At 73.7% G+C, this 55,016-nt stretch carries 46 protein-coding genes and 2 pseudogenes; 21 read left to right on the plus strand and 27 right to left on the minus strand.

Annotated elements, in window-relative coordinates:
* Nucleotides 1–390 (minus strand): annotated as a pseudogene (locus ACFCX4_RS05005) (hypothetical protein); the annotation flags it as partial.
* Nucleotides 391–458: 68 nt separating this feature from the next.
* A complete protein-coding gene (locus ACFCX4_RS05010; RefSeq protein WP_376139040.1) occupies nt 459–1,286 on the minus strand; it encodes a hypothetical protein in 828 nt (275 codons plus the stop codon).
* A 203-nt stretch (nt 1,287–1,489) separates the two neighbouring features.
* Here ACFCX4_RS05010 and ACFCX4_RS05015 point away from each other — a divergent pair, with 203 nt between their 5' ends.
* From ACFCX4_RS05015 to ACFCX4_RS05025, 3 genes are all read left to right on the plus strand, one after another.
* Entirely contained in the window at nt 1,490–2,929 is a 1,440-nt protein-coding gene (locus ACFCX4_RS05015) for an MFS transporter (RefSeq protein ID WP_376139041.1), read from the plus strand.
* Nucleotides 2,930–2,981: 52 nt separating this feature from the next.
* Nucleotides 2,982–3,215, plus strand: a complete 234-nt coding sequence (locus tag ACFCX4_RS05020; protein ID WP_376139042.1) for a hypothetical protein — start codon at nt 2,982–2,984, stop codon at nt 3,213–3,215.
* Nucleotides 3,216–3,319: 104 nt separating this feature from the next.
* Nucleotides 3,320–3,871, plus strand: coding sequence for a methylated-DNA--[protein]-cysteine S-methyltransferase (locus tag ACFCX4_RS05025; protein ID WP_376139043.1), 552 nt, complete (start codon nt 3,320–3,322; stop codon nt 3,869–3,871).
* Between the two features lie 19 nt (nt 3,872–3,890).
* Here the strand turns inward: ACFCX4_RS05025 and ACFCX4_RS05030 are convergent, their stop codons facing one another.
* Nucleotides 3,891–4,982 (minus strand): ATP-grasp domain-containing protein, encoded by a 1,092-nt coding sequence (locus tag ACFCX4_RS05030; protein ID WP_376139044.1) that lies wholly within the window; start codon nt 4,980–4,982, stop codon nt 3,891–3,893.
* A gap of 350 nt (nt 4,983–5,332) precedes the next feature.
* Between ACFCX4_RS05030 and ACFCX4_RS05035 the strand changes: the two genes are divergently transcribed.
* A complete protein-coding gene (locus ACFCX4_RS05035; protein WP_376139045.1) occupies nt 5,333–6,760 on the plus strand; it encodes a family 2B encapsulin nanocompartment shell protein in 1,428 nt (475 codons plus the stop codon).
* Between the two features lie 43 nt (nt 6,761–6,803).
* Nucleotides 6,804–7,853 carry a family 2 encapsulin nanocompartment cargo protein polyprenyl transferase gene (locus ACFCX4_RS05040; RefSeq protein WP_376139046.1) on the plus strand — a complete coding sequence of 350 codons (1,050 nt, stop codon included), beginning with the start codon at nt 6,804–6,806 and terminating at the stop codon, nt 7,851–7,853.
* A 167-nt stretch (nt 7,854–8,020) separates the two neighbouring features.
* Here ACFCX4_RS05040 and ACFCX4_RS05045 read toward each other — a convergent pair whose 3' ends face one another.
* Nucleotides 8,021–9,052 (minus strand): NAD-dependent epimerase/dehydratase family protein, encoded by a 1,032-nt coding sequence (locus ACFCX4_RS05045; protein ID WP_376139047.1) that lies wholly within the window; start codon nt 9,050–9,052, stop codon nt 8,021–8,023.
* 250 nt (nt 9,053–9,302) lie between these two features.
* Here ACFCX4_RS05045 and ACFCX4_RS05050 point away from each other — a divergent pair, with 250 nt between their 5' ends.
* Nucleotides 9,303–10,628 (plus strand): DUF1254 domain-containing protein, encoded by a 1,326-nt coding sequence (locus tag ACFCX4_RS05050; protein WP_376139048.1) that lies wholly within the window; start codon nt 9,303–9,305, stop codon nt 10,626–10,628.
* Nucleotides 10,629–10,774: 146 nt separating this feature from the next.
* Nucleotides 10,775–11,002 (plus strand): annotated as a pseudogene (locus ACFCX4_RS05055) (DUF1254 domain-containing protein); the annotation flags it as partial.
* Between the two features lie 172 nt (nt 11,003–11,174).
* Here the strand turns inward: ACFCX4_RS05055 and ACFCX4_RS05060 are convergent.
* The gene (locus ACFCX4_RS05060; protein WP_376139049.1) at nt 11,175–13,358 is read right to left on the minus strand and encodes a sigma-70 family RNA polymerase sigma factor; all 2,184 of its coding nucleotides are present in this window, start codon (nt 13,356–13,358) and stop codon (nt 11,175–11,177) included.
* Between the two features lie 146 nt (nt 13,359–13,504).
* Here ACFCX4_RS05060 and radA point away from each other — a divergent pair, with 146 nt between their 5' ends.
* Nucleotides 13,505–15,004: a DNA repair protein RadA gene (gene radA / locus ACFCX4_RS05065; RefSeq protein ID WP_376139050.1), complete on the plus strand. Its 1,500-nt coding sequence runs from the start codon at nt 13,505–13,507 to the stop codon at nt 15,002–15,004.
* Nucleotides 15,005–15,191: 187 nt separating this feature from the next.
* Nucleotides 15,192–16,250: a DNA integrity scanning diadenylate cyclase DisA gene (gene disA / locus ACFCX4_RS05070; RefSeq protein ID WP_189916216.1), complete on the plus strand. Its 1,059-nt coding sequence runs from the start codon at nt 15,192–15,194 to the stop codon at nt 16,248–16,250.
* A 140-nt stretch (nt 16,251–16,390) separates the two neighbouring features.
* On the opposite strand, the gene ACFCX4_RS05075 is transcribed toward disA, so the two are convergent.
* Nucleotides 16,391–17,308: a hypothetical protein gene (locus ACFCX4_RS05075; protein ID WP_376139051.1), complete on the minus strand. Its 918-nt coding sequence runs from the start codon at nt 17,306–17,308 to the stop codon at nt 16,391–16,393.
* 182 nt (nt 17,309–17,490) lie between these two features.
* Between ACFCX4_RS05075 and ACFCX4_RS05080 the strand changes: the two genes are divergently transcribed.
* Nucleotides 17,491–18,453, plus strand: a complete 963-nt coding sequence (locus ACFCX4_RS05080) for an A/G-specific adenine glycosylase (protein ID WP_376139052.1) — start codon at nt 17,491–17,493, stop codon at nt 18,451–18,453.
* 131 nt (nt 18,454–18,584) lie between these two features.
* Here ACFCX4_RS05080 and ACFCX4_RS05085 read toward each other — a convergent pair whose 3' ends face one another.
* Nucleotides 18,585–20,213 carry an MDR family MFS transporter gene (locus ACFCX4_RS05085; RefSeq protein ID WP_376139053.1) on the minus strand — a complete coding sequence of 543 codons (1,629 nt, stop codon included), beginning with the start codon at nt 20,211–20,213 and terminating at the stop codon, nt 18,585–18,587.
* Nucleotides 20,214–20,472: 259 nt separating this feature from the next.
* Between ACFCX4_RS05085 and ACFCX4_RS05090 the strand changes: the two genes are divergently transcribed.
* Nucleotides 20,473–21,099, plus strand: coding sequence for a TetR/AcrR family transcriptional regulator (locus tag ACFCX4_RS05090; RefSeq protein WP_376139054.1), 627 nt, complete (start codon nt 20,473–20,475; stop codon nt 21,097–21,099).
* A gap of 54 nt (nt 21,100–21,153) precedes the next feature.
* Here the strand turns inward: ACFCX4_RS05090 and ACFCX4_RS05095 are convergent, their stop codons facing one another.
* The 17 genes from ACFCX4_RS05095 to ACFCX4_RS05175 form a co-directional block, all read right to left on the minus strand.
* The gene (locus ACFCX4_RS05095; RefSeq protein ID WP_376139055.1) at nt 21,154–22,032 is read right to left on the minus strand and encodes a M23 family metallopeptidase; all 879 of its coding nucleotides are present in this window, start codon (nt 22,030–22,032) and stop codon (nt 21,154–21,156) included.
* 415 nt (nt 22,033–22,447) lie between these two features.
* Nucleotides 22,448–24,796, minus strand: a complete 2,349-nt coding sequence (locus tag ACFCX4_RS05100) for an immune inhibitor A domain-containing protein (RefSeq protein ID WP_376139056.1) — start codon at nt 24,794–24,796, stop codon at nt 22,448–22,450.
* A gap of 352 nt (nt 24,797–25,148) precedes the next feature.
* Nucleotides 25,149–27,668 (minus strand): ATP-dependent Clp protease ATP-binding subunit, encoded by a 2,520-nt coding sequence (locus ACFCX4_RS05105; RefSeq protein ID WP_376139057.1) that lies wholly within the window; start codon nt 27,666–27,668, stop codon nt 25,149–25,151.
* 673 nt (nt 27,669–28,341) lie between these two features.
* Nucleotides 28,342–28,692 carry an Lsr2 family protein gene (locus tag ACFCX4_RS05110; protein ID WP_376139058.1) on the minus strand — a complete coding sequence of 117 codons (351 nt, stop codon included), beginning with the start codon at nt 28,690–28,692 and terminating at the stop codon, nt 28,342–28,344.
* 92 nt (nt 28,693–28,784) lie between these two features.
* Nucleotides 28,785–29,321 (minus strand): amino-acid N-acetyltransferase, encoded by a 537-nt coding sequence (locus ACFCX4_RS05115; protein WP_376139059.1) that lies wholly within the window; start codon nt 29,319–29,321, stop codon nt 28,785–28,787.
* Between the two features lie 9 nt (nt 29,322–29,330).
* On the minus strand, nt 29,331–29,780 hold the full coding sequence (locus ACFCX4_RS05120) for a BlaI/MecI/CopY family transcriptional regulator (protein WP_376139060.1): 450 nt from the start codon (nt 29,778–29,780) through the stop codon (nt 29,331–29,333).
* Nucleotides 29,781–29,906: 126 nt separating this feature from the next.
* The gene (locus ACFCX4_RS05125; RefSeq protein WP_376086354.1) at nt 29,907–30,029 is read right to left on the minus strand and encodes a hypothetical protein; all 123 of its coding nucleotides are present in this window, start codon (nt 30,027–30,029) and stop codon (nt 29,907–29,909) included.
* 4 nt (nt 30,030–30,033) lie between these two features.
* Nucleotides 30,034–31,590, minus strand: coding sequence for a bifunctional lysylphosphatidylglycerol synthetase/lysine--tRNA ligase LysX (gene lysX, locus ACFCX4_RS05130; RefSeq protein WP_376139061.1), 1,557 nt, complete (start codon nt 31,588–31,590; stop codon nt 30,034–30,036).
* Between the two features lie 123 nt (nt 31,591–31,713).
* On the minus strand, nt 31,714–32,466 hold the full coding sequence (locus tag ACFCX4_RS05135) for a hypothetical protein (RefSeq protein WP_376139062.1): 753 nt from the start codon (nt 32,464–32,466) through the stop codon (nt 31,714–31,716).
* Nucleotides 32,467–32,572: 106 nt separating this feature from the next.
* Entirely contained in the window at nt 32,573–33,367 is a 795-nt protein-coding gene (locus ACFCX4_RS05140; RefSeq protein ID WP_376139063.1) for a type III pantothenate kinase, read from the minus strand.
* 77 nt (nt 33,368–33,444) lie between these two features.
* Nucleotides 33,445–34,437, minus strand: coding sequence for a carboxylating nicotinate-nucleotide diphosphorylase (nadC, locus tag ACFCX4_RS05145; RefSeq protein ID WP_376139064.1), 993 nt, complete (start codon nt 34,435–34,437; stop codon nt 33,445–33,447).
* 4 nt (nt 34,438–34,441) lie between these two features.
* On the minus strand, nt 34,442–36,118 hold the full coding sequence (locus ACFCX4_RS05150; RefSeq protein ID WP_376139065.1) for an L-aspartate oxidase: 1,677 nt from the start codon (nt 36,116–36,118) through the stop codon (nt 34,442–34,444).
* A gap of 14 nt (nt 36,119–36,132) precedes the next feature.
* Entirely contained in the window at nt 36,133–36,582 is a 450-nt protein-coding gene (panD, locus tag ACFCX4_RS05155) for an aspartate 1-decarboxylase (RefSeq protein WP_376139066.1), read from the minus strand.
* A gap of 105 nt (nt 36,583–36,687) precedes the next feature.
* Nucleotides 36,688–37,593 (minus strand): pantoate--beta-alanine ligase, encoded by a 906-nt coding sequence (panC, locus tag ACFCX4_RS05160; protein ID WP_376139067.1) that lies wholly within the window; start codon nt 37,591–37,593, stop codon nt 36,688–36,690.
* Nucleotides 37,593–38,528, minus strand: coding sequence for a Rossmann-like and DUF2520 domain-containing protein (locus ACFCX4_RS05165; RefSeq protein ID WP_376139068.1), 936 nt, complete (start codon nt 38,526–38,528; stop codon nt 37,593–37,595). The genes panC and ACFCX4_RS05165 overlap by 1 nt, the downstream gene beginning before the upstream one ends.
* A 164-nt stretch (nt 38,529–38,692) precedes the next feature.
* On the minus strand, nt 38,693–39,385 hold the full coding sequence (locus ACFCX4_RS05170; protein ID WP_376139069.1) for a response regulator: 693 nt from the start codon (nt 39,383–39,385) through the stop codon (nt 38,693–38,695).
* Nucleotides 39,386–39,437: 52 nt separating this feature from the next.
* Entirely contained in the window at nt 39,438–40,634 is a 1,197-nt protein-coding gene (locus ACFCX4_RS05175; protein ID WP_376139081.1) for a sensor histidine kinase, read from the minus strand.
* A gap of 175 nt (nt 40,635–40,809) precedes the next feature.
* On the opposite strand from ACFCX4_RS05175, the gene ACFCX4_RS05180 reads away from it, so the two are divergent.
* The gene (locus ACFCX4_RS05180; protein ID WP_376139070.1) at nt 40,810–41,865 is read left to right on the plus strand and encodes an SAM-dependent methyltransferase; all 1,056 of its coding nucleotides are present in this window, start codon (nt 40,810–40,812) and stop codon (nt 41,863–41,865) included.
* The gene (locus ACFCX4_RS05185) at nt 41,862–43,031 is read left to right on the plus strand and encodes an NADH-quinone oxidoreductase subunit D (RefSeq protein ID WP_376139071.1); all 1,170 of its coding nucleotides are present in this window, start codon (nt 41,862–41,864) and stop codon (nt 43,029–43,031) included. Before ACFCX4_RS05180 ends, ACFCX4_RS05185 begins: the two co-directional genes overlap by 4 nt.
* A 48-nt stretch (nt 43,032–43,079) precedes the next feature.
* Here ACFCX4_RS05185 and ACFCX4_RS05190 read toward each other — a convergent pair whose 3' ends face one another.
* Nucleotides 43,080–43,904 carry a hypothetical protein gene (locus ACFCX4_RS05190; protein WP_376139082.1) on the minus strand — a complete coding sequence of 275 codons (825 nt, stop codon included), beginning with the start codon at nt 43,902–43,904 and terminating at the stop codon, nt 43,080–43,082.
* A gap of 464 nt (nt 43,905–44,368) precedes the next feature.
* Here ACFCX4_RS05190 and ACFCX4_RS05195 point away from each other — a divergent pair, with 464 nt between their 5' ends.
* From ACFCX4_RS05195 to ACFCX4_RS05220, 6 genes are all read left to right on the plus strand, one after another.
* Nucleotides 44,369–45,331 (plus strand): Ppx/GppA family phosphatase, encoded by a 963-nt coding sequence (locus tag ACFCX4_RS05195; RefSeq protein WP_376139072.1) that lies wholly within the window; start codon nt 44,369–44,371, stop codon nt 45,329–45,331.
* Nucleotides 45,332–46,080: 749 nt separating this feature from the next.
* The gene (locus ACFCX4_RS05200; RefSeq protein ID WP_376139083.1) at nt 46,081–46,884 is read left to right on the plus strand and encodes a sugar phosphate isomerase/epimerase family protein; all 804 of its coding nucleotides are present in this window, start codon (nt 46,081–46,083) and stop codon (nt 46,882–46,884) included.
* Between the two features lie 32 nt (nt 46,885–46,916).
* Nucleotides 46,917–47,705: a class I SAM-dependent methyltransferase gene (locus tag ACFCX4_RS05205; RefSeq protein WP_376139073.1), complete on the plus strand. Its 789-nt coding sequence runs from the start codon at nt 46,917–46,919 to the stop codon at nt 47,703–47,705.
* 70 nt (nt 47,706–47,775) lie between these two features.
* Nucleotides 47,776–48,546 carry a class I SAM-dependent methyltransferase gene (locus ACFCX4_RS05210; protein ID WP_376139074.1) on the plus strand — a complete coding sequence of 257 codons (771 nt, stop codon included), beginning with the start codon at nt 47,776–47,778 and terminating at the stop codon, nt 48,544–48,546.
* A gap of 182 nt (nt 48,547–48,728) precedes the next feature.
* The gene (gene ilvD, locus ACFCX4_RS05215) at nt 48,729–50,573 is read left to right on the plus strand and encodes a dihydroxy-acid dehydratase (RefSeq protein WP_376139075.1); all 1,845 of its coding nucleotides are present in this window, start codon (nt 48,729–48,731) and stop codon (nt 50,571–50,573) included.
* A 104-nt stretch (nt 50,574–50,677) separates the two neighbouring features.
* Complete coding sequence (locus ACFCX4_RS05220) at nt 50,678–51,229, plus strand: hypothetical protein (RefSeq protein WP_376139076.1); 552 nt, start codon at nt 50,678–50,680, stop codon at nt 51,227–51,229.
* Nucleotides 51,230–51,269: 40 nt separating this feature from the next.
* Here the strand turns inward: ACFCX4_RS05220 and ACFCX4_RS05225 are convergent, their stop codons facing one another.
* Together ACFCX4_RS05225 and ACFCX4_RS05230 are read right to left on the minus strand one after the other, a co-directional pair.
* Complete coding sequence (locus ACFCX4_RS05225) at nt 51,270–52,622, minus strand: hypothetical protein (protein ID WP_376139077.1); 1,353 nt, start codon at nt 52,620–52,622, stop codon at nt 51,270–51,272.
* 123 nt (nt 52,623–52,745) lie between these two features.
* Nucleotides 52,746–53,177 (minus strand): hypothetical protein, encoded by a 432-nt coding sequence (locus ACFCX4_RS05230; RefSeq protein ID WP_376139078.1) that lies wholly within the window; start codon nt 53,175–53,177, stop codon nt 52,746–52,748.
* 210 nt (nt 53,178–53,387) lie between these two features.
* On the opposite strand from ACFCX4_RS05230, the gene proC reads away from it, so the two are divergent.
* Together proC and ACFCX4_RS05240 are read left to right on the plus strand one after the other, a co-directional pair.
* Complete coding sequence (gene proC, locus ACFCX4_RS05235; protein WP_376139079.1) at nt 53,388–54,215, plus strand: pyrroline-5-carboxylate reductase; 828 nt, start codon at nt 53,388–53,390, stop codon at nt 54,213–54,215.
* Between the two features lie 31 nt (nt 54,216–54,246).
* Complete coding sequence (locus ACFCX4_RS05240; protein WP_376139080.1) at nt 54,247–54,900, plus strand: HAD family hydrolase; 654 nt, start codon at nt 54,247–54,249, stop codon at nt 54,898–54,900.
* Nucleotides 54,901–55,016: the final 116 nt, after the last annotated feature.

Below are 55,016 nucleotides of genomic sequence, written 5' to 3' on the forward strand. Positions count from 1 at the left end.
GGCCAGTACGCCGTCCAGGTCGGTCAGCGCCAGCGCCGCCACCTCCGCGATGGTTCGCCCGGCGTTCGGCCCGCTGGTCGGCGAGGTGGTCGGCGAGGCCCGGCGGGGTGCTCCACGGCCGGTCGGAGCGGGCGGTGGAGCGGCTCGTGAAGGTCCGGTCCTCGACGCTGAAGCCGTTCGGCTGCCGGCGGGCCCGCCCGGAGAACGCCGGGAAGACCGCGCTGCGTCGATCAGGGCCATGTTCAGGCCGTCCGCGGCGGCGGTCCACCGCCGGACGCGCGCCTCGTGGTTGAGGATGTGCCGGGTGTCCTCGTGGTGCCGGCGGGCCCACTCCGGCCTGTCGGCCTGCGGTACGCCGTCGCGCTCGGGGATGCCGGTGATGCGGTGCACGCAGCGCTCGTCCTCGCTCTCCCGCGCCCGTGCGGCGCGGGCCGCCCGGAGCGTCCGGAGACGGCCCGCTACCGGGCGGGGCCAGGGTGCTTGGCGCGGGCCGGGACGCGCAGCTGTCGCAGGGTCCAGGAGGTCGTGGTCAGGCCGGCGGTGCGGGCGGTGAAGAGTTCGGCGGCGCGGCGGTAGGAGAGCCGGGCGCGGTGGGTGTGGGGGCAGCGGTCGGGGGCCGGAGTGGCGGCGGGCGCGCGGCGGGTGGTGAGGAAGAGCGGGCCGGCGGTGCGGCCGGCGAGCAGGAGGGGGAGCAGCCGGGCGGTGGCGGCCCGCCAGGTCAGGAGCGGGGCCGAGGGGTGGGTGCGCCGGTGGACGAGGTCGAGGTCGTCGACGTCGAGGGCGAGGACGGTCTCCACGGGGGCGCCGCTCTCGTGGAGGAGGCGCCAGAGGACCTGTTCGCGGAGCGGGGCGCGCAGGGCGAACAGCGTGCGGACCTCTTCGGGGGTGAGCGGGGCGGGGCCGGTGTCCGGCGCCGGGAGGGCGCGGGGGCGCAGCCCGTCGGCGGGGTCGGCGGTGATCCAGCCCTGTCCGCGCCACCAGGCGAGGGCGGCGCGCAGGGTGGAGAGCTCGCGGTTGAGGGTGCGGGGGTCGGTGCCGCCGGAGCGGTGCTCGACGGCGGCCCGCAGCCGGGCGGCGGCCCCGGGGTGGTCGAGCAGGGCGAGCGGCAGGACGGGCGGCCGGGCCCGGCGGCGTCCGGGGCCGGTGGGGGCGGGGCGGTCGGCGAGGGCCCAGGCCCAGGTGTGCAGGGCGATCCGGTAGATCCGGCGGGATCCCTCGCCGAGTCCGGACGCGGCCAGGTAGTGCTCGACGGCGACGGCGTACTCGACCGGGGGGAGCGGTGCCATGTGCTCCTGCTTTCCGCAGTAAATGAAGCTGGTCGGGCTCGTGGGAAAGATATTCGATGCGCAGTAAATCGCAGATGGAGCCCGGTTCACAAGTAAATTTACTGCGGCTGTTGACGCTCCTCGTGAAATTGATGGAGAAAGGCTCAGATTTTTCGCCGGAAAGTCTTGTCCGGGGTTTCCGTGCGTGGGCAGACTGGGCGACCGTGACAGGGGAGAGGGAACGGACCCGGGCCCGCCGCCGACGGCCGAGCAGCCGTCCGGCCGTGCTGGGCGAACGCGACTTCCGGTGGTTCTTCGTCGCCTACGCGACCTCGTTGCTCGGCTCCTCCATGGCGCCGGTCGCCGTGGCCTTCGCGGTGCTCGGCGGCGGGGGCGGGCCGGACGGCGGCGGAGCGGGCGGGGGCGGAGCGGACGGCGGGACGGCACTCGGCTGGGTGATGGCCGCCCGGGTGCTGCCGATCGTGCTGGTGATGGTGCTCGGCGGGGTGGTCGCGGACCGGTGGGGCAGCCGTCGGCTGATGCTCGCCGCCGACGTCCTGCGCTGCGCGGTGCAGGGCGCCTTCGCGGTGCTGCTGGCCACCGCGCACGCGCCGGTCTGGGCGATGGTGGCGCTGGTCGCCGTCTGGGGTCTGGGCGAGGGGGTGTTCCTGCCGGCGCTGGGCGCGCTGGTGCCCGCCCTGGTGCACCGGGAGGAACACCTGTCGGACGCCAACACCCTGCTCGGACTGGCGCGTTCGGTGTCGACGGTGGCCGGTCCGGCGCTCGCCGGCGTGATCACGGCGGGGTGGGGGCCGTCGGTGGTGCTGCTGATCGACGCGGTGACGTACGGGGTCGGCGCCTTCGCGCTGGTCCGGCTGTCCACCGCGGTCCCGGACCGCACGGGCACGGGCGAGGGCGAGGGTTCGGTGCTCGCCGACCTCCGGGACGGCTGGGGCGAGTTCCGCTCCCGGCGGTGGCTCTGGGTGACCACCGTGCAGATGGGGTTCTTCAACCTGCTGGTCTGGGCGCCGTTCCTGGTGCTGGGGCCGCTGACCGCGCACCGCGAGCTGGGCGGGGCGCGGGCCTGGGGGCTGGTGATGGGGGTGTACGGGGTCGGCGCGGTGTCCGGCGGTCTGCTGATGCTCGGACGCCGGCCCGGGCGGCCGCTCGCGGTGGCGACGCTGGCGGGCCTCGGCTGGGCGCTGCCCCCGGTGTCGCTCGCGGCCGGGCTGCCACTGGGCTGGACGGTCGCGGCGGCGCTGGTGGCGGGGGCCGGTTCGGCGGTCTGCGGTTCGCTGTACGGCTCGACGCTGCAGGCCTGGGTGCCGCCCCGGGTCCTGGCGCGGGTGACGGCGTTCGGCGGGCTGGGCGCCTTCGTGCTGGGGCCGCTGGGCCTCGCGGCGGCCGGCCCGCTGGCGGACCGGGTGGGGGTGCCGGCCGTGCTGGCCTTCGGCGCGGGGTGGCAGCTGCTGGCGGCGGCGGTGGTGCTGGGGGTGCGCGACGTGCGCGCCCGGCGCTGGGAGCAGCCTCCGGAGGGGAAGCCCGCGGCGGAGGGGCCGGGGGAGGGCCCGGGCGCACGGCCGGCGGAGGGCCGGCCGGGGGAGGGCCGATCGCCGGAGGACCGGCCGGTGGACCCGGCGCCGACCGTGACGGGTGCCGGCTGAGCCGGTCGGTCGTACCGTGGAGGGGTGCGGGGGCGAACGGAGGAGGCAGGACATGCCCGGTTCTCTCACCATCAGCCACCACGGGGCGGCCGCGTCGCTGGACCACACGGACGCCGTGCGGCTCGCCACCGTCCTGGACGAGCTCGCGTACCTGCTGACGATCCCGGGGCCGAACCGGATCAACGAGGCCCAGGTCGCCGCCCTGTGCGAGGGGCGGACCCCCGACCGGGCCGAACTGGCGGACTGGTCGCGGGCGCTCGCCGCGGAGCTGAGGGGACGCCGTTAGGGCGCGTCCTTCGGATCACCGCCGGGTCCGGCCATCCGTCCCGCCCGCCGTACGATGGCGCGCGGGGCGGGCGGCCGGACCCGGCGGAGGAGCGGGGGAGAGACGTGGCGGAGCGCACGGCGGAACCGATGTCCTGGCTGACGGTGGAGACACCGCTGCCGAGCGGCCCCCTGCACGTCGCGGTGACCGCGCGGGGCGTGGCGGCCGTCGGCTACCTCGGCCGGGCGGGCGAACGGCCGCGCTGCACCGACGAGTCGAGGATCGCCGCGGTGGCCGGCCGGGTGGGCGAGTACCTGGCGGGCCGCCGGCGGCAGCTGGACCTGCCGATCGACTGGGCGCTGAGCACCGGCCCGCACCGGGCGGTGCTGCAGACGCTGCTGCGCGAGGTGCCGTTCGGGCGCACCATCACCTACGGCGAACTCGCCGCCCGCAGCGGGGTGTTCGGCGGGATCGAGGAGCCCGGACTGGCGGCCCGGACGGTCGGGCAGATGATGGCCGCCAACCCCGTCGCGCTGCTGGTGCCCTGCCACCGGGTGGTGGCGGCGGACGGGATCGGCGGCTTCGGCGGCGGCCGGGTGGGGATCGACGTGAAGCGCTGGCTGCTCACCCTGGAGGGCGTGCTGGAGCCGACGCTGGACTGGAACGGTCCCCTGTAGAGGGGTGGTTGACGGCTCGTCAGTGCACCAGCTCGCCCGCCGGCAGTTCCTCGCCCTCTCGGGCGTACGGCGGCAGCCGGTGCGGCAGGACCGGCTGGATGCCGGAGACGAGGGTGTACTCGATGCCCGCCGGATCCCCGGTCCAGTCGGTGTCCGGGCGTTCGCCGAGCGCCAGCTGGACGGCGTTCCAGGGGAGGTTGAGCCCGCACAGCCGCAGCTGGTGCAGTCCTCCGGAGGGCCGGGTGTTGACGTCGATGACCACCGGTTCGCCGTGCAGGTGCCGGAACTGCACGTTGGAGAGGTAGGCCATCCCGGTCGCCTCGACCAGCTGGCGGGCGGGTTCGAGGTACCGCGGCGCGGTGGTGAAGCTGCGGCGGCGCCGGTCCTTGGTGCGGCCGACGGCGGCCAGCAGGGTGCCGTCGAGGTCGGCGAGGCAGTCCACGGACACCTCGGGACCGTCGAGGTAGGGCATCACCAGCAGGTCGGTGGAGACGTCCGGGCGGTCGCGGGCCGCCTGTTCGAGCGCGGCGGCGACCTGGTCGACCTGGACGCGGCTGTCCCAGCCGGCCAGCCGGTGCAGCCCGAAGGGCTCGCGGGTGAGCACCCGGAAGCCCTCGCCGCCGGCGCCGGAGGCGGGCTTGAGGCAGGCGGTGAGGCCGGCCGACTCGATCATGTCGACGGCGGCGACCAGTTCCGGGGCGCTGCGCACCAGCCACCAGGGCGGGGTGGGCAGTCCGGCGTCGGCCATCGCCGCGTAGCCGTCGGCCTTGCTCTCGAAGGCGGCGATCGCGGTGGCGGGCGGGCAGGCGAGGGCGGTGCCGACGGCCTCGAACTCGTGCCGGTGCAGCGAGATCGCGAGCTGGTGCAGCCGGGGCACGAAGACGTCCACCCGGTGGCGGACGCAGTGGTCGAGGGCGAAGGCGACGTAGGCGTCGGGGGTGAGGTCGGCGGGCTCCAGTGCGGCGGTGTCGGCGGTGGCGAGGACGGGGGAGTCGGGATCGACGTGGGTCGCGTGGACCCGGACCGGGCGCGGAGCGGCGCGCAACTGTTCGATGAAGAACACGTTCTCGGCGTACGTGCGGTTGAGCCAGACGGTGACGGGGGCGCTCACAAGGCCTCCCAGGGCAGGGGTGTACGAGGGAGAAGGGCTGTCCCGCGGCCGCGCTCGTCCAGTGGCCCGTGGCCCTTTGAGGTGGCACCTTAGCGGTCGCCTGCGTGGGCGTGAACGGCGGGTGGGCCCGTCCGGCACGGGCCGGAGAAGCGAACCGGACGGTCTCGTTCCGGAAATGACCGAATCGCATGTCCGAATGAATATCGATCAGACATTCTATTCGTACTATTTTTTCGGTTATCCCGACCACTCGAAAGAGTGATTGCGGTCGCCTCCGGATGGGCCCACCATGGATTGTTGCAAGTTGCAAGGCCACACTTCATCGGGTACGGGCACGCGAAGGGCTTCCTATGTCGACCGAGACCAATGTCGGTATTCCTGCACCGGGCGGCGAAGCGCAGGCCCGGGACCAGCAGAGTCTTGCCACCGCCGCCGCGCGGAACCTCGCGACGACGACCAAGTCCGCGCCGCAGATGCAGGAGATCAGCCCCCGTTGGCTGCTCAGGAGGCTCCCCTGGGTCGAGGTCTCGGGCGGCACCTACCGGGTCAACCGCCGGCTGCGCCACGCCGTCGGCCGCGGCCGGGTGAGCTTCGACCGCACCGGCAGCCAGGCCCGGATCCTGCCGCCGACCCTGCGCGAGGTGCCGGTGCTGCGGGGCTTCCAGGACGACGCGGTGCTGGAGGAGCTGGCCGGGCGCTTCGTCCAACGCGAGGTCTCCGCCGGTGAGGTCCTCGTCTCGGCCGGATCGCCGATCGACGAGGTCTTCATCATCGCGTACGGCAAGCTCAACCGGATCGGAACCGGCAAGTACGGCGAGGAGGCCGTGGTCGGCACCCTGGCCGACGGCGACCACCTGGGCGACGAGGTGCTCCGGCAGGAGAACTCCGCCTGGCCGTACACCGTGCGGGCGGCCACCGCCGGCACCGTGCTGTCCCTGCGGTGGTCCGCCTTCCAGGAGGTCGCCGACCGCTCCGAGGCGCTCCAGTTGCAGGTCATGGAGTACCTGGCCGGGTTCCAGCAGCCGCAGAACAAGCACGGTGAGGCGGCGATCGACCTCTCCGCCGGCCACCACGGCGAGTACGACCTCCCCACCGCCTTCGTGGACTACGAGCTCAGGCCGCGCGAGTACGAGCTGAGCGTCGCCCAGACGATCCTCAAGGTGCACAGCCGGGTCGCGGACCTCTACAACCAGCCGATGAACCAGACCGAGCACCAGCTCCGGCTGACCGTCGAGGCCCTGCGCGAGCGCCAGGAGCACGAGCTGGTCAACAACGCGGACTTCGGCCTGCTCGCCAACGCCGACCACGACCAGCGGATCCAGACCCACTCCGGCCCGCCCACCCCGGACGACATGGACGAGCTGCTGAGCCGCCGGCGCGGCACCAGGCTGTTCCTGGCCCACCCCCGGGCCATCGCCGCGTTCGGCCGCGAGTGCAACCGGCGCGGCCTCTACCCGGACACCGTCGAGGTGGAGGGCCGCCAGGTCTTCGGCTGGCGCGGAGTGCCGGTCTTCCCGTGCAACAAGCTCCCGATCGTCAACGGCAACACCACCTCGATCCTCGCCATGCGCACCGGCGAGGACAACCAGGGCGTCATCGGTCTGCACCAGACCGGAATTCCGGATGAAATCGAGCCGAGCCTCTCGGTGCGATTCATGGGCATCAACGAGCAGGCCGTCATTTCCTATCTGGTGAGCGCCTACTACTCCGCCGCGATCCTGGTGCCGGACGCCGTGGGCGTCCTGGAGAACGTCGACATCGCGCACCACCAGGGCTGACCGGGGCCGGGCCGGCCCGTCGTACCACCAAGGGGGAGGACCCATGGGAATGTTCACGCTGGAGCGCGACCATCGCGAGGGACACGAGGCGCAGGACGTCCTCGCGCGCGCCCGCACCCTGGTCGACCCGGTGCTCCGGGCCGCCGTGGACTCGCTGCCCGGCACCATGCGCCGGGTGGCCGGCTACCACTTCGGCTGGTGGGAGGCGGACGGTTCGCCGTCCTCCGCACCCTCCGGGAAGGCGATCCGGCCCGCCTTGGTGCTCGCCGCCACCCAGGCACTGGGCGGCGACCCCGCCAGGGCCACCGCCGCGGCGGCCGCCGTCGAACTGGTGCACAACTTCACGTTGCTGCACGACGACATCATCGACCGCGACGAGACCCGCCGGCACCGCCCCACCGCCTGGCTGGTGTTCGGCACCACCGAGGCGATCCTGGCCGGGGACGCCATGCACGCGCTGGCACTGCGGCTGCTCGCCGAGGACGGTCACCCGGCATCGGGCGACGCCGTCCGGCGGCTGGCCGACTGCGTGGTGGAACTCTGCGAGGGCCAGCAGATCGACTGCGCCTTCGAGCAGCGCAGCGACGTCTCGCTGACCGAGTGCCTGGCGATGGCCGAGGCCAAGACGGGCGCACTGCTCGGCGCCGCCTGCGCGATGGGCGCCCGGTACGCGGGCGGCTCGGAGGAGGCGGCCAAGGCGATGGACGGCTTCGGCCGGGAGATCGGCCTGGCCTTCCAGCTGATCGACGACCTGATCGGCATCTGGGGCGACCCGGCGGTCACCGGCAAGCCGGTCGGCGCCGACCTGTTGGTGCGCAAGAAGTCGCTGCCGGTCGTCTCGGCCCTGCGCTCCGGGACACCGGAAGGCGACCGGCTGGCGGAGCTCTACGCGCTGGAACGGCCGCTGACCGCCGAGGAACTGGCGGACTGCGCGTCCGCCGTCGAGGGCGCCGGCGGGCGGGCCTGGGCGCAGGGCGAGTCCTGCGAGCGGATGGCGGCGGCGATGACCCAGCTGGCCCTCGCGGTGCCCGAGCCCTCGGCCGCCGACGAACTGCTCGCGCTCGCGGAGCTGGTCACCCGCCGTACCCACTGATCCGGCCCCGCCGGGGGAGCGTGCACCCGCTCTCCCGGCGGCCGGAGCGGCCGTGAGCGGCTGGGCTCCCCGCCCGCTCCGACCGCGGAGCACCCACCCCGTCGCACCCGCCCTGCCGCACTGCCCGCGACCCGTCGTTCGGGCGGCCCGTGCCCGGGGCCGTGCCGTCAGGTGAGCGCGTCCAGCAGCCGCCGCTCCTTCGCCGGCTCGATGCCGTGCACGATCCGGCCGCGCTTGCGCCCGTCGGTCCCGGTGTCGGCCGCCGGTCCGCGCTGCCGCAGCCATTCCCAGGTGTCCCGGGCGGTCTCGGTGAACGGTCGGCAGCGCAGCCCGGCGGCCTCGGCCCGCGAGGTGTCGGCGCGCCAGGTGCCCGCCGAGTCCGGCAGGTCGGGCATCCAGAGCGGCAGTTCGCTCCACGGGAGGACGCTGTCCGGCCCCTCCGCCAGCAGCGGCGCGTCCGGGACCCAGACGAGTTCGGCGTTCCCGCCGCCGGCCGCCTCCGCGCAGCCCGCCAGGAACTCCCCGTAGGTGAGCCGGTCCGGCGGGGCGGTGGTGAGGAATCGGCCGGTCGTGCCCGCGGTCAGCAGGTCGAGGCCGAACACCGCGAAGTCCCGGACGTCGATCAGCTGCACCGGCCGCCCCGGCTCGCCCGGCGCCAGCACCCGCCCGCCCCGGGCCATCCGCTCCAGCCACCAGGGCAGCCGGCCGCCCTGCTCGTGAGGGCCGATGAGCAGCCCGCTGTTGAGGACCAGCGTGCGGCCGGCGCCGAAGTACTCCTGGACGGCACGCTCGCAGCCGGCCTTGAGCGCGGCGCTGAACTCCTGCCCGGGCGGGGTGTCGGCGGGGCACGGGTGCAGCGGGGAGGCCTCGTCGACCAGCCGGGCGGGCCAGTCGGCGAAGGCGTGGACGGAGGAGACGAGGGTGTAGTGGGCGGCACGGTCGCGCAGCAGCCGGGCGGCGTCGGCGGCCTGGGCGGGCTGCTGGGCGGAGGTGTCGACCACGGCGTCCCAGTGCCGGTCCCCGGCCAGCCGCGCCAGGTCGCCGGCCGAGTCGCGGTCGCCGTGGACGGCCTCCACGCCGGGCAGGTCGGCGGCCGTGCGGCCGCGGTTGAAGGTGGTGACCTCGTGACCGCGGGCGAGGGCCTCGGAGGCGTAGGCCCGCCCGAGGAAGGACGAACCACCGAGCAGAAGGATCTTCATACCGGCAAGGCTGTCCCGGCCGTTTCCGTCGCACACCGCCGTTCGCCGAGGGCCGACACCCGGGCGGGCCGCCCACGGGGGCCGGTGCCGGGACCGCCGCAAGGGCCGCCGCCGGCGCCGTCACCGAGGTGCGCGTCCGGGCCGGGATGCCGACCCCCGGCGCCCCGCATAGCATCCGATTCGTACCGACATGTCCATCAGGAAGTCGCCGTGCCCCGCTCGGGGCCGCGGCGCAGGGGAGAGCGGCACCATGGTCAACCCGGCACTCGTGGACCCGGGCACCGTCCGCGCGACCGCCGCCGAGGCGTGGGTCCGCGGCTACCCGATCCTGCAGAACTACCGCACCCTGTACACCCAGGCGCTCGACGAGGCCGACCCGCGCCACATCGGCGGCTTCGGGGTCTTCCGGCACTACCCGCGCCCCTTCACCCCGGCCGACACCGACGTCGTCACCCCCAACAACGACACCCCGTACTCCTGGGCCTGGCTCGACCTGCGGACCGAGCCGTGGGTACTCTCCGTGCCCGCCACGGACCGCTACTACGTCCTGCCGGTGCACGAACTCGACACCGTGTACGCGGGGTTCGTCGGTTCCCGGAGCACCGGCCAGGAGGCCGGCGACCACCTGGTGGCGGGCCCCGACTGGCACGGGGAACCCCCGCCCGGCATCAGGAGCGTCATCCGCGCCGCGACCGGGCTGACCGGCATCGTCGGCCGGACCCACCTCGGCGCGCCGACCCCCGAGGCCGTCGCGGAGCTCACCGCGCTCCAGGAGCGCTACCGGCTCCGCCCGCTGCACGAGTACACCGGCACGCCCGAGCCCGAGCCCGCTCCCCAGCCGGTCTGGCCGGTCTGGCGCGAGGAGGTGCTCGACACCGTCGAGTTCTTCGTCCTCCTCGACTTCCTGCTCGGCTTCTTCCCGGTGCTGCCCGCCGAGGCCGACCTGCGCAGGCGGCTGGCCGACCTCGGCATCGGCGGCCGGGGCGAGTTCGAACCGGCCGCCCTGCCGCCGGCGGTCCGCGCCGAGATCGAACACGGCATCGCCGACGGCAGGGCCGCCCTGGTCGGTGCCGCCGCCCGCACCACGTCCTCCGTCGGGCTCTTCGGCACCCGCGACCGGATCGGCGCCGACCACCTCGCCCAGGCGGTCGGCGCGCTGACCGGCCTGTACGGGCTGCCCGTCGAGGAGGCCTGGTACGGCGGCTGGCAGGCCGACAGCGAGGGCCACCTCCCGCCCGACGCCGCCGACCGCGACCACCTGCTCCGGTTCCCCCCGGACGGGCTGCCGCCCGCCCGCTGGTTCTGGTCCGTGACCATGTACGCGCTGCCCGGCCGACACCTGGTCGACAACACCCTGGACCGCTACTCGATCGGCGACCGCACCCCGGGCCTGGTCCGCGATCCGGACGGCGGCCTCACCCTGTACCTCCAGCACAAGCGGCCCGCCGACGCCGGGCACTCGGCCAACTGGCTGCCCGCCCCGGACGGCCCGTTCACCGCCGTCATCCGGATCTACGGCCCGGACGCCGCCGTGCTCGACGGCCGCTGGACCCCACCCCCGCTCACCGCGCGCTGAACCGCCCCGACCGGCAGGACCCGGGAAGGACCCCGACGACCCGGCCCGAGCCGGAGGCCCGGGCCGCCGACGCCCACCTCCACGGCCGTTCGCTCTTCGCCGGCCTCACCACGGCCGAGCGCTTCGTCCACGGCGGCCTCGGCGTCCTGCCGCCCGCCCCGTACGACCGCTTCGCCCACGCCACCCGGCAGGCCGGGCCCGGCGACGACTTCGTCCCGGTCAACAGCGACGTCCGCTGCTCGGTCGCCCGGCTCGGCCTCTCCGCAGGGCCGCAGCAGCTGCGCGTGCCCGACACCGCCGGGGCGTACCACGTGCTCCAGCTCGTGGACGCGTGGACCGACAACTTCGCCTGCCCCGGCGGCCGGGCCACCGGGACCGGGGCCCGCACCCGGCCCTGTCCCCACCACCGCTGCGCTCGCCCGAACGCCCATCGCGCCCACCGGGCCTGTTCGCCCGCCCGGCCACCGAGCCGGCCCGGCCCTCAGCGCCTCCGGCCGTCCGCCCGGTGCCCGGGCCTGCGGAGCGGAGTGCGACGAACGCCCGGGCTCAGTGCGGCGAGGGGCTCCCGGAGGCCGCCCCCGTGGCCGGGGCGGAGCCGGGCGGTGAGGGGGTCGGTGTTTCCGGAGCGGGCGGCCCGGCGGTCGGTGTGCCCGCCGGTGAACCGGTGGGCGCGTCCGTCGGTGCCCCTCCCGGGCCGGCCGTCGGTGACGCGGTGGGCGACGGAGCCGGGGACGGCGTCGCGGGCCCGGTGGCGGTCGACGGGCTGCCGGAGGGGGTGGGCCGGTCGGTGGGGACCGGGCCCGGGGTGGTGGTCGGTTCGCCGGTGCCGGGCCCGGCCGGGGACGGGGTGGCCCCACCGCGGTGCTGCGGGCCGCCCTCCAGGGTGACCACGGCCTGGGACGGCGGCAGGGCGATCCGGGCGGTCCAGCGGGTCGCGGGGGCGAGGTCCTCGTCGACGCCGACGATCACCGTGATCCGCTGCCCGGGAGCCAGCGTCCCGGCGTCCCGGCTGAGCCGCAGCCAGGGCGCGTCCACGACGGCGTGCCAGTGGATCTCGGTGCCGCCGGAGTTGGTGAGGGTGAGCACCGTCCGGTTGGCGTACTCGGCGGCCTCGACGGTGAGCAGCCCGCTGGGCGCCGGCGACTCCTCGGCCGCACCGCCGGGCCCGCCCTGCGCGGTCGCCGCCCGGCCGCCCGGCGCCGGGGCCGTGGGCGGGGCGGCGACCAGGGCGGGGCTGCCGAGCGGGGTCGCGCCGTGGGCCGGGACCGGAATCAGTGGGCCCTGGATCCACGGGGGCAACGTTTCTGCAGCGAGTGGTCCGGCGCCCGCCAGCTCCATGCCGGGCGTCGCCGGACCGGATTCCCCGTACGGGCGGCCGCCCGCCCCGATCACGGCACCGACCGTCCCGGCGGCTCCCGTGGAGCCGTCCGTCCCGCCCGCGCCGCCGCCCGCCGTCCCGTCGGGCCGCCGTTCGTCCTGCGCCCGGCCGTCCCCCTCGACCCGCACGGAGGAGACCGCGGCCGCCGTCCCGGGCCCGGCCCCGCCCCGGTGCCCGGCCCACAGGGCGACGACCGGCGCGGCCAGGACGGCCGCCAGTACCCCGGTGGTCACCACCCGCCGCCGCACCGCCGGGCCCCGCCCGGGTTCCGGCGCGCGGTGCCGGGGGAAGCCGCCCTGGTCGAAGCGGAGCCCCGGCTCGGTCACCGGCACCGGTGCGCCCGCCCGCCGTCCGCCGCGCTCCCGCGCCGCCGTCGAGGGCAGGAACGCGGGGCCGTCGGCCGGGGCCCCCGCTCCTCCCACGGGACCTGCCCTTCCCACGGCACCTGCCCCACCCGCGGAACCCGTCGTCCCTGCTCCCCGCGCCGCCCCGACCGGCGCGCCGAGCACCGGCAGCCCCGTCGAGGCGTCCTCCGGAGCCTCGCCCGCGACCCGCTCGGCCGTTCCCCGGCAGGTCGGGCAGTCCACCACGTGCCGCACCAGCTCGCGCCGGAGCGCCGGGCCGATCACCCGGTCCCGTCGGCTCTCCGTGCCCGTGCCCGTGCCCGTGCCGGTGCCCGAGCCCGCGCCGCCGAGCCGCTCCAGCTCGGGACAGCCGCCGGCGCCGAGCACCAGCAGGGCGGCCCTGGTCCGGTCGACCTCGGCCAGTGCGGCCGCGAGCAGGACCCGCACGGTGTCGAACGGCTGCCCCAGGACGGCGGCCACCTCGATCGGGCTGAGCCGGTGCCGGACGGCCAGCTCCAGGGCCTCGCGCTGCTCGGGGTCGGTGCCGGCCGCCTCGGGCCAGGCCAGCGAGGCCAGTTCGCGCCGCCGCCGGACCGCCTCCGCCCCGGCGTCGCCGAACCCGTCCCCCAACCCGTTGCCGAACCCGAACCCGTCCTCGCCCCCGGAACCGCGGCTCCCGCCGGCACCCGTGGCACCCCCGGAGCCCGCGGGCCCGCCCGGCCGGTCCCCGACGGCCGGCCCCACCGGACCGCCCGTGCCACCCGCCGCCCCGTCCGCCAGCCGCCGCAGGCAGCTGTACCGGGCCAGCGAGTACAGCCAGGCCCGGAGCAGCCCCGGTTCGGCCAGCCGGCCGCCGTACCGGACCGCCAGCTCACGCACCTCCCGCAGGGCGGCCCCGGCGGCCTCGTGCTCGCACAGCACCGAGAGGCAGTAGGTGAAGAGGCCGTCCACCTGCCGCTCGTACGCCGCGAGGACGGCGTCGCGCGGCCCTTCCGTACTCGTTGTCACCCGTCCGACGGTAGAGAGGCCGCCCGCCCCGTCCGGGCCGTTCCGCCCGGTTGTACTTCTTTCGGGTAACAACATCGCCCATTCGTGGACCGGGCCCGGAGGGAGTCCGGCCCCGCGCTGTCACAGCCGGGCGCTACGGTGACCGCATGGCTGCCCGTACCAAGACCACCGCCAAGCCGCGCCCGGCGTACCGCTGCACCGAGTGCGGCAACCAGCTGCCCAAGTGGGTCGGCCGCTGCCCGGAGTGCAACGCCTGGGGCACGGTCGAGGAGTACGGCGCGGTCCCCATCCGCACCACCGCCGCGGGCCCGGTCAGCGCGCCCGCCCGCCCGATCGCCCAGGTCGACGGCCAGGTCGCGACGGCCCGCTCCACCGGCGTGCCCGAGCTGGACCGGGTGCTCGGCGGCGGTCTGGTCCCGGGCGCCGTGGTGCTGCTGGCGGGCGAGCCGGGCGTCGGCAAGTCCACCCTGCTGCTGGACGTCGCCGCCAAGGCCGCCACCGCCCAGCACCGCACCCTCTACGTCACCGGCGAGGAGTCGGCCGGCCAGGTCCGGCTGCGGGCCGACCGGATCAACGCGCTCTCCGAGCACCTCTACCTCGCCGCCGAGTCCGACCTCGGCGCCGTCCTCGGCCACATCGAGGCGGTCGGCCCCGGCCTGCTGATCCTGGACTCGGTGCAGACCATCGCCTCCGCCGAGCTGGACGGCGCCCCCGGCGGTCCGGCCCAGGTCCGCGAGGTGGCGAACGCGCTGATCCGGGCCTCCAAGGACCGCGGCATGGCCACCCTGCTGGTCGGTCACGTCACCAAGGACGGCCAGATCGCCGGTCCCCGGCTGCTGGAGCACCTGGTGGACGTCGTGCTGAGCTTCGAGGGGGACCGGCACGCCCGCCTCCGCATCATCCGCGGGGTCAAGAACCGGTACGGAGCGACCGACGAGGTCGGCTGCTTCGAGCTGCACGACGAGGGCATCGCGGGCCTCGCCGACCCCTCCGGCCTCTTCCTGACCAGGCGTGACAAGCCCGTGCCGGGCACCTGCCTGACCGTGACCCTGGAGGGCAAGCGGCCCCTGGTGGCCGAGGTGCAGGCGCTGATGGTGGACTCGCAGATCCCCTCGCCGCGCCGGACGACCTCGGGCCTGGAGTCGCCCCGGATCGCGATGATCCTGGCCGTGGTCGAGCGCCACGGCGGCGTGAAGCTCGGCAAGCAGGACATCTACACCGCCACCGTCGGCGGCGTGAAGCTCTCCGAGCCCTCGGCGGACCTCGCGATCGCCCTCGCGGTGGCCAGCTCCTCCTCCGACACCCCGCTGCCGAGCAACCTGGTCGCGATCGGCGAGGTCGGTCTGGCCGGTGAGGTGCGGAGGGTGACGGGCGTGCAGCGGCGGCTGGCCGAGGCCCACCGGCTGGGCTTCACCCACGCCCTCGTCCCGCCGGACCCGGGCAAGGTCCCGTCGGGCATGAAGGTGGTCGAGGTGGCGGACATCGGCGAGGCGCTGCGGGCGATCCCGGGCCGCCGCCGGGCCGCCGCGAAGCCGAGGAGTGAGGCCCCGTCGGCCCCGCCGGCGCCCCGCGCACCCCGGCCGGTGGCGCACCCGGAGGAGCTCATGGAGGGCTGGGAGCCGCTCGACTCCGACGAACTGCGCTGACCCAAGCCCTGTCGTTGCCGCACGCAGTTAGACTTTCCCCTGTCTCATTGGTGATAAGGCAGTACTAAGCGACAGAGCAACAGACCGTAGGCCGGCGCCCGTGCGAGGCGCGCGGTACGGGGTCGACCGGAGGAGTCACGTGGCAGCCAGCGACCGGGCGGACAAGTCCTCCCGCGAGGAGGCCCTGCTGCGGGCCTCCCTCACCGCCATCGCCCCCGGCACCGCACTGCGTGACGGCCTGGAGCGGGTGCTCCGGGCCAACACCGGCGGCCTGATCGTGCTCGGCTTCGACAAGACCGTCGAGTCCATCTGTACCGGCGGCTTCGTGCTCGACGTCGAGTTCACCGCGACGCGGCTGCGCGAGCTGTGCAAGCTCGACGGCGCCGTGGTGCTGGACAAGGACATCACCAAGATCGTCCGGGCCGGCGTCCACCTGATGCCGGACTCCACCATCCCGACCGACGAGACCGGCACCCGCCACCGCACCGCGGAGCGGGTCAACCGGCAGACCGGTTTCCCGGTGGTGGCGGTCTCGCACTCGATGCGGCTGATCGCCATGTACGTCAACGGGACCCGCCGGGTGCTGGAGGACTCCACCACCGTGCTGTCCCGCGCCAACCAGGCGCTGGCCACCCTGGAGCGCTACAAGCTGCGCCTGGACGAGGTGGCGGGCACCCTCTCCGCGCTGGAGATCGAGGACCTGGTGACGGTCCGGGACGTCACCGCCGTCGCCCAGCGGCTGGAGATGGTCCGGCTGATCGCCACCGAGATCGCCGGCTACGTGCTGGAGCTCGGCATCGACGGCCGGCTGCTCTCGCTCCAGCTGGACGAGCTGATCGCGGGCGTGGAGCCGGAGCGCGAGCTGGTCGCCCGGGACTACTTCCCGGAGCGCGCCGCCAAGAAGGGCCGGACCGTCAACGAGGTGCTGGCCGACCTTGAGGCGCTGACCCACGCCGAGCTGCTCGACCTGCAGACGGTGGCCAAGGCGCTCGGGTACTCGGGTTCCCCGGAGTCGCTGGACTCGGCGGTGTCGCCGCGCGGCTACCGGCTGCTGGCCAAGATCCCGCGGCTGCCCAACACCGTGATAGAGCGCCTGGTGGAGCACTTCGGCGGACTGCAGAAGCTGCTGGCCGCGAGCATCGACGACCTGCAGACGGTCGAGGGCGTCGGCGAGACCCGGGCCCGCTCGGTCCGCGAGGGCCTGTCCCGCCTTGCCGAATCGTCCATCCTGGAGCGCTACGTCTGAGCCGGCCCCCGGCCCCGCTCTCTCCCGCGGCCCCTCTCCCTCCGCGGGGCGCAGGAAGGCCCGCAGCCACCGCGAAGCCCACGGACACCGGAGCCCGGACCGCCTGAGCGGTCCGGGCTCCTCCGTGCGGTGACCCCGGGTCAGTTCTCCAGGCGGATGGAGGAACGGGCTGAGGCCTGGCCGCCGGAGAGGCCGGCGAGGTCGGCGACCACCAGGTAGTTGCCGGCCGGGGCGGGCGCCGGGTCGGCGGTGGCGCACTGCGGCTTGCTGCGGACCCGCTCCCAGGTGAAGGTCTCGGTCAGCCCGCCGTTGGCCGGGAGCTGCACCCACTGGTTGCCCTTGTCGGCGGGGCAGTCGCCGGAGGACCAGATGCGCTCGCCGTTGCTGGCGGTGACGGTGATCGCCGAGGCGGTCCGGCCCAGGTCCACCCGGCAGTTGGTGCCGGAGGAGTTGTTGATGGTCAGCGCCAGCTTGGGCTTGTCCTTGGGCTGGTAGGCGTTCTGGGCGCCGGTCAGGTTGAGCGACACCTGCGAGGAGGCGCAGACCGGCAGGGCCATGATCTCGGCGGTGTTGACCGGGGGAGGGCCGGCCGCGCCGCCACCGCCGGTACCGCCACCGCTGCCGCCCGGGGCGCCACCGCTCGCACCACCGCCGGTGCCGCCGGACGCTCCGCCGCCCGCCGCCGCTCCGCCGGTGGCCGGTGCCGGGTTGGCGCCGCCGGTCGTGCCGCCGGTGCTCACGCTGACGTCACCCCCGCCGGAGCCGCCCACCGCACCGCCGGACGAGCCGCCGCCACTGCCGCTGCCGGGGCGGGAGTTGTTGGCCGGCCCCGTCGGCGAGGCGCCGGGCGTGATCGCCTGGGCGGGTGTCTGGTTCTGGGACTGGGTCGGCGCGGCCTTCGCGGCCTTGTCCTTCGCGCCGTCGTCACCGCCGCCCTGATCGGTCATCATCCAGGCGACGAGGGCGACGACCGCGACGACGGCGATGAGCACGACGATGCGCCGTCGCCAGTAGATCGAGGCCGGCAGCGGTCCTACGGGTTGACGCAGAGAGGGCACGCCCAAACTCTACGAGACAGTGTGTGCCCCTTGACGCACCAACACCGCACAGTCACCCCTTCCTTCACATGATCCGCCATTTGCGCCGTTCGGGGGAGGCTGAATGGGGTGTTTTGCGCAGCCAAGCGGACCATCGTGATCCACTTCGGCTCCCGGGTCCGGCATGGGAGGATCGAGGGGCCATGGCTGCCAACACCGTCACCCCCGCCGTCCCCGCCCCCGCGACCCCGGCCGGGACGCCGAAGCCCACCGGGGCGCCGAAGCTCGCGCTGCCGCTGCCCGTCCTGCACGCGACCGTGCTCGACTGGTACGAGGCCAACGCCCGCGACCTCCCCTGGCGCACCCCGGACGCCACGCCCTGGGCCGTGATGGTCAGCGAGTTCATGCTCCAGCAGACCCCGGTGAAGCGCGTGCTGCCCGTCTGGGAGACCTGGATGGAGCGCTGGCCGACCCCCGCCGACCTGGCCGCGGAGGCCCCCGGCGAGGCCGTCCGGATGTGGGGCCGGCTGGGCTACCCGCGCCGGGCGCTGCGCCTGCACGGGGCCGCGGTGGCGATCACCGAGCAGCACGACGGCGAGGTCCCGGAGGACCACGCGACCCTGCTCTCGCTGCCCGGCGTCGGCGAGTACACGGCGGCTGCGGTGGCCTCCTTCGCCTTCCGCCAGCGGCACGTGGTGCTCGACACCAACGTCCGCCGGGTGTTCGCCCGCGCGGTGACCGGCGTCGAGTACCCGGCGCAGGCCACCACCGCGGCCGAACGGCGGACGGCTACCGCGCTGCTGCCCGACGCCGCCGGGACGGCCGCCACCTGGGCGGTCGCGGTGATGGAGCTCGGCGCGCTGGTCTGCACCGCCCGGGGCCCGGAGTGCGGCGACTGCCCGCTGTTCACCTCCTGCGCCTGGCAGCGGGCCGGCCGCCCGCCCTACGAGGGCCCGGCCCGGCGCGGTCAGTCGTACGAGGGCACCGACCGCCAGGTGCGCGGCAAGCTGCTCGCGGTGCTGCGCGACGCGCTCGGCGAGGTGCCGCAGGCCCGGCTCGACGCGGTCTGGCCGGACGCCGTGCAGCGGGCCCGCGCGCTGGACGGCCTGGTCGCCGACGGCCTGGTCGAACCGGTCGAGCAGGGCGTCTACCGGCTGCCCCGCTAGGGCCTCCCTACCCGGATCACGTCGACCGCCCGGTGTGATCCGAAGGAGAGGCCCCGGGGGACCGCGACGGGCCCCGCCCGCCGGTACGGCGAACGGGGCCCGGTGGACCGCGGGGGCCGTGGCCCCGGCCGTCAGATCGCGACGGCCTCGACGGTGTCGGTGGCGGAGCCCTTCCGGCCCTCGCCGCCCTCGGCACCGGCCGGCGGCTCGCCGGCCCCGCGCAGCGGCACCTCGCGCATGAAGACGGCGGCGGCGACCGCGATCACCGCGACGGCGGCACCCCACAGGAAGACGGTGTGCATGCCGTTGGCCACCGCGTGGTGGTAGGCGTCCTGGACCGGCTCCGGCAGCGCCTTGAGCGCGGCCGGGCTCAGCTGCGCCGGGTCGCCGCCCTGCGCACCGCCCGCCCCGGCGGCCGAACCGAGCCGCTCGTTCATGGTCTCGGTGACCCGGCTGTTGAACAGCGCGCCGAACAGCGCCACGCCGAACGAGCCGCCGATGGTGCGGAACAGGGTGGCGGTGGAGCTGGCCACGCCCATGTCCTTGAGCTCGACGCTGTTCTGCGCCACCAGCATGGTGATCTGCATCAGGAAGCCCATGCCGGCCCCGAGCACCACCATCCAGCAGGCCGACACGAACCCCGAGGTGTCGGTCGACAGGGTGGAGAGCAGGACCATGCCCGCCGCCATCACGACGGTGCCGATGATCGGGTAGATCCGGTACTTGCCGGTCTTGGTCACGGCCTGGCCGACCACCAGCGAGATCACCAGCATGCCGAACATCATCGGCATCAGCAGCAGCCCGGAGTTGGTCGCCGAGGCGCCCTGCACGGTCTGCTGGTACAGCGGCAGGAAGACGGTCGAGCCGAACATGATGAAGCCGACCACGAAGCCGATGACCGAGACCAGCGTGAAGTTGAGGTTGCGGAACAGCGACAGCGGCAGCATCGGCTCCTCGACCCGCTGCTCGACGTAGCAGAAGCCGATCAGGGTCGCCGCGGCGAGCGCGGTCAGGCCGAGGATCTGCTTGGAGCCCCAGGCGTACTCCTGGCCGCCCCAGGTGGTGATGAGGGTCAGCGAGGTGATGCCGGTGGTGAGCAGCAGCGCGCCCAGGTAGTCGATCCTGGCCTTGCTGCGGACCTTCGGCAGCTTCAGCGTGACGACGACCACGGCGAGCGCCAGGGCGCCGAGCGGCAGGTTGATGTAGAAGGTCCAGCGCCAGTTCAGGTGGTCGGTGATGAAGCCGCCGACCAGCGGGCCGCCGATGGTGGCGAGGGCCATCACCGCGGCGAACATGCCCTGGTACTTGCCGCGGTCGCGCGGCGGGACGAGCGCGCCCATGATCGACATCACGCCGACCATCAGACCGCCGGCGCCCAGGCCCTGGAGGGCGCGGAAGCCGATGAGCTCCGTCATGTCCTGGGAGAGGCCCGAGAGCGCGGAGCCCACCAGGAAGATCACGATCGAGGTGAGGAAGGTGCCCTTGCGGCCGTAGAGGTCGCCGAGCTTGCCCCAGATCGGGGTGGAGGCTGCGGTGGCGAGGGTGTAGGAGGTGACCACCCACGCCAGGTGCTCGGCACCGCCGAGCTCGCCGACGATGGTCGGCATCGCGGTGCCGACGATGAGGCCGTCGAGCATGGCCAGCAGCATGGTGATCACCAGGCCGACCATGACGAGGCGGATCTCCCGCACCGAGCGGGGCTGTTCCTCTTCGGCGGGTTTCTTCTCGGGGGCGCCGGTGTCGGCCTTGGGGTGTGACATGGGTGGTGTCTCCCGGGACAGGACGTCGGGCGACCGGTGCGGCCTGTGGCGGCGCACCCCTTACTTGTCGCCCGGCTAGTTTGTGGACCGTCGGCACGGTAGGTTGTGCACTAGCCGGTCGTCAAGCCAGTTTTTCGGCCGGTCCCCCGGGCAGGAACAATGGGCGCGGGTACGGACGTCGAACACGGTGTCGGCCGACAGCGCCGTGCGGTGGCCGCCGGCCGCCGCGGACCGATCACGAGGCAGGCAGAGGCAGGCGATGAGCACCACGCACAGCCCCCGTAGCGACACCCGGGCGCGCATCGTCGCGATCGCCCTGGAGCTCTTCTCGGAGCAGGGCTACGAGCGGACCTCGCTGCGGGAGATCGCCGACCGGCTGGGTGTCACCAAGGCCGCGCTGTACTACCACTTCAAGACCAAGGAGGACATCGTCCTCGGCATCGTGGAGACCACGGCGGCGCCGATCGACGAGGTGATCGTCTGGGGACGTTCGCAGGCCTGGACGCCCGAGGTGAGGGACGAGCTGATCCGCCGGTTCGCGGCCGGGATGTCCGAGCGGGCGGTGCTGCTGCGCTTCTTCCAGGACAACCAGCCCGCCCTGCGCGACCTGCCGGCCGGGAAGGAGTTCCGGGACCGGATGATCTCGCTGGTCCGGCTGCTGCACGGGCCGGGGGCGAGTTTCGAGGACCGGCTGCGCGCGGCGATGTCCCTGTTCACCATCAACTCGGCGCTCTTCCTGCTGGACCAGGACAAGTGCGCCGAGGCGAACCGGTTCATCAGCGGGACGCCGGCCGCGGCGGTCACCCGGGACGAGGCGGTCGAGGCCGCCCAGCACGTCGCGCTGGAGATCTGCCGGCTGATCGGCAGGCCCGCGCCGACGGACTGAGCGGCCCGTGCCCGGGCTCGGCGCCGGGATCCGGCGCGGAGCCCGGCGGTGGGGTCAGAAGTTGCTGACCCCACGGGCGGCGAGGTAGGAGACCGGGTTGATCACGGCGCCGTACTGGTTGGCGGAGCGGATCTCGAAGTGCAGGTGCGGCCCGGTCGAGTTGCCGGTGGTGCCGGAGCGGCCGATCTGCTGCCCGGCCGCGACCTTCTGACCCGCCGACACCGAGAGCGTCGACATGTGCGCGTACTGGGCGAACCGGCCGTCCGGCAGCCGCAGCACGACCTCCTTGCCGTACGCGCCGGCCCAGCCGGCCGACACCACGGTGGCGTTGCCGACCGCGAGCAGCGGGGTGCCGGTGGGGATCGCGAAGTCCACGCCGGTGTGGTACCCGGCCGCGTAGTGCGGGTTGCGCACGCCGTACGGGTTGCTGGTGGGCGCGCCCGGCACCGGCGCGGACCACGCGGGGGCGGGGGCCGGTGCGGGGGCGGGCGCGGGCGCCGGGGCCGGAGCGGGTTCGGGGGCCGGTTCGGGAGCCGCTGCGGGCTCCGGGGCGGGCTCGGCGGCGGGCGCCGCCGCCTGGTCCGCGGACACGGCCGCCGCGGCCGCCTGCTCGGTGAACAGGTTGGCGGCGATCGCCACGGACTCCTGGGCCGACAGCTGCTCGGAGGGCAGCGTGTACGGGCTCGGCCCGGCCACCTGGACCAGCGCCGAGGCGGGTGCCGCACCGTGCGGCGCGGTGAACGCCGAGCTGCCGGGGGTGGTCGGGGCGATCGTCTGCGCCGAGGCGCTGCCGGTGGAGGCGAGGAGCAGGGCGCCGGTCAGGACGGCCGCTCCGGCCGCGGCGGCGGTGGTGGAGTGGTTGCGGCCGGTCTGCCGGAGAAAGGCGTCGGCGAGCCGGCACAGGGCCGGGCCCAGGGGCGGGACAGGTGGCATGGAGCTCGACCTCACGAACGTACGGGGGCAGCACGCTGAGCCCGTTCGGGCGTGCTGAGCGGGGGACCACTCAGGTGTAACCGTCACCGAGCGGAGCCCCAAACGGTGTGACCTACTACGGCGTGTAGTCAGCATCGCGCCGGAGATTCAAACCGACGGAGTAACGATCATGTGATCGGATCGTCCGCTCATGGGACGGAGGCCGGAAGCGATCGCCCGGCCGGTCTACTACCGCTCCTCGTACCCCTGTCGCGGCCTGTGAGCAGCACCACCCGGAGCCCGGGTTTGAGTCACCCCGAAACGGGCCGAAACCTCCCAAAGACAAAAGAATCCGGCCCACCCCCGCAGGTGCGGGAGCGGGCCGGATCGGCTCAGCGGTGCCTGGTCACGGACCGGGCGTCAGAGCTCGGTTCGATCAGTTGTCGACCGGGCGGACGCGGATCCAGGTCTCCAGGTAGTTCGAGGACTCGTTCTCGACCTCGATGCTGGTGCCCGTCTTCGGGACGATGACGCTGCTGTACGGGTTGTCCTTCGACCAGTACGACTTCAGGTCGGAGAACTCGTCGACGCCCTTGGCCTTCGGGACGACCGTCTCGACACCGGCGCGGTGCAGGGTCAGGCTGTCCGTCTTGCGCGAGCCGAAGGTGGAGTCGTAGCCGTTGATGCGCGGGCGCATCAGCGTGCCGTCCTTCCACTTCAGCGGGTTCGGGTGCGAGTCGACCGGCAGGAGCAGGCCCTGGCCCGGGTGGTTGGTGACGTTGTTGTCGCTCTGCGACTCGTCCCAGTACCAGATCAGCAGACCGGGCTGGTACGGGTAGTGCTCGACCCAGAGCGGCTTGTCGGCGAAGCCGAAGTTGTACGGGCCGACCTTGAGGGTGCGGTCGTACGAGACGTACTGGCGGTTCTCCGCGATGTAGTACTGGTTGTAGTCGTTCGTGAAGCTGCCGGTGCTACGGGTGAAGCCCTTGGCGGTCCAGCCGTTGTCGCCGTTCTCGGCACCGTCGGTGAAGACGGTGGCGCCGTCGGCGGTGACGGCCAGGTCGTCCAGGGCCAGGCCCTTGAGGTGCAGGCCACCGTCGGTGACGTAGCGGAAGCGGACCTTGACGGCCTTGCCGGCGTAGGCGTCCAGCGGGAGGACCAGGTCGCCCCAGTTGCCGCCCGAGTTGCCGGTCAGCGAGGCGTTGCCGGAGGGGTCCTTCGGCAGCGCGACACCGTTGAAGGTGCCCGCGAGGGCGGACCAGTTGCTGCCGCCGTCGGTGGAGACCTCGGCGTAGCCGTAGTCGAAGTCCTGCTCGATGTCGTACCAGGCCTTGGCCGACAGGGTGGCCTTGGTCTTGCCGGTCAGGTCGACGTCACGGGTCAGCGAGACGTTCAGGTCGTCCGCGCTGCCGCTCCACCACTCGTTGGCGCCCGCGTAGGGCTTGTTGATGGTGGTGGTGACGGCCTTCTTCGGCAGGTCGACGACGAGCGCCTGCGGGAGGTTGCTGTTGTACTCCGCCGGGCCGATGTGGTGGGTCGACTCGGTGCCGGCCTTGGCCTTGTCGAACTTCAGCCAGCCGAGCTTGAGCTTGCTCCACGCGTCGAGGTCGTTCGGCATGTCGCCGATCGAGTTCTTGCCCTCGCCGAGCCAGGAACCGGACGACATCAGCGACCAGAAGCCGACCGAGTTGTCGATGCCGCTGCCGGAGGTGTCGTAGAGGTCCGGCAGACCGAGGTCGTGGCCGTACTCGTGGGCGAAGACGCCCAGGCCGCCGTTCTCCGGCTGCATGGTGTAGTCGCCGACCCAGACGCCGGTGCCGCCGACCGGGGTGCCGCCCAGCTTGTTGCCGGCCGGACCGGTGCTGCCCGCGCCGGTGCCGTAGACGTACGAGCGGTGGGCCCACAGGGCGTCAGTACCCTGCTTGCCGCCGCCCGCCGACTGGTCCTCACCGGCGTGCACGATCTGGAAGTGGTCGATGTAACCGTCCGGCTCGTTGAAGTTGCCGTTCTGGTTGAAGTCGTACCGGTCCCACTGGTCGTACTGCGCGATGGTGGCCTTGATCTGCTCGTCCGACTGGCCCTTGGCCTTCTGGTCGGCGACCCAGGTGTCGATCGCGTCGCGGATCAGGTCCTGCGCGTTGGCGCAGACGTGCTGGCCGCAGTAGTCCGAGCCGTAACGGGCCTCGTTGTACTTGACCTTCACCCAGTCGGTGACCTGACCGTCCACCGAGTAGCGGCCCGAGGACTGCTTCTCGTAGTAGGTCTTCAGCGAGTCCTGGGTCTTGTTGAAGTACAGGTCCTGGTAGTGCTGCTGGTTGTAGTCAGCCTGCCAGAGGGTGGAGTTGTTGGTCGCGGCGTCCGGCTTCTCGATCTGGTTCCGCTGCGGACCGGGGGTGCCGCCGTACTTGATCTTGCCGTCCGGCGTCTTCGTGGTGTTGTCGACCTCGTCGCCGAACTCCACCAGGATGGTGAAGATCTTGTCCGTGCGCTCACGGGCGAGCTCGACGTACTTGTTCTTGCCCAGCTTCACGCTGGAGCCGCCGCCGTGCTGCTCGATCTTGGCGGTGCCGGCGAGCAGCTGCTCGGTGGCGGCCTTCGACTCGGCCTCGACCTTCTCGGTCAGCGGGCCCGGCAGGTTGTGCTCAGTGCTGGTCAGGACGGCTTCGGCCGGGTCCGTCGGAGCGGGGGCGGAGCCGGCGGCGACGGCCGTCCCCGGCAGCAGACCCGCGCCGAGCGCGGCTATGACCGCAACGGCCGAGGCGGCCGACGCGGCTTTCCTGGTCATCTTCAACGTTGTGACGTCCTCCCCAAACCGGTCCGGCTCTTGGCCTTCCGGTAAACCAATGAAAGACAGGTGGACGTCATTTGATCCAAGCGTGGACGGAAAAGATAGACCTTGACCGTGACATGGCCACAGCGCTATCCTCCGCGACCGCGCATCAGCTGACGCACTGTCAACGTCACTGCCATTAAAGACGAGAGGCGCATCGATCGCACTCGCACCAGCCCCCCATTCGGCCCCCGACCTGCTCCTTCGTGGGCCTGGTCACAGCTTCGGCACCCGTTCGGAAAACGGCTCGGGCCCCCGGCGCGAACGCCGGGGGCCCAAACCGTTTGCTGTTATCTGTTAAATGTTGCTACTTCGTCAGGTCCGGACCCGGCGAGGCGACGGCGGCCGGGGTGTCCGCGACCGCGGACTTCTCCTCACCGCGGAAGGTGAACTTGGCCTCCTTGCCCTCGCCCTCGACACCGACGACCACGATGTGGCCGGCCCGCAGCTCGCCGAAGAGGATCTTCTCGGAGAGGTGGTCCTCGATCTCGCGCTGGATGGTCCGGCGCAGCGGGCGGGCGCCCAGGATCGGGTCGTAGCCGCGCTTGGCCAGCAGCTTCTTGGCCTCGACGCTGAGCTCCAGGCCCATGTCCTTGTCCTTGAGCCGCTCGTCCACCTTGTCGATCATGAGGTCGACGATCTGGATGATGTCTTCCTCGGACAGCTGGTGGAAGACGACGATGTCGTCGACACGGTTCAGGAACTCGGGGCGGAAGTGCTGCTTGAGCTCCTCGCCGACCTTCGCCTTCATCCGCTCGTAGCCGGTCTGGCTGTCGCCCTGGGCCGCGAAGCCCAGGTTGAAGCCCTTGGAGATGTCCCGGGTGCCGAGGTTGGTCGTCATGATGATGACGGTGTTCTTGAAGTCGACCACGCGGCCCTGGGAGTCGGTCAGGCGACCGTCCTCCAGGATCTGCAGCAGCGAGTTGAAGATGTCCGGGTGGGCCTTCTCCACCTCGTCGAAGAGGACGACGGAGAACGGCTTGCGGCGCACCTTCTCGGTGAGCTGGCCGCCCTCCTCGTAGCCCACGTAGCCGGGGGGCGAGCCGAAGAGCCGGGAGACGGTGTGCTTCTCGGAGAACTCCGACATGTCCAGCGCGATCAGCGCGTCCTCGTCGCCGAAGAGGAACTCGGCGAGCGTCTTGGACAGCTCGGTCTTACCCACGCCGGACGGGCCGGCGAAGATGAACGAGCCGCCGGGGCGCTTCGGGTCCTTGAGGCCCGCACGGGTGCGCCGGATGGCCTGGGAGAGCGCCTTGATGGCGTCCTTCTGGCCGATGACGCGCTTGTGCAGCTCGTCCTCCATGCGCAGCAGCCGGGAGGTCTCCTCCTCGGTCAGCTTGAAGACCGGGATGCCGGTGGCGGTGGCCAGGACCTCGGCGATGAGCTCCTCGTCGACCTCCGCGACGACATCCATGTCGCCGGCCTTCCACTCCTTCTCGCGCTTGGCCTTGGCCTGCAGGAGCTGCTTCTCGTCGTCGCGCAGGGACGCGGCCTTCTCGAAGTCCTGCGCGTCGATCGCGCTCTCCTTCTCGCGGCGCACGTCGGCGATCTTCTCGTCGAACTCGCGCAGGTCCGGCGGCGCGGTCATCCGGCGGATGCGCATCCGGGAGCCGGCCTCGTCGATCAGGTCGATGGCCTTGTCCGGCAGGAAGCGGTCCGAGATGTACCGGTCGGCCAGGGTGGCGGCGGCGACCAGGGCGGCGTCCGTGATGGAGACCCGGTGGTGGGCCTCGTAGCGGTCGCGCAGACCCTTGAGGATCTCGATGGTGTGCGGCAGCGACGGCTCGGCCACCTGGATCGGCTGGAAGCGGCGCTCCAGCGCGGCGTCCTTCTCCAGGTGCTTGCGGTACTCGTCGAGCGTGGTCGCACCGATGGTCTGCAGCTCGCCGCGGGCCAGCATCGGCTTGAGGATCGAGGCGGCGTCGATGGCGCCCTCGGCGGCGCCCGCGCCGACCAGGGTGTGCAGCTCGTCGATGAACAGGATGATGTCGCCGCGGGTGCGGATCTCCTTGAGGACCTTCTTCAGGCGCTCCTCGAAGTCACCGCGGTAGCGGGAGCCGGCCACCAGGGCGCCCAGGTCCAGCGTGTAGAGCTGCTTGTCCTTGAGCGTCTCCGGGACCTCGCCCTTGACGATCGCCTGGGCCAGGCCCTCGACGACGGCGGTCTTGCCGACGCCGGGCTCGCCGATCAGCACCGGGTTGTTCTTGGTGCGGCGGGACAGCACCTGCATGACCCGCTCGATCTCCTTCTCGCGCCCGATCACCGGGTCGAGCTTGGCCTCGCGGGCGGCCTGGGTGAGGTTGCGGCCGAACTGGTCGAGGACCAGCGAGGTCGACGGGGTGCCCTCGGCGGGGCCGCCGGCCGTGGCCGACTCCTTGCCACCGGGGGTCTGGTAGCCGGAGAGCAGCTGGATGACCTGCTGGCGGACCCGGTTGAGGTCGGCGCCCAGCTTCACCAGGACCTGGGCGGCGACGCCCTCGCCCTCGCGGATCAGGCCGAGCAGGATGTGCTCGGTGCCGATGTAGTTGTGGCCGAGCTGCAGGGCCTCCCGGAGCGACAGCTCCAGGACCTTCTTCGCCCGGGGGGTGAAGGGGATGTGGCCGGACGGGGCCTGCTGGCCCTGGCCGATGATCTCCTCGACCTGCTGGCGAACGGCCTCAAGAGAAATCCCGAGGCTCTCCAGGGCCTTAGCGGCGACACCCTCACCCTCGTGGATCAGACCCAGGAGGATGTGCTCGGTGCCGATGTAGTTGTGGTTGAGCATCCGGGCTTCTTCCTGAGCCAGGACGACAACCCGCCGCGCGCGGTCGGTGAACCTCTCGAACATCGTTTATCGCTCCTCAGAGCGGTCGGGCAGTTCGGGGTCCGTCCCCGCCCTGTCCTTCCGCATGCTAGTCCCGCTCAGCGGCGCGGCCCACGGATTCGCTCCCTGTGAGGGGAGCGAGATGCTGCGCGACCAGCCGACACCAATCCCAACCCGATGCTGGGAGACGGTGTTCCCGCACACGGGCCGGATGCACCGGATACCGCTACGCCATCGGCGAACAACCTCCGCCGCGACGCTGCCGGTGGGCGTCCGACCGGTCACGCCTACTGCCCCGGGCGGAGTCACGGGACCCCGTCCCCCTGCATTCATACCCGGTATCGGGGTGGTTCTCGCGCAGTTTCCGCGGTGGCGGTGTTCGCCCGGCGAGAAGTCGTGCCGCCACTGACGGTCGGTCAGCCGCGGCGGGGCGGCCGGTGCCGTCCGGCGCCGTCCGCGTCCCCGCTCCGCTCCTACAGCGTTGCACAGGACGCGACCGTTCCGCCGTCCGGACCGGAGGGCCGGTCCGGTGCCCGAAGGGGCAGCGGGGCCCGCTCCGGGGCCGGGAGGGCGGCTCCGGCCGGGCGTGCGCCGCGGGGCGCGGAGGAGATCCCTCCGCGCCCCGCGCGTGTGCCGTGGACGCCTCACGCGGCGCCCGGAACCCCGCACCCGTCCGGGCGGCCGTGCGTCGCCCGGTTCAGGACGCGTTGGCCTTCTCGTAGGCCTCGCGCACGTTGCTGGGCACGCGGCCGCGGTCGTTGACCTCCAGGCCCTGCTCCTTGGCCCACGCGCGGATCTTGGCGGTGTCCGGCACGCTGCCGGACGGACGCGGGGCGGTGCCTCGGCCCGCACGGCGGGCGCCGGCGAGCCGGCCGCTCTGCTTGCGGCCCTTGTCGACGTACGGCGCCAGCAGGTCGCGGAGCTTGTCCGCGTTGGCGCTCTTCAGATCGATCTCGTAGGCAACGCCGTCGAGCGCGAACGTGACCGTCTCGTCCGCCGACCCGCCGTCGAGATCGTCTTCAAGAATGACCTGCACCCTCTGTGCCACGGGCTTCCCTTTCTGCTAAACGACCGATTGCCTAAGGAAAGGAAAGCGCCTTTTCCCGGAAAACACAAACCCCTGACCGTCCCGGGGGCGGCTCACAGGTGCAGCAGCATGCGCGAGTTGCCCAGTGTGTTGGGCTTCACCCGCTCCAGGTCGAGGAACTCGGCGACACCTTCATCGTACGAGCGGAGAAGTTCTTCATAGACATCCGTAGCGATCGCCGCCGGGTCTGTCGTACCATCATCGGTTTCCTGGAGCTCCCCGATCTCCACGAAACCGTGTTTCGCGAAGAAGGCGACCTCGAACGTCAAGCAGAAAATCCGACGGACGCCGAGCCAGCGGGCGGTCTGCAGCAGCTTGTCCAGCAGCAGGTGTCCGACGCCGTGGCCGCGGCAGGACGGATCGACCGCGAGGGTGCGGACCTCGGCGAGGTCCTCCCACATGACGTGCAGCGCGCCGCACGCGACCACCGTGCCGTCGTCGTCGCGTTCCGCGACCCAGAACTCCTGCACCGATTCGAACAGTGTGACGGTGGGCTTGTCGAGCAGAATCCCGTCGCGCGAGTAGGCGTCGATGAGCCCGCGTACGGCCCGCACGTCCGTGGTCCGCGCCCGGCGGATGGTGACCTCCATGCCGGGACGTTATCGTGCCGGCCCGGGCCGGGTCCCGCCGGTATCCGGTCCGCTCGCGGTCCCGGCCCGCGGTGAATCCCCGGCGACCGGATCGGGCGGGAACAGAGCGGTCACCCGCAAGGCGTCCCGGAGTGCCTCCCGTTGCTCCGGTGACATCAGGCCGAAGAAGTGCACCAGTGCCGCGGCGGGATTGTCGCTCGTGGCCCACGCGTCGTTCATCAGGGCCGCGGTGTACGCCTCGCGCGAGGAGACCGGCTCATATCGATAGGCCCGGCCCGCGCGCTCGCGGCGGAGCCAGCCCTTTCTGTGCAGCTTGTCCAGGACGGTCATCACCGTGGTGTACGCGATATCGCGTTCCGACCGCAGATCCAGGAGAACCTCGCGAACCGTGACCGGTCGGTTCCACCGCCACACCCGGGTCATGATGGCGTTCTCAAGTTCGCCGAGTTGCCGGACCATAGTCCGGCCAGGATAGGGAGTGAATGGGGCAAATCTCGTGAAGTGCCGCCAAACCGGCGCGCCGCCACCCCCGGAATCCGGGAATGGCGGCGCGGGGTGCTCCGGGGGCCGGAGGGCGGCCGGCGCTCAGTCGGCCAGGTCCTCCTTGGTCTTCTGGGCTCCGCCCTGGCTGCGGATGATGGCCCGCACCAGGAACCCGAAACCGATCGCCATGACCAGCGGCGGGACGATCGCGCTGACGTAGTCCATCAGGTCACTCCTCCTCGGTCTTCTCCGCCGCACCGGCGGACGCCTTGGGCTCCGGCTTCACCAGCGGGAAGAGCACCGTCTCCCGGATGTTCTTGCCGGTGAGCAGCATGATCAGGCGGTCCACCCCGAGCCCGAGGCCGCCGGTGGGCGGCATCGCGTACTCCAGGGCCCGCAGGAAGTCCTCGTCGATCTGCATCGCCTCGACGTCGCCGCCGGCCGCGAGCAGGGACTGCGCGGTGAGGCGGGCGCGCTGCTCGACCGGGTCGATCAGCTCGGAGTAGGCGGTGCCGATCTCGGTGCCGAAGATCACCAGGTCCCACTTCTCGGCCACGCCCGGCACCGAGCGGTGCCGGCGGGTCAGCGGGGAGACCTCGGTCGGGTAGTCCCTGATGAAGGTCGGCCGGACGGCGTTCTCCTCCAGCAGGCGCTCGACCATCTCCAGCACGATCTGGCCGTGGCCCCACTCCTTCTCGAAGGGGATGCCGTGCCCGGCCGCCAGCGCGCGCAGCTCCTCGACCCCGGTCTCCGGGGTGACCTCGGTCCCCAGGCGGGCGGAGATGCCCGGGTAGACGCCGATCTCCTCCCACGGCTCGGCCAGGTCGATCTCGTGCTCCACGCCGTGCGGGTCGACGCCCTTGATCACCGTGGTGCCCAGCGCGTCCCGGGCGGCGTTGATGATGGTGGCCCGGATCAGCTCGGCCTGGGTGTCGTAGTCGCCGTAGGCCTCGTACGACTCCAGCGAGGTGAACTCGGGGTTGTGGGTGGAGTCCGCGCCCTCGTTGCGGAAGTTGCGGTTGATCTCGAAGACCTTCTCCGCGCCGCCGACCACCAGCCGCTTGAGGTACAGCTCGGGGGCGATCCGCATGTAGAGGTCGATGTCGTACGCGTTGATGTGCGTCTTGAACGGACGCGCGTTGGCGCCGCCGTGCACCGGCTGCAGCATCGGGGTCTCGACCTCGATGTAGCCGCGCTCCTCGTAGGTGCGGCGGATCGAGCGGACCACCTTGGACCGCAGGTGCAGGATCTCGCGGGCCTCGGGGTTGACGATCAGGTCGACGTACCGCTGGCGGACCCGGGCCTCCGGGTCGGTCAGGCCCTTGTGCTTGTCCGGCAGCGGGCGCAGGCACTTGGCGGTGAGCTCCCAGCGGTCCACCATCACCGACAGCTCGCCGCGCCGGGAGGTGATCACCTCGCCCTCGACGCCGACCTGGTCGCCGAGGTCGATGTCCGACTTCCAGGCCGCCAGCCGCTCCTCGCCCAGCTTGTCCAGGGAGAGCATCACCTGGAGGTCGCCGGAGCCGTCGCGCAGGGTGGCGAAGCAGAGCTTGCCGCCGGTGCGGGAGAGGATCACCCGGCCGGTGATGCCGGTCCGCTCGCCGGTCGCGGTGTCCGCCGGGAGGTCCGGGTGCTTGGCTCGCAGGTCGGCGATGGTGCTGGTCCGGGGGAAACCGACCGGGTACGGGTCGACGCCGGCCGCCCGGAGCCGGTCCAGCTTCTCGCGCCGGACGCGCATCTGCTCGGGAAGGTCGTCGGTCGCGGTGATGGGGCTCTGATCGCTCACCCCACCAGGGTAGCCAGCCGCGACCGGTGCTCCGCCACGGGATTGCCGGTGCGCACGCGCGGGGGGAGACCGCGCCGGACGGTTCCGGTGCGGCCTCCCCCGGGAGGCGGTGGCGGGGCGGGCTCAGCCGGTGCCGGTGGCCAGCTCCACGTCCTCGGGAGCCTCCGGCGCGGACGGCCGGGCGGGCGGCTTGGGACGGCGGCCGAACAGTTCGGCGGGGGTGGGCATCCGGTGCGGCCGGGCGGGCTGCCGGCCCTGCGGGGTGCGGGCGGCGGCGGGCTGCTCGGCGGGGGGCTCGGTGCTGCTCATCGGGATCCGTCCTCCAACAGGGGTGAGGGGACTGCTCGGGGGTGCGGCGGGGCTGGGTACGGCGACGAGGTGGCGCTGGCCGCCGGCCAGGGCGAGCCGTTCGCGGACGGCGGCCTCGGCCAGCGCGTGGCAGCGGCCCGCCAGCCGGGAGCGGCGGGAGCGCTCGTGCTGGCCGCAGGGCTGGCGGGTGAGCCCGCGCAGCGCGGTGAGGTCCCCCGGTCCGGGGAGGTAGCCGTCGGTGACCGCCTCCTCCAGCCGTTCCAGGTAGCCGGTGGCGCTGCCCGGCAGGGCGGCCCGGTAGCGGGCGAGGTCGGCGAGGAGGAAGGCGCGCAGCCGGCCGCCCTCCTGGACGGCCTCGTCGATCGCCTCGGTCAGGCGCAGCGCGTCCTGGACGTCCTCGGCCCACAGCTCGGCCCCCGCACCGGCGTGCACCGGCCGGTCGGGGAACGGGAGCTGGAGGTGGACGGGGACGGAGGGGTGCAGGGCTTGGGCGAGGGCGCGGCGCAGCACGCGGACTTCGTCGGCGCTGAAGGCCATGCCGCCGCGCGATCCGTGTGGCGTAGGCATGGGCTGACACTACGTGAGGAATATCCGATTTGTCGGTAGCGTCGCGCCGACGCCGCGCGTTTGCCCCACGAACGTCCCGCGGCGGCCGCGGGACGCGCCGGGCGGATCAGCTCGGGCGGTTGCGTTCGTAGACCAGGCGCAGGCCGATGAGGGTCAGCCAGGGCTCGTGGACGTCGATCGAGCCGGCCTCGCCGAGGACGAGCGTGGCCAGGCCGCCGGTGGCGATCACCTGGACGTCGTCCGGGTCCTTGGCCAGCTCGCGGGCCATCCGGTCGACCAGGCCGTCCACCTGGCCGGCGAAGCCGTAGAGGATGCCGGACTGCATGCCCTCGACGGTGTTCTTGCCGATCACGTTGCGCGGCTTGGTCAGCTCGATCTTGCGCAGCAGGGCGCCGCGGTTGCCGAGCGCCTCGACCGAGATCTCGATGCCGGGGGCGATCGCGCCGCCGACGTAGTCGCCGCGGGCGTTGACCGCGTCGAAGGTGGTGGCGGTGCCGAAGTCGACCACGATGCACGGGCCGCCGTAGAGGTGGTTGGCGGCCAGCGCGTTGACGATCCGGTCGGCGCCGACCTCCTTGGGGTTGTCCATGAGGACGTGCACCCCCGTCTTCACCCCCGGCTCCACGATCACCGCGGGGACGTCGCCGTAGTAGCGGCGCGCGACCTCGCGGAACTCGTGGAGCACGGAGGGGACGGAGGAGCAGATCGCCAGGCCCTCGACCGCCGCGTCGGCGATCGCGGTCCGCGAGCCCTGCGAGCCCTTCAGGCCCTGCAGCAGCACCGCCAGCTCGTCCGCCGTGCGGCGCGGCTCGGTGGAGATCCGCCAGGTCTCGACCACCTCTTCGCCGCCGAACAGGCCGAGGGTGGTCTGGGTGTTGCCGACGTCGATGGTGAGCAGCATGGGGCGCTTTCTGCGTCGAGGACCAGCGGGCGGACCGGGCTGTCCCGGCGGACCGGGCGGGCGGAACGGGCGGACGGTCAGGCGCGCAGGTCCAGGCCGATGTCCAGGATCGGCGAGGAGTGGGTCAGCGCGCCCACCGCCAGGTAGTCGACACCAGTCTGGGCGACCTCGCGCGCGGTGGCCAGGGTGAGTCCGCCGGAGGCCTCCAGCTTCGCCCGGCCGGCCACCAGGGCGACCGCCTCGCGCAGCTGCGGGACGGTGAAGTTGTCCAGCAGGATCAGGTCGGCCCCGGCCTCCAGGACCGGCTCGATCTGCTCCACGGTGTCGACCTCGACCTCGACCGGCAGGTCCGGGTAGGCGGCCCGGACGGCCCGGAACGCCTCGGCGACGCCGCCGGCCGCGACCACGTGGTTGTCCTTGATCAGGGCCGCGTCCGAGAGCGCCATCCGGTGGTTGGCGCCCCCGCCGCAGCGGACCGCGAACTTCTCCAGCGCGCGCAGGCCCGGGGTGGTCTTGCGGGTGTCGCGCACGGCCGCGCCGGTGCCCTCCAGGGCCTCCGTCCAGGCGCGGGTGGCGGTGGCGATGCCGGACAGGTGGCAGAGCAGGTTGAGCGCGCTGCGCTCGGCGGTGAGCAGGTCCCGGGTGCGGGAGCGGACCGAGAGCAGCACCTGGCCGGCCTCGACCCGGTCGCCGTCCTGGACGTGCCGCTCGACCTCGAACTCCTCCTCGCAGACCAGGGAGACGACGGCCTCGGCGATCCGCAGGCCGGCCACCACGCCCGCGCCGCGGGCGGTGAAGTCGGCGGTGGCGACGGCGTCGGCGGGCACGGTGGCCACCGAGGTGACGTCCTCGCCGCCGGCGAGGTCCTCGGCCAGCGCCAGGGTGGCGATGTCCTCGACCTCGACCGGGTCCAGGCCGGCCTCCTCCAGCAGTTCGGCGAGCTGCGGGTCGAGGCCGGTCTCGTAGCCCTCGCCGTCCCCGCAGGCGCAGCCGTCGCCGCAGCCGCCGGCCAGCGGGAGCTCGTCGTGCTCGTGCTCGTGCAGGTGGGTCACGTCGATCGCGTCGGTCATGGTGTTACGGCTCCTCGGGGGTGCTGACGGGTCCGCCGGAGGCGGTGAGGGTGGTGATCAGGTGGCGCTGCCAGTGCGCGTCGTCCCGCTCCGGGAAGTCCTCGCGCCAGTGGCAGCCGCGGGTCTCCCCGCGCTGGGTGGCGGCGGTGACCAGTGCGTCGGCGACCAGCAGCAGGTTGGCGGCCTCCCAGGTCTCCACCCGGGGGTCGGCCGGCTTCTCCTCGGCGGCGTCGGTGCGGGCGTGCTCGGCGAGCAGCGCCAGCCCGCGCGCCGTGGCGGCCATCGAGGCGGCCGAGCGCAGCACGCCCGCACCGCCCGACATCAGCCGCTGGATCTCGGCCCGGGCCTCGGGCGCGGGCAGCGGCACCGGGCGGGCGGCCCGGGCCGAGGCCGCGTCGACGACCCGCTCGGGCAGCTCGCCGGCGGTGTGCCGGGCGGTGAGGTCGGCGGCGATCCGCTCGGCGAAGACCAGGCCCTCCAGCAGCGAGTTGGAGGCCAGCCGGTTGGCGCCGTGCACACCGGTGCAGGCCACCTCGCCGCAGGCGTACAGGCCGGGGACGGAGGTCCGGCCGCGGGTGTCGGTGCGCACCCCGCCGGAGGCGTAGTGCGCGGCCGGGGCGACCGGGATCGGCTCGGTGACCGGGTCGATCCCGTGCGCGCGGCAGGACGCCAGGATGGTCGGGAAGCGGTGCTCCCACATCGCGGCGCCGAAGTGCCGCCCGTCCAGGTACATGTGGTCGGTGGCGTTGAGCTGCATCCGGCGGGTGATCGCCTTGGCGACGATGTCGCGCGGGGCCAGTTCGGCCAGCTCGTGCTGCCCGGTCATGAACCGGACGCCGTCCGCGTCGACCAGGTGGGCGCCCTCGCCGCGGACCGCCTCGGAGACCAGCGGCTGCTGGCCCTCGGCGTCCGGGCCGAGCCACAGCACGGTGGGGTGGAACTGGACGAACTCCAGGTCGGTGACCTCGGCGCCGGCCCGCAGCGCGAGCGCCACGCCGTCGCCGGTGGAGACCGCCGGGTTGGTGGTGGCGGAGAAGACCTGGCCCATGCCGCCGGTGGCGAGCACCACGGCGCGGGCCCGGACGGCGCCGACGCCGTCCCGGGCGCCCTCGCCCATCACGTGCAGGGTCAGCCCGGCCGCGTGCCCGCCGGCGTCGGTGAGCAGGTCGAGCACCAGCGCGTGCTCGATCAGCTCGATGCCCGGGTCGGCGCGGACCGCGGCGACCAGGGCGCGGGATATCTCGGCGCCGGTGGCGTCCCCGCCGGCGTGCGCGATCCGGTCGCGGTGGTGGCCGCCCTCGCGGGTGAGCAGGACCCCGCCGTCCTCGCCCCGGTCGAAGGCCGCGCCGACCGCGATCAGCCGGCGGACCGCGTCCGGGCCCTCGGTGACCAGGGTGCGGACGGCGTCCTCGTCGCAGAGCCCGACGCCGGCCACCAGGGTGTCGGCCAGGTGCTGCCCGGGGGTGTCCCCCTCGCCCAGGGCGGCCGCGATGCCGCCCTGGGCCCAGCGGGTGGAGCCGTCGTCCAGCATCGCCTTGGTGACCACCATGGCCCGCAGGCCGGCCTTGCGGACGTTGAGCGCGACGGTGAGCCCGGCCACGCCGGAGCCGACCACGACGACGTCGGTGTCGGTGGTCCAGCCCGGGGCGGGGGCGGTGAGGCGGTGCTTGACGGCGGACATGGCTCTGTTGCTCCTTAGCGCGCGGCGGCGTCGGCGGCGCCGCTGCCGCCACCGTACGCCGCGTCCCCGCGCAGCAGTCCGCTGCCCTCCCCGGCCTCGGCCGGGTCCCCGCCCAGGCCGGTGATCCGGTTCCGGTCGTCGACGAAGACGACCTTCGGCAGGTAGCCCTTGGCCTCGGCGGTGTCCATCTGCCCGTAGGCGATGAGGATGACGAGGTCGCCGGGGTGGACCAGGCGGGCGGCGGCGCCGTTGATGCCTATGACGCCGGAGCCGCGCGGGCCGGCGATGGTGTACGTCTCCAGCCGGGCGCCGTTGTTGATGTCGACGATGTGGACCAGCTCGCCGGGGAGCAGGTCGGCGGCGTCGAGCAGGTCCTCGTCCACCGTCACGGAGCCGACGTAGTGGAGGTCGGCCTGGGTCACGGTGGCCCGGTGGATCTTGGACTTGAGCATGGTGCGGAGCATTGCGGGTCACGCCTCCTGTGAGTGCATGCCTAGGGGAACTGCTTCTTCGTACGCACCGGTCGCCGCCGTCGGACGGCGACCGGGTGGTGCCGGCCGGTCCTCCGCCTAGCGGCAGATGACGTGGACGTTGTCGATCAGGCGGGTCGGACCCACCTTCGCGGCGACGGCCAGCACCGCCTCGCCCCGGAAGTCGTCCGGCGCCTCGGTGAAGTCGTGCGGATCGATCAGGGCGAGGTAGTCGAGTTCGACACCCTCGGCGGTGTCGAGGACGGCCGCGGCGGCCTCGCGCACGGCCCCGGGGCCCTGCGCGGCCACGTCCCGGCCGGCGAGGAGTGCCCGGGAGAGGGCGAGGGCGCGGGTGCGCTCCTCCTCCCCGAGGTAGCGGTTGCGGGAGGAGCGGGCCAGGCCGTCCTCCTCGCGGACGGTCGGCACGCCGACCACCTCGACGTCGAAGTCGAGGTCGGCCACCATCCGGCGGACGAGCGCCAGCTGCTGGGCGTCCTTCTCGCCGAAGAAGGCGAAGTCCGGGTCGGTGATGTGCAGTAGTTTGGCCACCACGGTCAGCACCCCGTCGAAGTGGCCGGGCCGGGTGGCGCCCTCGAAGCGCTCGCCCATCGGCCCCGCGGCGAGCCGCACCTGTGGCTCGCCGTTCGGGTAGACCTCGTCGACGGACGGCGCGAAGACCACGTCGGCGCCGTTCTCCTCGGCGAGCCGCAGGTCCTCGTCCAGGGTGCGCGGGTAGCGCTCAAGGTCCTCGCCGGCGCCGAACTGCAGCGGGTTGACGAAGACCGTGACGGCGACCCGGCCGTCCCGGCCGACCTGCTTGCGGGCGGCGCGGATCAGCGCGGCGTGGCCCTCGTGCAGGGCGCCCATCGTCATCACGACCGCGTTGTCCACGGGCTGCTCGTCCGGCCAGAACGCCGCCTCGAAGTCGTCGACGGTGCGCGTGAGCACGGCGCGGTGGACCTTCGGGGCGCGCTGGGCCTTGCCCGGCTGCTTGCCGCGTGCCATTACTGGTTCTCCTCGTTCAGTACGTCCAGCAGCGCCGCCGCCGACGTTTCGTCGATCGTCCCGTTGGCCAGGGCCCGCTGCGCGGTGGCGCGGGCCATCGCCCGGTAGGCGGCCGGGATGTCCGGGGACACCGTACTGAGCTGCGCCAGGTGGCGGCGCACGGTGCCGGCGTCGCCCCGCGCGACCGGGCCGGTGAGGGCCGCGTCGCCGGAGCGCAGCGAGTTGTCGAGCGCGGCGCCCAGCAGCGGGCCGAGCATCCGGCCCGGCTCGGCGACGCCCGCCGAGCGCAGCAGCTCCATCGCCTGCGCGACCAGGGTGACCAGGTGGTTCGCGCCGTGCGCGAGGGCGGTGTGGTACATCGGGCGGACGTCCTCGGGCACCCACTCGGGCTCGCCGCCCATCTCGACCACCAGCGCCTCGGCGACCGGGCGCAGCTCCTCGGGCGCGGTCACCCCGAACGGGCAGCCGGCCAGCCGGGCCAGGTCGACGGAGGTGCCGGTGAAGGTCATCGCGGGGTGCAGCGCGAGCGGCAGCGCGCCGGCCCGGACGGCCGGCTCCAGCACGGCCACGCCGTGCGCGCCCGAGGTGTGCACCAGCAGCTGGCCGGGCCGGACGGCGCCGGTGGCGGCGAGCCCCGCGGTCAGGTCGGCCAGCGCGTCGTCGGGGACGGTGAGCAGCACGAGGTCGGCGGCGGCCAGCACCTGCGGCGGGGTGACGACCCGCACGCCGGGCAGCAGCGTCTCGGCGCGGCGGCGGGAGGCGGCGGACACGCCGGAGGCGGCGACCACCGTGTGGCCGGCGAGCTGGAGGGCGGCGCCGAGCGCGGGGCCCACCCGGCCGGTGCCGACCACGCCGACGGCGAGCCGGGCGGGGCGGTTGCCGGGGTCGGCCGGGTCGCCGAACGGGGCCGGTTCGCCGAAGCCGGGCGGGTTCACGCGCGGCTCCCGCTGGTTCGCTCGCTCACGCGCCCACCTTCGTCCAGGGGTTCCGTTCCGGTCCGCTCGACGGGTACCGGACGTACCGGCCCATTCTACGGTGGGCGGCGCGGGGCCCGGGAGGCTCGGTCCCCGGTCCGGACCGGTCCCGGGGCCGGGCCGGCTCAGTCCGTGGCACCGGCCCGGATCAGGCCCGCCTCGTAGGCCAGCACCACGGCCTGGACCCGGTCGCGCAGCCCCAGCTTGGCCAGGATCCGGCCGACGTGGGTCTTCACGGTGGCCTCGGAGAGCACCAGCCGGGCGGCGATCTCGCCGTTCGACAGGCCCTGCGCGACCAGCAGGAACACCTCGCGCTCGCGCTCGGTCAGCGGTCCCAGGGTGTCGGTGCCGCCCGGGCCGCTCTGCGGGGTGGGCAGCACCTCGGCGAAGCGGTCGATCATGCGGCGGGTGGTGGTCGGCGCGACCACCGCGTCCCCGCCGTGGACGGAGCGGATCGCGGCCACCAGCTCGGTCGGCGGCACGTCCTTGAGCAGGAAGCCGCTGGCCCCGGCCTTGAGCGCGGCGAAGGCGTACTCGTCCAGGTCGAAGGTGGTGAGGATGAGCACGTGCGGGGCGTCCGGCAGCGGGCTGCCGTCCTCGGCCAGGCAGATCTGCCGGGTGGCCTGCACGCCGTCCAGCCGCGGCATCCGGACGTCCATCAGGATCACGTCCACCGCCGTGTGCCGGAGCTTCTCCAGGGCCTGGGCGCCGTCCCCGGCCTCGGCGGTGATCTCGATGTCGCCCTGCGACTGCAGGATCATCCGGAATCCGGTGCGCAGCAGCTCCTGGTCGTCGACCAGCATCACGCGGATGGTCAAGGGTGGCTCCTAGGTCCTCGGGGTACGGCGGGGGGTCGGTGGGCGCCCGGGGTCAGTGGGCGGTCTTGAGCGGCAGGACCGCGCGGATCCGGAAGCCGCCGCCGGGGCGCGGCCCGACGTCGAGGCTGCCGCTGACCATGCCGACCCGCTCCCGCATGCCGATCAGGCCGTGGCCCTGGCCGTCGGTGCCGCCGGCGGCGAGCTTCTCGTCGGTGCTGCCGCGGCCGTCGTCCTCCACCAGCACGGCCAGCTCGCGCTCGCCGAAGTCGACCGCGACCCGGGCGTGCACGTCGGGGCCGCCGTGCTTGCGGACGTTGGTGAGCGCCTCCTGGACGATCCGGTAGACCGTCAGCTCGACGCCGCGGGGCAGCTCGCGGGGGTTGCCCGAGGTCGCGAAGTCCACCTGGAGGCCGGCCGTGCGGCACTGGTCCAGCAGCTCCGGCAGCTCCTCGACGCCCGGCTGCGGCACGTACTCCTCGCCCTTGGTGTCGGCGGTGCGCAGCACGCCGAGCAGCCGGCGCATCTCGACCAGGGCCTGCCGGCCGGTGGAGGCGATCGTCCCCAGCGCCTCCTTGGCCTGCTGCGGGGAGTTGTCCAGCACGTAGGCGGCGCCGTCCGCCTGGACGATCATCACCGAGACGTTGTGCGCGACCACGTCGTGCAGCTCGCGGGCGATCCGGGCGCGTTCTGCGGCGACCGCCACCTTGGCCTGGGCGTCGCGCTCGCGCTCCAGCCGGGCCGCGCGGTCCTCCAGCTCCACCAGGTAGGCCCGGCGGACCCGGGTGAGCCGCCCCCACGCCCAGCAGAGGATGAACGGGGTGGTCATCATGGCGCCGATGAACAGCGCCTCGGGGACCGAGTAGTTCACGTAGCGGACGTCCCCGAGGCCGTCCACCTCGGCCTTCTGCGGATGGAGCTGCCAGAACACCAGCGGTCCGGCCAGCAGCCCGGCGGTCAGCGCCAGCCGGGACATCCAGCGGCCGCCGAACGCGGCACCCGTGTAGGCGAACACCAGGTAGGCGATGCTGGAGATCGTCGGGGCGACGTCCAGGGCGATCTGGGAGAGGCCGACCAGCGTCGCCGCGGCCACGGTCAGGTCGGGGTACTTGCGGCGGAACACCATCAGGGCCGGCAGCACGACGGCGACGACGACGTCGAAGACCGCCCGCCAGCCGACGTTGCGGCTCCCTTCCTCCGGCAGGAGGCCGAGGAGGAGCACCAACGAGGCCCAGACGGAGTCGACCACCATGGGGTGACGGCGGAGCCAGGCGTTGAGTCGATGCACAGGTCAAGCGTAGGCAGTCGGGCCGCGTGCCCAGGTCCGCCGGGAGGGCGATCCGTCCTACTCCCTAGGTCGGAGAGGGTGCCGTGCCGATGCCGTAGCGGTTGGGCGGGTACGGACGGGGTGTGTAGCGTCCCGCCCCATGACCTGGATGCGGTGGGCGCCCGCGACGGAACACGCCCTCTACGGACCCGGCGGCGGCTTCTACCGCAGCTCGGAGGGCCCCGCCGGGCACTTCCGGACCTCGGTGCACGCCTCGCCGCTGTTCGCCCGGGCGGTGGCCCGGCTGCTGCTGGAGGTGGACGCCGCGCTCGGCCGTCCGGAGGAGCTGGCGTTCGTGGACGTCGGGGCCGGCCGCGGCGAGCTGGTCGCCGGGGTGCTGGCGGAGCTGCCGTCGGCGGCGGGGGAGCGGCTGCGGGTGTACGCGGTGGAGCTCGCCGCCCGCCCGCCGCTCCCGCCGGCCGCTCCGTCCACAGGGCTGTGGACGGAGCGGGGGTGGTCGGAGGTGGTGTGGACGGACGAGGTGCCGCGCGGCGTCACCGGACTGCTGTTCGCCAACGAGTGGCTGGACAACGTGCCGCTGGACACCGGCGAGGTCGGCGAGGACGGCGTGCTCCGCTACCTGGAGGTGGACCCCGCGACCGGCGCGGAGCGCCTCGGCGGGCCGGTCGGGGCGGCCGACGCCGCCTGGGCCGCCCGCTGGTGGCCGGCCGAACGTCCCGGTGACTTCGCGGAGTTCGGCGCCCCCCGGGACGCCGCCTGGGCGCACGCGGTGGCCGGTCTGGAGCGCGGCCTGGCGGTCGCCGCGGACTACGGGCACACCGCCGGGAACCGCCCGCCGTTCCCCACCCGGACCGGCTTCCGGGCCGGCCGCGAGGTCGCGCCGGTGCCCGACGGCTCCTGCGACGTCACGGCGCACGTCGCGCTGGACGCCGTCGCCGTCCCCGGTCTCCACAGCCTGTGGACGACGCAGCGGGACGCGCTGCGGGCGCTCGGCGTCACCGGCGCCCGGCCGCCGCTGGCCCTCGCCTCCACCGACCCGGCCGGGTACCTGCGGGCCCTCGGCGGCGCGGGCGAGGGCGCCGAACTCACCGATCCGGCCGGTCTCGGCGGGTTCGGCTGGCTCGCGCAGACCGTCCGGATGCCGGTACCGCCGGGCCTGGAGCCGCTCCCGGGATGGCAGACTCTCACCCCATGAGGGAGACCACGGTCGGCATCGGGGCGGGAGCCGAGAACTTCACGGGCGGGGCGGGCACCACCGACATGGTGCTCAACATCGGCCCGCAGCACCCGGCGACCCACGGTGTGCTGCGTCTGCGGCTGGTGCTGGACGGCGAGCGCATCGTCACCGCCGAGCCGGTGATCGGCTACATGCACCGGGGTGCGGAGAAGCTGTTCGAGGCCCGGGACTACCGGCAGATCATCATGCTGGCCAACCGGCACGACTGGCTCTCGGCCTTCTCCAACGAGCTGGGTGTCGTGCTCGGCGTCGAGCGGATGCTCGGCATGGAGGTGCCCGAGCGCGCGGTCTGGGTCCGCACCCTGCTCGCCGAGCTGAACCGGGTCCTCAACCACCTGATGTTCCTCGGCTCCTACCCGCTGGAGCTTGGCGGGATCACCCCGATCTTCCACGCCTTCTCCGGCCGCGAGGACCTCCAGCACGTGCTGGAGGAGGCCTCCGGCGGCCGGATGCACTACATGTTCAACCGGGTCGGCGGCCTCAAGGAGGACCTCCCGGCCGGCTGGGCCGGCCGGGTCCGGGCCGCCGTCGCCGTCGTCCGCTCCCAGCTGCCGGTCTTCGAGGAGCTGGTGCTGGGCAACGAGATCTTCCGCGCCCGTACCGCCGGCGTCGGCGTCCTCACCAGGGCGCAGGCCGAGGCGTACGGCGTCAGCGGCCCGATCGCCCGGGCCAGCGGCCTGGACCTCGACCTGCGCCGCGACGACCCCTACCTCGCCTACGGCAGCGAGGAGCTGCGGCGGGTGCTGACCGTGGTCACCCGCGAGGAGGGCGACTGCCTGGCCCGCTTCGAGTGCCTGCTGGAGCAGACGGCCAACGCGCTGGACCTCGCCGACGCCTGCCTCGACAAGCTGGCGGAACTCGCCCCGGGGCCGGTGAACCTGCGGCTGCCCAAGGTGCTCAAGGCCCCCGAGGGCAGCACCTACGCCTGGACCGAGAACCCGCTCGGCGTCAACGGCTACTACCTGGTGTCGCGCGGCGACAAGACGCCGTGGCGCCTCAAGCTGCGCTCGGCGTCGTTCAACAACGTCCAGGCGCTCACCGAGCTGCTGCCGGGGACGCTGGTCGCGGACATGGTCGCGATCCTGGGCTCGATGTTCTTCGTGGTCGGCGACATCGACAAGTGAGCCGGGGAGGGGGAGTGCCGGGACGCCCCGCACTCCCCTCCGTCCGCGCTACTTCTTCGCGGCCTTCGGCTTCTTCGCCGGATCGGCCGGGTGCGGGGCCACCTTCCGGTCGCCCTTGGTGGCGATCCGCTCCTCGCACAGGCCGGCCAGCACCGCGTACGCGGCCGGGCCCATCAGCTCGGTGAGTTCCGGGCGGTAGCCGACGTACACCGGGTCGCTGCCCTGGTGGGCGTCCGGGCTGCCGGTGCACCACCAGTGCAGGTCGTGGCCGCCCGGGCCCCAGCCCCGGCGGTCGTACTCGCCGATGGTGACCTGGAGGTAGCGGGTGTCGTCCGGGCGGTCGATCCAGTCGTAGGTGCGGCGGACCGGCAGCTGCCAGCAGACGTCCGGCTTGGTCTCCAGCGGCTCGCGGCCCTCGGCGAGGGCCAGCGCGTGCAGGGCGCAGCCGGCGCCGCCGGCGAAGCCGGGGCTGTTCACGAAGACGCAGGCGCCGTTGACCCGCCGGGTCTGCCGGTCGCCGTCCTCGTCGAACATGGTGATGCCGCCGTCGACCTTGATCCGGCCCTTGGCGTCGGTGCCGTACGGGTGGTTCTCCCACAGCTCCGGGGTCAGCCGGGCCGCGTGGCCGGTGACGCGCTTCTCGTCGTCCTCGTCGGAGTAGTGCGCGCCCAGGGTGCAGCAGCCGTCGGACTCGCCCCGGCCCTCGCGGATGCCCTGGCAGCCCTGGCCGAAGATGCACGACCAGCGGGAGGTCAGCCAGGTCAGGTCGCAGCGGAAGACCTGCTCCTCGTCGTCCGGGTCGGTGAACTCGACCCAGGCACGCGGGAAGTCGAGCGGGACCTCGGGCCGGAGTTCGGTGCGCAGGACCGGCATCGCGAGGTCGACGGAGGCCGGGCCGCCGGCCTCCGGCCTGTTCTTCCGGCCCCTGGAGGTGCTGCCGCTGTGCTTGGACGTGTCTGCTGCTGCCACCCGGCAAGGGTAGAGCCTTCGCGGAGCGGCGGACCGACCGTGGCCACGGGGTTCGCGACGAGTTCACCGGCCGGAGGCCGGGTGCGGGGCGGCCCGGTCCGTCGGGTCCGCTCCGGCGGCCGGGCCCGGCCGACCGCCCGGGCGGCCCGGCGGGGTCGGGTCGGGCCGCGACGGGTCGCGCCGCCCCGGCCCGCACCGGGCCTCCGCCGACCGGGTGAACGCCGGAACAACACCGTCCGAATACCGTTCGAACGACCTCGCCGATCAGGGCCCGGCCGGCCCGCCGGAGCCGCGATCACGGCCCGGACCAGCACTGACACCGACGCGACCGGTCTCTTCCGGCCGTGGATCGCGTAGCGTGGAGGGCTATGCGACTCGGTGTGCTCGACGTAGGTTCCAACACGGTCCACTTCCTCGTGGTGGACGCCCATCCGGGCGCCGCCCCCTTTCCCGCCTACTCCCACAAGGCCGAGCTCCGGCTCGCGGAACTCCTCGACGAGCAGGGTGCGATCAGTGAGACCGGCATCGAGAAGCTGATCGGCATGATCGCTTCCTCGCTGCGGGTCGCCGAGGACAAGGGCGTCGTCGACATACTGCCCTTCGCGACCTCCGCCGTGCGCGAGGCCGCCAACGGCGAGGAAGTGCTCCGCCGGGTCGCCGCGGAGACCGGCGTCGAGCTGCGGGTGCTCTCCGGTCAGGACGAGGCCCGGCTGACCTTCCTGGCGGTCCGCCGCTGGTTCGGCTGGTCCTCCGGCCGGTTGCTCAACCTCGACATCGGCGGCGGTTCGCTGGAGATGGCCTGCGGTCTGGACGAGCAGCCGGACGTGGCCTGCTCGCTGCCGCTGGGGGCCGGCCGGCTGACCGCCCGCTGGCTGCCCGGCGACGTCGCCGACGCCGAGCAGCTGCGCGAGCTCAGGCGTCACATCCGCGCCGAGATCGCCACCGTGGTGGGCGAGATCTCCCGGCTCGGACCGCCGGACCACGCCGTCGCCACCTCCAAGACCTTCAAGCAGCTCGCCCGGATGACCGGGGCCGCCCCGGCCGACGCCGGCCCGTACGCGGACCGCCGGCTCACCCGCAGCAACCTCGCCGCCTGGCTGCCCCGGCTCTCGGCGATGACCGTCGCCGAGCGCTCGCAGATCCCCGGCGTCTCCGAGGGGCGGGCCAAGCAGCTGCTGGCGGGGGCGCTGGTCGCCGACGCCGCGATGGACCTGTTCGGCCTCGACGAGCTGGACGTCTGTCCCTGGGCGCTGCGCGAGGGGATCATCCTGCGCCGCCTGGACGCCATGGACGGCTCCGCCGACCGGCGCCACCCCGTCCTCACCCCCTGACGGACGCCGTCCGGGGTGGCCCGCCACCCCGGACGGCGGGGGCGTGCGGACGTCCGGACGATCACCCACCGGCTCCCCGTTCGGGGCGCGCTCCGCTTACGCTGTCTCCCGTGGCGCAACCAGCGGGCGAGGACGGGACGCGGGAGGGCCGCGCTCCCGAGGACGGGCAGCCGCGGTCGGCCGCCCCGCGCCGCACCACCCGCCGCACCCTCGGGCCCCCGGCCGGTCCGCCCGCCGGATCCGCCGCCGCCCGGTCCGCCGGGAGGGCCCCGGAGGCGGCCCCCGGCGAAGCCCCCGGCCGGGCCGGGACGGATCCCGTCGGCTCCGCCGAGCGGGTGGGGCCCACCGGTCCCACCGGCTCCGCCGCGTCCACCCGGTCCCGCAGGCTCGGCAAGGCGGTCAAGGGCGTCAAGGCGGCCGGCGGCGCGGCCGGGAAGGCGGCCCGGAAGGCCACGGCCGGAGCCGCGCCGAAGGCGCCCGCCCCGGCCGGGACGGCCCGGGCGAGCAGGACGGCGAAGGCCACCGGGCCCGCCCGGCCGGCGAAGCGAACCGGGGCGGCCGAGCCCGCCGGGCCCACCGGCACCGATCCCGCCCCCGGCGCCCCGCGTGCCACCCGCACCGCCCGGGCGGCCGGCGCCGCCAAGGCCGCCGTCCAGTCGGTGAAGTCCGTCAAGGCCGCCCGCCAGGCCGCCGCCCGCCCTCCGCTGCTGCGCACCACCGACCGCCTGGTGCTGCCCCCGCACCCCGCGCTGCACGTCCCGGAGACCAAGGTCGCCCTCTCCACCGCCTCGGTCTATCCGGCCAACACCGCGGTCGCCTTCGAGCTGGCCGCCGGGCTCGGTTACGACGGCGTCGAGGTGATGGTCTGGAACGACCCGGTCAGCCAGGACATCGAGGCGCTGCGCCGCCTCTCCGACGCCCACGGCATGCCGATCCTCGCCGTGCACGCGCCCTGCCTGCTGATCACCCAGCGGGTCTGGACCACCGACCCCTGGACCAAGCTGGTCCGTGCCCGGGCGGCGGCCGAGAAGCTCGGCGCGCAGGCGGTCGTGGTCCACCCGCCGTTCCGCTGGCAGCGCCAGTACGCCCGGGAGTTCGTCGAGGGCATCCACCGGATGGCGGGGGAGACGGACGTCCGGTTCGCCGTCGAGAACATGTACCCGTGGCGCTACAAGGACCGCGAGATGCTCGCCTACGCGCCGGGCTGGGACGTCACCGAGGAGGAGTACCGGCACTTCACCATCGACCTGTCGCACGTCGCCACCTCGCGGGTGGACGCCTTCGAGATGGTCGACCGGATGGGGGACCGGCTCGCCCACGTCCACCTGGCCGACGGTTCGGGCTCCGGCAAGGACGAGCACCTCATCCCGGGCCGGGGCAAGCAGCCCTGCGCGGAGCTCCTCGAACACCTCGCCCGGACCGGCTTCGACGGCCACGTGGTGCTGGAGGTCAACACCCGCAGGTCCGCGTCGCCCGCCGAACGCGAGGCCGATCTGGCCGAGGCGCTCGCGTTTACACGTTTGCACCTGGCCACCCCTTCGCGCGTACCCTAGGGGTGCACGAACTGCCGTTCGCAGGGGGAGACATGGGACAGCGGAACAGGATCGGAACCAGCGCCGACTTCCGCGAGCTGGCGGAGTCCTTCGGTTCGGTGGCGGCGGAGTACGACCGGGCGAGGCCGTCGTATCCGCAGGAGCTGTTCGACGGGCTGGAGCGGTTGGCGGGCCGGTCGTTGCGGGGTGCGCGGGTGCTGGACGTGGGGGCGGGTACGGGGATCTCGACGCGGTTGCTGGCGGCCCGGGGTGCGGATGTCGTGGGGGTGGAGCCGAACGAGGGGATGGCGGCGCAGTTCCTGGCGAGCGGTCCGGGGCTGGCGCTGGTGAAGGGCAGTGGTGACGAGTTGCCGTTCCACGACCGTTCGGCGGACGTGATCACGTATGCCCAGGCCTTCCACTGGACCCGGCCCGAGCGGTCGGTCCCGGAGGCGGTCCGGGTGCTGCGGCCCGGCGGTGCCCTCGCCGCCTGGTGGAACGTGAAGGACAGCGGTGTCGCCTGGGTGCGGGCGATGGGCGAGCGGCTGGCCGCCGCGCTGCCCGAGAGCTACCACGGCTACGGCGCGGTCAACGAGATCGACTCCCACCTGGCCCCGTTCGGCCTGCGGAGCGGGCACGTCCGCCTGCACTGGGAGCGCCGGGTCGGTGTCGAGCACGTGATCACCGACCTCGTCTCGCGCTCCTACCTCGCCGCGCTCACCCCGGAGAAGCGGGAGCCGCTGCTGGCCGTCGAGCGGGAGGCCCTGCTGGCGGAGTTCCCGGACGGCTGGGTGGTCGAGCCGTACGTCCTGGACCTCACCGTCGCGATCACGCCGTCCTGAGGATCCTGTCCCGGGGGCGCCCGGCCGCATACCCTGTGCGGTGCACCGACGGCTCTGTGGAGGGGGAGTGGTGACGGATCTTCAGGAGTTCCGGAAGCTGGCGGAGTCCTTCGGTTCGGTGGCGGCGGAGTACGACCGGGCGAGGCCGTCGTATCCGCAGGAGCTGTTCGACGGGCTGGAGCGGTTGGCGGGCCGGTCGTTGCGGGGTGCGCGGGTGCTGGACGTGGGGGCGGGTACGGGGATCTCGACGCGGTTGCTGGCGGCCCGGGGTGCGGATGTCGTGGGGGTGGAGCCGAACGAGGGGATGGCGGCGCAGTTCCTGGCGAGCGGTCCGGGGCTGGCGCTGGTGAAGGGCAGTGGTGACGAGTTGCCGTTCCACGACCGTTCGGCGGACGTGATCACGTATGCCCAGGCCTTCCACTGGACCCGGCCCGAGCGGTCGGTCCCGGAGGCGGTCCGGGTGCTGCGGCCCGGCGGTGCCCTCGCCGCCTGGTGGAACGTGCTCGACGCGGACGTGCCCTGGGTGCGGGACGCCAACGCGCGCCTCTCCGTGGCGTTCCCCGAGGCGTACCGGCAGTTCGGCGAGCTCGACGCGGTGGCGGAGCAGTGGGCGCCGTACGGGCTGGAGACCGCCACCGTCGTGCTGCGCTGGGAGCGCAGGGTCACCGTCGACCACGTGATCGCCGACCTCTCCTCGCGCTCCTACGTCGCGGCCCTCGGCGCCGGCCGGCGCCGCGAGGTGCTGGAGGGCGAGCGCGAGGCGCTGCGGTCCGCGTTCCCCGACGGCCGGGTCACCGAGCCGTACCTGCTCGACCTCACGGTCGCCGTCACCCCGCACTGACCCGGGAACCCGGGGACCCGGCGCACCCCGGAGCCCCGCCCCGCCCGCCGTCCCGCCCGCTGACCGCATCGCGGACGCCGCGTCCGCCGCCCGGACGGCGGGCGTAGGCTCGACGGACACAGTGGCCCCGCACCCTCCGAACGAGCGGGGCCGCCAGCCAGCCTCCGAAGGAGTGGAGCACAGTGCCCGAGCTGAGGTCCCGTACGGTCACCCACGGTCGCAACATGGCAGGCGCCCGGGCGCTTCTCCGGGCGGCCGGCGTAGCCCGCGAGGACTTCGGCAAGCCGATCATCGCGGTCGCCAACTCCTTCACCGAGTTCGTCCCCGGCCACACCCACCTCCAGCCGGTCGGCCGGATCGTCTCCGAGGCGATCAAGCAGGCGGGCGGCATCCCCCGCGAGTTCAACACCATCGCGGTGGACGACGGCATCGCGATGGGCCACGGCGGCATGCTCTACTCGCTGCCCTCGCGCGACCTGATCGCCGACTCGGTCGAGTACATGGTCAACGCCCACTGCGCCGACGCGCTGATCTGCATCTCCAACTGCGACAAGATCACCCCCGGCATGCTGATGGCCGCGCTGCGGCTGAACATCCCGACCGTGTTCGTCTCCGGCGGCCCGATGGAGGCCGGCAAGGCCACCCTGGTCGACGGCACGGTGCGCAGGCTCGACCTGGTGGACGCGATCTCCCAGGCGGTCAACGAGAACGTCTCCGACGAGGACATCGCGATCATCGAGGAGAACGCCTGTCCGACCTGCGGCTCCTGCTCGGGCATGTTCACCGCCAACTCGATGAACTGCCTCACCGAGGCGATCGGCCTCTCGCTGCCCGGCAACGGCTCGGTCCTCGCCACCCACACCGCCCGCCGCGCCCTCTACGAGAACGCCGGGCGCACGGTCGTCGAGATCACGAACCGCCACTACGGCCGGGACGACCACTCCGTCCTGCCCCGCTCGATCGCCACCCGCGCCGCCTTCGAGAACGCCATGGCCCTGGACATCGCCATGGGCGGCTCGACCAACACCATCCTCCACCTGCTCGCCGCCGCCCAGGAGGGCGAGGTGGACTTCGACCAGCGGGCCATCGACGCGATCTCCCGCAAGGTGCCCTGCCTCTCGAAGGTCGCGCCCAACGGCTCGTACTACATGGAGGACGTGCACCGGGCCGGCGGCATCCCGGCCATCCTCGGCGAGCTGTACCGGGCCGGGCTGCTCAACGAGGACGTGCACACCGTCCACTCCGACTCGCTCGCCGAGTGGCTGAAGACCTGGGACGTCCGCGGCGGCTCCCCGTCCGCCGAGGCCGTCGAGCTGTGGCACGCGGCCCCCGGCTGCGTCCGCTCCGCCGAGGCCTTCTCGCAGTCCGAGCGCTGGGAGTCGCTGGACACCGACGCCGCCGGGGGCTGCATCCGCAGCGCCGAGCACGCCTACTCCGTCGAGGGCGGCCTCGCCGTGCTGTACGGCAACCTCGCCGAGGACGGCTGCATCGTCAAGACCGCCGGTGTCGACGAGTCGATCTGGACGTTCAGCGGCCCGGCCGTCGTCGTCGAGTCCCAGGAGGACGCGGTCGAGGCGATCCTCGCCAAGCGGGTCAAGGAGGGCGATGTCGTCGTCATCCGCTACGAGGGCCCCAAGGGCGGCCCCGGCATGCAGGAGATGCTCTACCCGACCTCGTTCCTGAAGGGCCGCGGCCTCGGCAAGGCCTGCGCGCTGGTCACCGACGGCCGCTTCTCCGGCGGCACCTCGGGCCTGTCCATCGGCCACGCCTCCCCGGAGGCCGCGTCCGGCGGCACGATCGCCCTGGTCGAGGACGGCGACACGATCGCCATCGACATCCCGGGCCGCACCATCTCCCTGGAGGTGCCCGCCGAGGTCCTGGACGAGCGCCGCCGGGCGCTGGAGGCGGCCGGCGGCTACCGGCCGAAGAACCGGGAGCGCCAGGTCAGCCAGGCCCTGCGGGCCTACGCCGCGATGGCCACCTCGGCCGACCGGGGCGCCGTCCGGGACGTCAGCAAGCTCGGCTGACCCCGGCCCGGGCCGCACCGGAACCGGCCCCGCTCCACGAGGAGCCGTCCCGGCCACCGGGACGGCTCCTCCGCCGTTCGCGCCGGCCGGGGATAATCGGATCCGTGACCGAGGAAACCCCCACCCCCCAGCCCGCCACCGCCGGCGACCGCACGCCGCCCGCCGGCGCCCCCCGGCCGGAGCCGATCCGCTGGTTCGGCACCAGTTGGGTCGACCGCGGCGGCGACTACCGCCTGCGCCGCGTCCTCGTCCCCGTCGGAGCCCTGCTCGCCGCCGCGGCCGCCGCCTTCCTGCTGCGGCTCGCCGTCGACGGCATCCGGGTGGCCGACAACGGCGGCTTCCTCAACGGCCTGCTGCTGGCGGCCGTGGCGATCTGCTCGCTGCTGGCCGCGCTGCGTACCTGGAAGGTCCTCACCGAGGGCAAGGAGAGCCTGACCGGCTGGATGGCCGAGGACAAGTCGCTCGGCGTGGCCTGGGTGATCGGCGGGGTGGGCGCGCTGCTCGCCTACTTCGTCCGCAGCCTGCGCGAGGCCCCGGGCGAGGCCGTCCGGCGCGCCCGCTACGAGAAGGAGCTCGCGCAGTACGAGCGCCGGCAGGCGGGCCGCAGCGGGCGGCCCGGGGCCAGGACGCCGGGGCGCGCCGGGCGCAAGCGCTGAGCCGGCGGCCCGGTCCGCGGGGCCGGGCCGCCGGGGACGCTCAGCTGCGGCTGGCCGTCCCACAGGCGTCGTCCTGCGTGAGCTCCTTCGTGAGGTCGTACGGGTCCGAGGTCGGACCGGACCGGTTCGGGTCCGGGGCCGTGACGGCCGCGAACTGGTTGAACTGCGGGTGGAAGTAGCCGTCGTACGTCGCGCACTCGCTGTTGCCGAACTCGGACCGGCTCGTCTCGATGAAGATCCGGCCCGGCTCGACCTCGAACTTCGCCGGGTCGTGGAAGCGGAAGGTGGCCGCCCGGCGCACGACGGTCCGCGCCGTCCAGGTGTCCCCGGCCTCGTCGGCCGCCGGGTCGAGCAGGCCGACCGGCTTCACCACGCCGTCGCCGCCCCCGGGCCGGGAGGGCGAGGGGCCGCCCGTGGGCCGCGGCGACTGCGAGGGCTTCGCCGCCATGGCGCGCCTGGCCGCGTCCGGCCCGGGCCGCAGCGGGTACACGTAGGTGAAGTCGGTGTGCACCAGCACGCCCCGCTCGCCGTCGCCCTCCACGCTGATCCACCCCTGGAGCCGGTAGGTGTCGCCGACCGGGACGGCGTCACGGGCGTCGAAGCGGCTGAACCAGTTGGTGGGGTCGTCCTCGGCGGAGGGCCGGGCGAGCGCCTTCTCGGCCGCCTGCCGGGTCTCGGAGTCGAGCAGGGCCAGCGCCGCCTCCGGGCGGGCACCGGCCACCGCCTTCGGGTCGAGGTTGGCCGCGGCCAGGTACTCCTTGACCAGCTTGACCTGGTCGGCCACCTGCCGGGCGGTGTACGCCCCGGTGGCCGCCGGCGGCTCCTTGGGCTCGAACACCGTGATGCCGGTGGGCCACCCCTCGGCGGGCGAGCCGGCCCACGGGCGGTCGACGGTCGGCTGCCGGGGGTCGACCGGCGGCGGTGGGGCGGTCGGCCGTTCCGTCGCCGGTGCGACCGACGGGACGGGTGCCGTGCCCGCCGTGTCACCGCCGCGCCCCTCGTACCAGGACCGCAGTCCGTCGATGTTCAGGGCGGCGAGCACCAGGGCGATCGCCAGCACCACGAACAACGGCGTGCGCCACTCCGGGGCACGGCGCGGCCGGGCGTTCCCCCACGGGTCGGCCGGCCGGGACGTGCGGCCGAACCGCTTCCTCGGCGCCGGTCCGTCGTTCACCGAGCGGCGGCCGCCGGGGTCGACGGGCGGGGTGTGCTTCCACTGGGCGGCGAGCATCCGGGTGCGGCCCGTCTGCTCCTTGAGGGTGGCACCCCTGACGAACTCCTCGTCGAGCACGAGGTCGGTGAACGGGTCCTTCCCGTCCGGTCCGGACGGGGCGGTCCCGTCCGGTTCCCGGCCCTCGGACGGGCGCGGTTCTGGGTCTTCGGCGATCGGCATCGCGCCAGTATGCCGACGGGGTGTGACGGATGTTCGATCGGGGGCACACCGTCCGGTGAACACCCCGGCGCTGTGCGGCGATCGGCCCGCATTTGTCCCCGCGGGACCTCTCCTGGCGGGCCGTCAGCCCTTCTCGCGCGCCCGCTTCACCGAACCGACCACGCCCGCGACGGTCACCACCAGGGCGGCCGGGAACAGCGAGAGGAAGAACGCCTCGAACAGGCCCGCGTCGCCGAGGACCAGCTGGGCCAGCATGTTCAGCACCAGCAGCCCGCCGCCCGCCGGGGCGGCCGCCTGCCACGGGTGTTCGTTCGCCCACTTCTGCAGCCGCCGGTCGGCGCCGTCCCGGCGGAGCCGGCCGCCGACGGTGCCGACCAGGAAGAAGAACAGGGCGACGCCGGCCGGTCCGGCCAGCATGCTCGGCGACCAGTCCCCGTCGACCAGGTCGACCACCAGGTCCGTCACCCCCACCACCGCGCCGACCCCCGCGGCGGTCCGCCACGGTCCCAGGGTCGCCGCGGCGACGGCGACCTGCCGGTTCTCACGTCGGGACATCTCTCCGTGTGCCATGACTCCACGGTGCGCCCGCGGACACCCCCGGGCCATAGGGGAGAACCCCGACTTTCGCCCTAGGGGCCGGGCCCCACGGTCCGTCACGGCTGCCCGCGGAGTGGACGTCGCCGCCGGTGACGGGGTGTGCGGTGCGAGGATGGCGGCGGCACCGGAGCACGGTACCGAACACGGCACCGGAGGTAGGGAGCGGCCATGACCAGCAGCGCGGCGCACGGACAGAGGATCGCCTTCCTCGGCACGGGCAAGATCGGGGAGGCCCTGCTCTCCGGCCTGCTGAGGGCGGGCAAGGACCCGGCGGACGTCCTGGTCACCGCCCGCCGTCCCGAGCGGGCCGCCGAGCTGGCCGCCCGGTACGGGGTCGGCGTGGCCGGCAACACCGAGGCGGCCGGGCTCGCCGACACCCTGATCCTCGCGGTGAAGCCGCAGGACATGGGCACCCTGCTGGACGAGCTGGCGCCGCACGTGGACCCGGACCGGCTGGTGATCTCGGCGGCGGCGGGCATCCCCACCGCCTGGTTCGAGGCCCGGCTGGCGGCCGGCACCCCGGTGGTCCGGGTGATGCCGAACACCCCGGTCCTGGTGGACGAGGGCATGAGCGTCATCTCCGGCGGCTCGCACGCCACCGAGGCGCACCTGGAGCGGGCGGAGGAGATCTTCCGCTCGGTCGGCAAGGCGCTGCGGCTGCCCGAGTCCCAGCAGGACGCGGCGACCGCGCTCTCCGGCTCCGGTCCCGCGTACTTCTACTTCCTGGTCGAGGCGATGACCGACGCGGGCATCCTGCTCGGCCTGCCCCGGCAGGTGGCGCACGACCTCATCGTGCAGTCGGCGATCGGTGCCTCGGTCATGCTGCGGGACTCCGGCGAGCACCCGGTGAAGCTGCGCGAGGCGGTCACCTCTCCGGCCGGCACCACCATCTCGGCCATCCGCGAGCTGGAGAACCACGGCGTGCGGGCGGCCCTGCTGAGTGCCCTGGAGGCGGCCCGGGACCGCTCCCGGGAGCTGGCCTCCGGGGGCAGGTGACCGCCGGTACGGGGCCGGTAGGGTCGCACGCATGGCCTATGAACTGGTGATCTTCGACAACGACGGCGTCCTGGTGGACAGCGAACCGCTCTCCAACCGGGTGCTCGCCGGGTACCTGACCGAACTGGGCTACCCGACCACGATCGAGGACTCCTACCGGGACTTCATGGGCACCGCCGCCCACCGGGTGCACGACGTGATCGCCGAGCGCCACGACGGCGCGCTGCTCCCGGAGGGGTTCGACGACGCGTTCCACGGCCGGGTCTTCGACGCCTTCACCGCCGAGCTGGCCCCGGTCCGGGGCGCGGGGACGCTGCTGGCGGAGCTGCGGCGGCGGTCCGTGCCGTACTGCCTGGCCTCCTCCGCGCACCACAGCTGGATCCGGGCCGCGCTGGACGTCACCGGCCTGCGCGGCGACTTCCCGGAGGAGCGGATCTTCAGCGCCCAGGACGTCGGGGTGGGCAAGCCCGCGCCGGACCTGTTCCTGCACGCCGCGGCCGTCCTCGGGGTCGACCCGGCGGACTGCCTGGTGGTGGAGGACAGCCCCAACGGCGTGCTGGCCGCCCGCGCGGCCGGCATGGACGTGTACGGCTACACCGCGCTGACCGATCCGGCGAAGCTGACCGCGGCCGGCGCCACCGGCCTGATCGCGGGCCTGGACGAGGTCCCCGCCCTGCTCGGCTGAGCCCGCGGACATCCCGGGGGGCGGGGCACCGGCCGGGGGCCCCCCCCCCCGGTCCGCCCGGGGGGTCAGGAGGCGTTGTTGGGCGGCACGGTCCAGTAGTACAGCGTCGACCACGT

This window comes from Kitasatospora sp. NPDC056327 (assembly GCF_042261735.1).
GTDB lineage: Bacteria > Actinomycetota > Actinomycetes > Streptomycetales > Streptomycetaceae > Kitasatospora.

Bases quoted from the DNA above. Each gene is read 5' to 3' on its own strand.
- ACFCX4_RS05010 (WP_376139040.1), bottom strand. From the start codon at position 1,286: ATGGCACCGCTCCCCCCGGTCGAGTACGCCGTCGCCGTCGAGCACTAC.
- ACFCX4_RS05020 (WP_376139042.1), top strand. From the start codon at position 2,982: ATGCCCGGTTCTCTCACCATCAGCCACCACGGGGCGGCCGCGTCGCTG.
- ACFCX4_RS05035 (WP_376139045.1), top strand. From the start codon at position 5,333: ATGTCGACCGAGACCAATGTCGGTATTCCTGCACCGGGCGGCGAAGCG.
- ACFCX4_RS05040 (WP_376139046.1), top strand. From the start codon at position 6,804: ATGGGAATGTTCACGCTGGAGCGCGACCATCGCGAGGGACACGAGGCG.
- ACFCX4_RS05045 (WP_376139047.1), bottom strand. From the start codon at position 9,052: ATGAAGATCCTTCTGCTCGGTGGTTCGTCCTTCCTCGGGCGGGCCTAC.
- ACFCX4_RS05050 (WP_376139048.1), top strand. From the start codon at position 9,303: ATGGTCAACCCGGCACTCGTGGACCCGGGCACCGTCCGCGCGACCGCC.
- radA (WP_376139050.1), top strand. From the start codon at position 13,505: ATGGCTGCCCGTACCAAGACCACCGCCAAGCCGCGCCCGGCGTACCGC.
- ACFCX4_RS05080 (WP_376139052.1), top strand. From the start codon at position 17,491: ATGGCTGCCAACACCGTCACCCCCGCCGTCCCCGCCCCCGCGACCCCG.
- ACFCX4_RS05085 (WP_376139053.1), bottom strand. From the start codon at position 20,213: ATGTCACACCCCAAGGCCGACACCGGCGCCCCCGAGAAGAAACCCGCC.
- ACFCX4_RS05090 (WP_376139054.1), top strand. From the start codon at position 20,473: ATGAGCACCACGCACAGCCCCCGTAGCGACACCCGGGCGCGCATCGTC.
- ACFCX4_RS05095 (WP_376139055.1), bottom strand. From the start codon at position 22,032: ATGCCACCTGTCCCGCCCCTGGGCCCGGCCCTGTGCCGGCTCGCCGAC.
- ACFCX4_RS05100 (WP_376139056.1), bottom strand. From the start codon at position 24,796: ATGACCAGGAAAGCCGCGTCGGCCGCCTCGGCCGTTGCGGTCATAGCC.
- ACFCX4_RS05105 (WP_376139057.1), bottom strand. From the start codon at position 27,668: ATGTTCGAGAGGTTCACCGACCGCGCGCGGCGGGTTGTCGTCCTGGCT.
- ACFCX4_RS05115 (WP_376139059.1), bottom strand. From the start codon at position 29,321: ATGGAGGTCACCATCCGCCGGGCGCGGACCACGGACGTGCGGGCCGTA.
- ACFCX4_RS05120 (WP_376139060.1), bottom strand. From the start codon at position 29,780: ATGGTCCGGCAACTCGGCGAACTTGAGAACGCCATCATGACCCGGGTG.
- ACFCX4_RS05125 (WP_376086354.1), bottom strand. From the start codon at position 30,029: ATGGACTACGTCAGCGCGATCGTCCCGCCGCTGGTCATGGCGATCGGT.
- ACFCX4_RS05135 (WP_376139062.1), bottom strand. From the start codon at position 32,466: ATGCCTACGCCACACGGATCGCGCGGCGGCATGGCCTTCAGCGCCGAC.
- ACFCX4_RS05140 (WP_376139063.1), bottom strand. From the start codon at position 33,367: ATGCTGCTCACCATCGACGTCGGCAACACCCAGACCACCCTCGGCCTG.
- nadC (WP_376139064.1), bottom strand. From the start codon at position 34,437: ATGACCGACGCGATCGACGTGACCCACCTGCACGAGCACGAGCACGAC.
- ACFCX4_RS05150 (WP_376139065.1), bottom strand. From the start codon at position 36,118: ATGTCCGCCGTCAAGCACCGCCTCACCGCCCCCGCCCCGGGCTGGACC.
- panD (WP_376139066.1), bottom strand. From the start codon at position 36,582: ATGCTCCGCACCATGCTCAAGTCCAAGATCCACCGGGCCACCGTGACC.
- panC (WP_376139067.1), bottom strand. From the start codon at position 37,593: ATGGCACGCGGCAAGCAGCCGGGCAAGGCCCAGCGCGCCCCGAAGGTC.
- ACFCX4_RS05175 (WP_376139081.1), bottom strand. From the start codon at position 40,634: ATGGTGGTCGACTCCGTCTGGGCCTCGTTGGTGCTCCTCCTCGGCCTC.
- ACFCX4_RS05180 (WP_376139070.1), top strand. From the start codon at position 40,810: ATGACCTGGATGCGGTGGGCGCCCGCGACGGAACACGCCCTCTACGGA.
- ACFCX4_RS05185 (WP_376139071.1), top strand. From the start codon at position 41,862: ATGAGGGAGACCACGGTCGGCATCGGGGCGGGAGCCGAGAACTTCACG.
- ACFCX4_RS05190 (WP_376139082.1), bottom strand. From the start codon at position 43,904: ATGCCGGTCCTGCGCACCGAACTCCGGCCCGAGGTCCCGCTCGACTTC.
- ACFCX4_RS05195 (WP_376139072.1), top strand. From the start codon at position 44,369: ATGCGACTCGGTGTGCTCGACGTAGGTTCCAACACGGTCCACTTCCTC.
- ACFCX4_RS05205 (WP_376139073.1), top strand. From the start codon at position 46,917: ATGGGACAGCGGAACAGGATCGGAACCAGCGCCGACTTCCGCGAGCTG.
- ACFCX4_RS05225 (WP_376139077.1), bottom strand. From the start codon at position 52,622: ATGCCGATCGCCGAAGACCCAGAACCGCGCCCGTCCGAGGGCCGGGAA.
- ACFCX4_RS05230 (WP_376139078.1), bottom strand. From the start codon at position 53,177: ATGTCCCGACGTGAGAACCGGCAGGTCGCCGTCGCCGCGGCGACCCTG.
- proC (WP_376139079.1), top strand. From the start codon at position 53,388: ATGACCAGCAGCGCGGCGCACGGACAGAGGATCGCCTTCCTCGGCACG.
- ACFCX4_RS05240 (WP_376139080.1), top strand. From the start codon at position 54,247: ATGGCCTATGAACTGGTGATCTTCGACAACGACGGCGTCCTGGTGGAC.